General features: G+C 60.3%; 48 protein-coding genes and 3 pseudogenes (1 of these 51 cut by a window edge). 41 read left to right on the top strand and 10 right to left on the bottom strand.

The genetic code is table 11. The annotated features are described in order from the left end of the window. Window positions 1-112 precede the first annotated feature (112 nt). The 5 genes from J5289_RS19995 to J5289_RS19975 form a co-directional block, all read right to left on the bottom strand. Window positions 113-1,144: a leucyl aminopeptidase gene (locus J5289_RS19995; protein ID WP_209207465.1), complete on the bottom strand. Its 1,032-nt coding sequence runs from the start codon at window positions 1,142-1,144 to the stop codon at window positions 113-115. 43 nt (window positions 1,145-1,187) lie between these two features. Continuing rightward, complete coding sequence (locus J5289_RS19990; RefSeq protein WP_209207466.1) at window positions 1,188-1,829, bottom strand: N-carbamoylsarcosine amidohydrolase; 642 nt, start codon at window positions 1,827-1,829, stop codon at window positions 1,188-1,190. 10 nt (window positions 1,830-1,839) lie between these two features. Further along, on the bottom strand, window positions 1,840-2,592 hold the full coding sequence (locus tag J5289_RS19985) for an Asp/Glu racemase (RefSeq protein ID WP_307877432.1): 753 nt from the start codon (window positions 2,590-2,592) through the stop codon (window positions 1,840-1,842). Window positions 2,593-2,663: 71 nt separating this feature from the next. Beyond that, window positions 2,664-3,464, bottom strand: coding sequence for an alpha/beta fold hydrolase (locus J5289_RS19980; RefSeq protein ID WP_209188139.1), 801 nt, complete (start codon window positions 3,462-3,464; stop codon window positions 2,664-2,666). After that, complete coding sequence (locus J5289_RS19975; RefSeq protein WP_142831801.1) at window positions 3,461-4,597, bottom strand: FAD-dependent monooxygenase; 1,137 nt, start codon at window positions 4,595-4,597, stop codon at window positions 3,461-3,463. Before J5289_RS19975 ends, J5289_RS19980 begins: the two co-directional genes overlap by 4 nt. Before the next feature lie 357 nt (window positions 4,598-4,954). Here J5289_RS19975 and J5289_RS19970 point away from each other — a divergent pair, with 357 nt between their 5' ends. From J5289_RS19970 to J5289_RS19880, 19 genes and pseudogenes are all read left to right on the top strand, one after another. Beyond that, window positions 4,955-5,479, top strand: a complete 525-nt coding sequence (locus tag J5289_RS19970; RefSeq protein WP_209185961.1) for a (2Fe-2S)-binding protein — start codon at window positions 4,955-4,957, stop codon at window positions 5,477-5,479. After that, entirely contained in the window at window positions 5,476-9,024 is a 3,549-nt protein-coding gene (locus J5289_RS19965; protein WP_209207467.1) for a molybdopterin cofactor-binding domain-containing protein, read from the top strand. Before J5289_RS19970 ends, J5289_RS19965 begins: the two co-directional genes overlap by 4 nt. Before the next feature lie 10 nt (window positions 9,025-9,034). Then, entirely contained in the window at window positions 9,035-11,722 is a 2,688-nt protein-coding gene (locus tag J5289_RS19960; protein ID WP_209188141.1) for a carbohydrate-binding protein, read from the top strand. A gap of 4 nt (window positions 11,723-11,726) precedes the next feature. Beyond that, window positions 11,727-13,973 carry a trehalase family glycosidase gene (locus J5289_RS19955; RefSeq protein ID WP_209207468.1) on the top strand — a complete coding sequence of 749 codons (2,247 nt, stop codon included), beginning with the start codon at window positions 11,727-11,729 and terminating at the stop codon, window positions 13,971-13,973. Window positions 13,974-14,330: 357 nt separating this feature from the next. Beyond that, entirely contained in the window at window positions 14,331-15,407 is a 1,077-nt protein-coding gene (locus J5289_RS19950) for a PotD/PotF family extracellular solute-binding protein (RefSeq protein WP_209188143.1), read from the top strand. After that, complete coding sequence (locus J5289_RS19945) at window positions 15,397-16,311, top strand: ABC transporter permease (RefSeq protein ID WP_142831793.1); 915 nt, start codon at window positions 15,397-15,399, stop codon at window positions 16,309-16,311. Before J5289_RS19950 ends, J5289_RS19945 begins: the two co-directional genes overlap by 11 nt. A gap of 14 nt (window positions 16,312-16,325) precedes the next feature. Beyond that, complete coding sequence (locus J5289_RS19940) at window positions 16,326-17,105, top strand: ABC transporter permease (protein WP_142831792.1); 780 nt, start codon at window positions 16,326-16,328, stop codon at window positions 17,103-17,105. Next, window positions 17,092-18,141 (top strand): ABC transporter ATP-binding protein, encoded by a 1,050-nt coding sequence (locus tag J5289_RS19935; RefSeq protein ID WP_209188145.1) that lies wholly within the window; start codon window positions 17,092-17,094, stop codon window positions 18,139-18,141. Before J5289_RS19940 ends, J5289_RS19935 begins: the two co-directional genes overlap by 14 nt. Continuing rightward, window positions 18,141-18,740, top strand: coding sequence for a cysteine hydrolase family protein (locus J5289_RS19930; RefSeq protein ID WP_209188164.1), 600 nt, complete (start codon window positions 18,141-18,143; stop codon window positions 18,738-18,740). The genes J5289_RS19935 and J5289_RS19930 overlap by 1 nt, the downstream gene beginning before the upstream one ends. Before the next feature lie 55 nt (window positions 18,741-18,795). Next, the gene (locus J5289_RS19925; protein ID WP_142831789.1) at window positions 18,796-19,278 is read left to right on the top strand and encodes a MarR family winged helix-turn-helix transcriptional regulator; all 483 of its coding nucleotides are present in this window, start codon (window positions 18,796-18,798) and stop codon (window positions 19,276-19,278) included. A gap of 51 nt (window positions 19,279-19,329) precedes the next feature. Further along, window positions 19,330-21,699: a glycoside hydrolase family 3 C-terminal domain-containing protein gene (locus tag J5289_RS19920; RefSeq protein WP_142831788.1), complete on the top strand. Its 2,370-nt coding sequence runs from the start codon at window positions 19,330-19,332 to the stop codon at window positions 21,697-21,699. Window positions 21,700-22,095: 396 nt separating this feature from the next. Further along, window positions 22,096-22,387, top strand: a pseudogene (locus tag J5289_RS19915) (integrase core domain-containing protein); the annotation flags it as partial. A 167-nt stretch (window positions 22,388-22,554) separates the two neighbouring features. After that, window positions 22,555-22,965: a SyrB-like regulator gene (locus J5289_RS19910; protein WP_142831787.1), complete on the top strand. Its 411-nt coding sequence runs from the start codon at window positions 22,555-22,557 to the stop codon at window positions 22,963-22,965. 141 nt (window positions 22,966-23,106) lie between these two features. Beyond that, window positions 23,107-23,709: a hypothetical protein gene (locus J5289_RS19905; protein ID WP_209188146.1), complete on the top strand. Its 603-nt coding sequence runs from the start codon at window positions 23,107-23,109 to the stop codon at window positions 23,707-23,709. A gap of 27 nt (window positions 23,710-23,736) precedes the next feature. Then, complete coding sequence (locus tag J5289_RS19900) at window positions 23,737-24,324, top strand: hypothetical protein (protein WP_142831785.1); 588 nt, start codon at window positions 23,737-23,739, stop codon at window positions 24,322-24,324. A 568-nt stretch (window positions 24,325-24,892) separates the two neighbouring features. Next, window positions 24,893-25,069, top strand: coding sequence for a hypothetical protein (locus J5289_RS19895; RefSeq protein WP_209185957.1), 177 nt, complete (start codon window positions 24,893-24,895; stop codon window positions 25,067-25,069). Beyond that, the gene (locus tag J5289_RS19890; protein ID WP_219276616.1) at window positions 25,048-27,141 is read left to right on the top strand and encodes a hypothetical protein; all 2,094 of its coding nucleotides are present in this window, start codon (window positions 25,048-25,050) and stop codon (window positions 27,139-27,141) included. The genes J5289_RS19895 and J5289_RS19890 overlap by 22 nt, the downstream gene beginning before the upstream one ends. 8 nt (window positions 27,142-27,149) lie before the next feature. After that, window positions 27,150-27,893 (top strand): DUF6118 family protein, encoded by a 744-nt coding sequence (locus J5289_RS19885; protein ID WP_209207803.1) that lies wholly within the window; start codon window positions 27,150-27,152, stop codon window positions 27,891-27,893. A gap of 39 nt (window positions 27,894-27,932) precedes the next feature. Next, entirely contained in the window at window positions 27,933-28,220 is a 288-nt protein-coding gene (locus tag J5289_RS19880; RefSeq protein ID WP_219276614.1) for an integration host factor subunit beta, read from the top strand. A 100-nt stretch (window positions 28,221-28,320) separates the two neighbouring features. On the opposite strand, the gene J5289_RS29915 is transcribed toward J5289_RS19880, so the two are convergent. Continuing rightward, window positions 28,321-28,632: a hypothetical protein gene (locus J5289_RS29915; RefSeq protein ID WP_374108304.1), complete on the bottom strand. Its 312-nt coding sequence runs from the start codon at window positions 28,630-28,632 to the stop codon at window positions 28,321-28,323. 708 nt (window positions 28,633-29,340) lie between these two features. Further along, a complete protein-coding gene (locus tag J5289_RS19875) occupies window positions 29,341-30,309 on the bottom strand; it encodes a LysR family transcriptional regulator (protein ID WP_142831780.1) in 969 nt (322 codons plus the stop codon). Window positions 30,310-30,440: 131 nt separating this feature from the next. On the opposite strand from J5289_RS19875, the gene J5289_RS19870 reads away from it, so the two are divergent. The 21 genes and pseudogenes from J5289_RS19870 to J5289_RS19775 form a co-directional block, all read left to right on the top strand. Continuing rightward, on the top strand, window positions 30,441-31,055 hold the full coding sequence (locus tag J5289_RS19870) for an FMN-dependent NADH-azoreductase (protein ID WP_142831779.1): 615 nt from the start codon (window positions 30,441-30,443) through the stop codon (window positions 31,053-31,055). A 515-nt stretch (window positions 31,056-31,570) separates the two neighbouring features. Continuing rightward, window positions 31,571-32,136 (top strand): annotated as a pseudogene (locus J5289_RS19865) (nitrilotriacetate monooxygenase); the annotation flags it as partial. A gap of 316 nt (window positions 32,137-32,452) precedes the next feature. After that, window positions 32,453-33,037 carry a TetR/AcrR family transcriptional regulator gene (locus J5289_RS19860; protein WP_142831778.1) on the top strand — a complete coding sequence of 195 codons (585 nt, stop codon included), beginning with the start codon at window positions 32,453-32,455 and terminating at the stop codon, window positions 33,035-33,037. Beyond that, on the top strand, window positions 33,034-33,636 hold the full coding sequence (locus J5289_RS19855; protein ID WP_142831777.1) for a 2-hydroxychromene-2-carboxylate isomerase: 603 nt from the start codon (window positions 33,034-33,036) through the stop codon (window positions 33,634-33,636). Before J5289_RS19860 ends, J5289_RS19855 begins: the two co-directional genes overlap by 4 nt. A 59-nt stretch (window positions 33,637-33,695) precedes the next feature. Further along, the gene (locus J5289_RS19850) at window positions 33,696-34,445 is read left to right on the top strand and encodes a sulfurtransferase (protein WP_209185952.1); all 750 of its coding nucleotides are present in this window, start codon (window positions 33,696-33,698) and stop codon (window positions 34,443-34,445) included. Further along, on the top strand, window positions 34,442-35,818 hold the full coding sequence (locus J5289_RS19845) for an FAD-binding oxidoreductase (protein WP_142831775.1): 1,377 nt from the start codon (window positions 34,442-34,444) through the stop codon (window positions 35,816-35,818). The genes J5289_RS19850 and J5289_RS19845 overlap by 4 nt, the downstream gene beginning before the upstream one ends. A gap of 43 nt (window positions 35,819-35,861) precedes the next feature. Beyond that, the gene (locus J5289_RS19840; RefSeq protein WP_209208004.1) at window positions 35,862-38,180 is read left to right on the top strand and encodes a molybdopterin guanine dinucleotide-containing S/N-oxide reductase; all 2,319 of its coding nucleotides are present in this window, start codon (window positions 35,862-35,864) and stop codon (window positions 38,178-38,180) included. A 220-nt stretch (window positions 38,181-38,400) separates the two neighbouring features. Then, window positions 38,401-40,053, top strand: a complete 1,653-nt coding sequence (locus J5289_RS19835; protein WP_209208005.1) for an ABC transporter substrate-binding protein — start codon at window positions 38,401-38,403, stop codon at window positions 40,051-40,053. Between the two features lie 38 nt (window positions 40,054-40,091). Further along, window positions 40,092-41,102, top strand: a complete 1,011-nt coding sequence (locus J5289_RS19830; protein ID WP_209208006.1) for an ABC transporter permease — start codon at window positions 40,092-40,094, stop codon at window positions 41,100-41,102. Then, window positions 41,099-41,947 (top strand): ABC transporter permease, encoded by an 849-nt coding sequence (locus J5289_RS19825; protein ID WP_209185948.1) that lies wholly within the window; start codon window positions 41,099-41,101, stop codon window positions 41,945-41,947. The genes J5289_RS19830 and J5289_RS19825 overlap by 4 nt, the downstream gene beginning before the upstream one ends. Continuing rightward, window positions 41,926-43,656 carry an ABC transporter ATP-binding protein gene (locus J5289_RS19820; protein ID WP_209208007.1) on the top strand — a complete coding sequence of 577 codons (1,731 nt, stop codon included), beginning with the start codon at window positions 41,926-41,928 and terminating at the stop codon, window positions 43,654-43,656. Before J5289_RS19825 ends, J5289_RS19820 begins: the two co-directional genes overlap by 22 nt. Then, window positions 43,653-44,744, top strand: coding sequence for an LLM class flavin-dependent oxidoreductase (locus tag J5289_RS19815; RefSeq protein WP_209188151.1), 1,092 nt, complete (start codon window positions 43,653-43,655; stop codon window positions 44,742-44,744). Before J5289_RS19820 ends, J5289_RS19815 begins: the two co-directional genes overlap by 4 nt. Window positions 44,745-44,912: 168 nt before the next feature. Further along, complete coding sequence (locus J5289_RS19810; RefSeq protein WP_209185945.1) at window positions 44,913-46,016, top strand: LLM class flavin-dependent oxidoreductase; 1,104 nt, start codon at window positions 44,913-44,915, stop codon at window positions 46,014-46,016. A gap of 119 nt (window positions 46,017-46,135) precedes the next feature. Further along, window positions 46,136-47,317, top strand: coding sequence for an acyl-CoA dehydrogenase family protein (locus J5289_RS19805; protein ID WP_209185944.1), 1,182 nt, complete (start codon window positions 46,136-46,138; stop codon window positions 47,315-47,317). Window positions 47,318-47,329: 12 nt separating this feature from the next. Then, window positions 47,330-48,301 (top strand): ketopantoate reductase family protein, encoded by a 972-nt coding sequence (locus J5289_RS19800; protein ID WP_209208008.1) that lies wholly within the window; start codon window positions 47,330-47,332, stop codon window positions 48,299-48,301. 4 nt (window positions 48,302-48,305) lie between these two features. Further along, a complete protein-coding gene (locus J5289_RS19795) occupies window positions 48,306-49,310 on the top strand; it encodes a C-terminal binding protein (RefSeq protein ID WP_209185988.1) in 1,005 nt (334 codons plus the stop codon). Window positions 49,311-49,440: 130 nt separating this feature from the next. Beyond that, window positions 49,441-49,641, top strand: coding sequence for a type II toxin-antitoxin system VapB family antitoxin (locus J5289_RS19790; RefSeq protein ID WP_142831764.1), 201 nt, complete (start codon window positions 49,441-49,443; stop codon window positions 49,639-49,641). Between the two features lie 23 nt (window positions 49,642-49,664). After that, window positions 49,665-50,021, top strand: a complete 357-nt coding sequence (locus tag J5289_RS29355; protein ID WP_257625532.1) for a type II toxin-antitoxin system VapC family toxin — start codon at window positions 49,665-49,667, stop codon at window positions 50,019-50,021. Between the two features lie 269 nt (window positions 50,022-50,290). Next, complete coding sequence (locus J5289_RS19785) at window positions 50,291-51,364, top strand: ATP-dependent endonuclease (RefSeq protein ID WP_209185941.1); 1,074 nt, start codon at window positions 50,291-50,293, stop codon at window positions 51,362-51,364. Further along, window positions 51,348-52,091, top strand: a complete 744-nt coding sequence (locus J5289_RS19780) for a hypothetical protein (protein ID WP_209185940.1) — start codon at window positions 51,348-51,350, stop codon at window positions 52,089-52,091. Before J5289_RS19785 ends, J5289_RS19780 begins: the two co-directional genes overlap by 17 nt. 544 nt (window positions 52,092-52,635) lie before the next feature. Next, window positions 52,636-53,109: pseudogene (locus J5289_RS19775) on the top strand (FCD domain-containing protein); the annotation flags it as partial. Window positions 53,110-53,231: 122 nt separating this feature from the next. Here the strand turns inward: J5289_RS19775 and J5289_RS19770 are convergent. From J5289_RS19770 to J5289_RS19760, 3 genes are all read right to left on the bottom strand, one after another. Continuing rightward, window positions 53,232-55,109 (bottom strand): ABC transporter ATP-binding protein/permease, encoded by a 1,878-nt coding sequence (locus J5289_RS19770; protein WP_209185939.1) that lies wholly within the window; start codon window positions 55,107-55,109, stop codon window positions 53,232-53,234. A gap of 74 nt (window positions 55,110-55,183) precedes the next feature. After that, the gene (locus tag J5289_RS19765; protein ID WP_142832248.1) at window positions 55,184-55,690 is read right to left on the bottom strand and encodes an RES family NAD+ phosphorylase; all 507 of its coding nucleotides are present in this window, start codon (window positions 55,688-55,690) and stop codon (window positions 55,184-55,186) included. Next, on the bottom strand, window positions 55,687-56,172 hold the full coding sequence (locus J5289_RS19760) for an antitoxin Xre/MbcA/ParS toxin-binding domain-containing protein (protein WP_142832247.1): 486 nt from the start codon (window positions 56,170-56,172) through the stop codon (window positions 55,687-55,689). Before J5289_RS19760 ends, J5289_RS19765 begins: the two co-directional genes overlap by 4 nt. Before the next feature lie 359 nt (window positions 56,173-56,531). On the opposite strand from J5289_RS19760, the gene J5289_RS19755 reads away from it, so the two are divergent. Then, window positions 56,532-57,671: the 5' portion of a methyl-accepting chemotaxis protein gene (locus J5289_RS19755; RefSeq protein ID WP_209185938.1), read on the top strand. It continues 828 nt past the right edge of the window; the window shows 1,140 of its 1,968 coding nt (coding positions 1-1,140); its start codon is at window positions 56,532-56,534; the stop codon falls past the right edge of the window.

The following is a 57,671-nucleotide window of genomic DNA, read 5'->3' as shown; positions in this document are numbered from 1 at the left end:
AGGTTTACATGATCCGCCCCGAACCGAACATCCCCGAGCCGGGCCGATTGACCATACGGCCCGCTTGGCCCGCCCTTTATAAAGTGCCACAACAGAGCGGGCCATTGTTATACTATTTGCGGATATACTGCATTTCCTTCACGGCGATATCGCCATTGAGGACCATAGGCTCGTCGTCGAGAAACAACGAGCAACCGCGCATCGGGATATCCAGATGGCAGGCTGTGTCGTTTGGACCGCCGAGCTCGTTATTGGGGCCTGTGGAGAACATGACGTTGCCGTAGAACGAACGGGCTTCCATGCCCATGCCACCTGGGAATTCCCCAGGCACCATGCGATGCCACTTGGCGTTCTGGTTGAGGCCCCAGCCGACGTGGCTCATGCCCATCCCACGCGGATCGTCGAAACCTTCCATGTAGGACTTGACCAGATCGGCATCGAGGCCGCCCCTGATATCGGTAATCCAGCCATTCTCGATCGTATAGGTGATGGGGTCGCGTACGTAAATGTTCTGCGGCAGCAGGATGTCGCCCGGAGCGACGACGATGGTGCCGTCGACGCCGTCATCGTCGCCACCGGTGAAGACGAACCCGGACGGCCAGTGGTCCCAGCGGCCGGGCTCGTCGGTGCATGCATATTCGGTGATGGCGGGATAGGTGTTGAGCTTGTAAGTGACATCGGTGCCGTGCGGCGAGGTAATGCGCATGACCTTCGCCTTGGAAAGCAGCTCGCCCGCAAATTCGACGCGCTCGCGCAACTCCTTTGTCGGCAGCATGCGGGCCAGAACCTCGGGCGGTTCCACCGCTGTGAGGATGCGGGTTCCGGCCGCCTGAATTGCCATCTGCTCGGGACTGAAGAGAAGGAAGATGCAGTCGATTAGCATGTCGGCAGCCTTGAGCGCCTCCACTGCGTCCGGCATCGAAGCAAGACCTGTCTGGCCGACTGCCCATGCACCCGCTGGTGGTACCGGCGGCAAGCGCATGTGATACATCTTGGCGCCGAGGCGCATGCCAGCGCCCATGAAGGCATCGGCATAATCGAGGCGTTCGTTGCCCTGTGTCAGGACGATGAGTTTTTCGCCCTCCTTGACACCTGACATCTTCAACTGATGCAGGCAGATTTCCGTGAAGCTGAATTGATCCATACTCGTTCCCCTTGTTGGTTGAAGGCTCAGGTTATGCGGACGGTTAAGAACAGCCGGGTTTTACCTTGGCGATTTCCGCTATCGCCTCCTCCCTCGAAACGACGTCGCCATATTTGTTGTCGATGTCGAAGAGGTTGGCATTGTGCGGATCCCGATGGCGGTCGCCGACGCAATCGCGCACGACAATGGCCCGGAACCCGTGTTGCACCGCATCTACGGCGCTCGCGCGGATGCATCCGCTCGTCGAGCAGCCGGCCATGATGACGGTATCGATGCCCTGGGCGTGCAGGTGGGAGGCAAGGCTGGTACCGAAGAAGGCGCTGGCATATTGCTTGACAATGACAAGCTCACCCGCCGCCGGCTCGACGCCCTCGCAGAATTCCGCCAGCACGTTGCCTTCGACCATGGCCTTCATGACCGGCGACTTCTTGACCCACACGCCGCCATCGGCACAATTTTCGGCTAGGTAGAGAATGCGCGTGTGGATGACCGGAATGCCGGCGGCGCGGGCGGAGGCGATGAGCTCAGGCGTCTGCGCCACGGCATCGACCACGCCGGGCGCATAGAGCGGCGCTCCTTCGATCGTGTAGGCCTTCAGGAAATCGATGATGAGGAGTGCCGGTCGCTGGCCAAAGCCGATGCGGTTACCCCAGACACCCTGATAGTTGGCTTCGGCAGTTTCCATCGTCGTCCTCCTAGTAGGCGCCGGACAGTAGCGCGCCGCCACCCGGCACGACAGCTTCCAGACCCAGTGATTTCAGCATGCAATAGGTCGTGGCAACGGCGGCTGTCAGCACCGGCTTGCCGGTCATGGCTTCCACTTTGGCAATCACGGGCAGCGATGGCATCTGGACGCAGGCGGACAGAACGATGACGTCGACATCCGTGAGATCGAGCGTCTGGACGATGGCCGGAAGATTTTCCGGATCGTGGCGGGCGACATCGAGATTGTCGGCGATCTCCAGCGCACGCCAGTCCATGACTTCGAAGCCTTCGTCGCGGATGTAGTCCACCACGAGCTCGGTGAGCGGCTTCATGTAGGGCGCGACGACGGCGATCTGTTTCGCCTTCATCACCTTCAGGCCCTCGATCAGGGCGCCGGCGCTGGTAACGACGGGAATGTCGGTGCCGTTCTCCTGCGTGCGGCCGGTCAGGCGCTTTTCCGACTGCCGGTGATAGCCGAGGCCCATCGCCATGATGGCAACGAGGCAGGCATAGCCGAGCACATCGACGCGGGCATCCGAGAGTTCGACGGCGCAGCGATCGGATTCGGCATCCATGGCCGCCAGTTCTTCCTTCACGACCTTCTTCATCCGCATGCGGCTGGAATGGAACGTGAACCGCTCGGGCCGGATCGATTGGCGCGCGGTCAGCATGGCCGGAATTTCGGTTTCCATCGTGGTATTGGAACTCGGTACGATCTGGCCGATACGGTAATATTTCTGCACGGATGAAGTCCTCTGCGGCATGGAAGGCGAAAGACGGGCAAGTGGTGAAGCTGGTGGCTCCACCATCGCATTTAACGGGAGAGAAAGTCGCCAAGGGCGACGAAGAAGCCGTCGAAATCATCCCACGGGATCATGTGACCTGCATCAGGCACCCGGGTGATCTCGATGGCGCCGTTCAGGCCGGATATCTCCTGCTCGTCCACGGTTTCGATCACGCCGCCGCGTCCCGCCACCATCAGCATGGTGTGCTGCTTGAGCTTGCCGAAGTCGCCGAATATCTCGTCCTTGTGGAAGTCTTCGAATGCGGTGACGATGGCAGGCAGATAGCAGGTGTGCAGCCATTCGGCGCGCAGCTGCCGCTGCTCGAGCGTCCATGTTGGGCAGAATGCCTTCATGCCGTCTGCATCGATGCCCTTTTCGGCAAGCGTGATGGAATCGACATACCAGGCAAGCTTGCTCGGATACGGCCGGCGGCCGGGACCGGAAACCGGGGGATCGACAAGCACCAGGCGGGAGAAGGCCCCCGGCACCGACGCGGCGGCGCGCATGGCGATACGGGCGCCCATGGAGTGGCCGACAACCGACGGCCTATCGAGGCCGAGGGCTTGCGAAAGCCCGACGACGTCCTCAGCCATCGCGTCCAGGCCGTATTCCAGGTCCGGGCCGGTGGAGGAGAGACCGCGGCCGCGAACGTCGATGACATAGACATCGTTCGTTTCGGCGAGGCGCTCGGCGACGAAACCCCAGGTGATGGCCGGGCTAGTGATGCCCGGGATCAGGATGACGACGGGGCCCTTGCCGCCGTAGCGGAGATAATGCTGGCGGATGCCGTTGGCATAGACGTTCGCGCCGTAGAGTGGGCCGTTGCTCATGCTGCTTTCTCGCTTTTCAACGGTTCTGCGTAAAGATCATAGCCGTAAACCCATGACGGATCTTCCTGGTTGAGCAGGAAAGTATTGGCATTGGACACGGTCTGCACGCGCGTCGCGCGGTCGCGGCGGTTGGCTTCGTAGAGCGCGAAGGCGGTGCCGAAGTTGTTGATGCCGGTCTCCAGCAGACAGCGCGTTAGCATGGCGGCATCCTCGATCGCCATTGCCGCGCCCTGGGCCATGTGCGGCTTCATCGGATGGCAGGCATCGCCAAGAAGCACCAGGCGGCCGGTGCTCCACAACGGCAGCGGATTGCGGTTGAAGAGCGGCCACTTAGTCACCTCATCCGTGCTTTCGATCAGCGCCTGGATGATCGGGTGGTAACCCTCGAACTCGGAGAACATCTCCTCGCGGCTGCTTGGTACGAATGCGGATTCGAATTCCCAGGCGGCATGCGGCACACCGGTGACATAGTAATATTCATCGCGCCGGGCCGTCGTGTAATAGACCATCATGTGGCGATCCGGTCCCCACCACTTGACGCAGTCTTCGAAGGTGAGGTCGTATTTCTTGAGCTTGTCGGAAGAAATCAGCGCGCGGTGCCCGACCCAGCCGCTGTAGTTCGGCTTCTCCGCGCCCAGCAGCGTTTCACGAACACGAGAGTTGATGCCGTCAGCGCCGATGACGATGTCGGCCCTGACCGATGTGCCGTCTTCGAACTCGATCAGGACGTCCGTGCCGTTGTCGTCGATGTGTGTCAGCTTCTTGCCGAAATGCAGGGTTCCCGGTCGCAGCACATCGCACTGGATTGCCTGGAGATCGCCGCGGTGGACGGTGCAATAGGTCGCGCCATATCCCTCAAGCGGAATGCGGGAGCGATAATCGCCGCTGATGCCGTTGCGGCTGAACCAGTGGCTGGGCGTGCTGCTGATACTGACGACCTTTTCCGCAACGCCGAGGCGTTCGAAAATCTTGATGACATTCGGCCCCATGTGGATGCCGGCGCCGAGGCGCGAGAAGCTTGGGGCCTGCTCATAGACATTAACGTCGAAGCCCGCCTGCTGGAGCAACGCTCCCGCCACGGCGCCGCCGAGACCGGCCCCGATAATCGCGATCTTTTCCTTACCGTTGGACATGGCCGACCCTTCTAGCTGTCATGTTGACGCATAATCTTGCAATTCGAGACGTGACGAAATTTTTAGCGCATACGCTATAAATAGCAAGTCTGGCTTTTGCATTTTTGCAAAAAATCCGGCTAGCTTTTCCCAAAAATATGGCTATCGTCATGCTTGCCGGCACGTGCATAAGCACGGAGAAACGGTCATATAAAGTGCATACGCTTTATAAATGAGCAAGGAACAGCAAATGCGTGACGTGATTTTCGATCACGTCATTATGTTTTGCGGGCCTCGATGCGAGGTCTGCAGCATAATGGTGTGCATGAGTGCCGGCGGACCGGTTTCGGCCTGCGCCCGTGCTTTGGAGTCCGGCTCTTGAAGGAGGTCGGCTCATTCAGCCTGAACGTCAACGGCGCCGTCATCGCCGTCGAAGCGGGTGGCGCAACGCCACTTCTCTATATTCTCCGAAACGATCTCTGCCTCAACGGCCCCAAATATGGTTGCGGGCTCGGTGAGTGCGGCGCCTGCGCGGTGCTGGTGGATGGCAGGCCCGTTCGCTCATGCACCGTGCCGCTGAAGGCGTTGGGCAACAGGCAGGTGACGACGCTGGAGGGCCTGGCAAAGTCTGGCTGTCTGCATGTCGTACAGCGCGCCTTCATCGAGGAGGCCGCCGCACAGTGCGGATACTGCCTGAACGGCATGATCATTGCCATCGTCGGGCTGCTGGAAGCCAACCCCGAGCCTGACGAAACCGATATTCGTGAAGCTCTTCGGCATCATCTCTGCCGCTGTGGCACCCATATGGAAATACTCGCTGCGGCACGCCGCGCCGTCGCCTACGCCAAAGCTGATCGCGCAGTCGGCGCATCGGCAGAGGCACGAAACGAGGTTTCGCCATGAACACCCAACGCGAAGCGCCGAAATCCTCCTATTTCTTGAACTCCGACATTCTTCTTGTCGTTTCGGACAAACTCCAGGGCGACGAGGCCGAGCTCTACATCGCCATCGACCGGGACGGTCGCGTCAAAGCTTTCAACGGCCATGTCGATCTCGGAACGGGTATCCGCACATCGCTGGCGCAGATCGTCGCGGAGGAACTAGACGTACCCTTCGAGCATGTGGATATGGTGCTGGGAGCGACTTCTGCGGCGCCTAACCAAGGTGCCACGATTGCGAGCGAGACGATCCAGATCACGGCGGTGCCCCTGAGGCAGGCCGCCGCGACCGCGCGACACCATCTGATGGCGAAGGCTGCGGCCCTGAAGGACACGGCGGTCGAACATCTCATCCTGCATGACGGCATCATACGCGCCGACGGCGGAGAGAACTGGAGCCTCACCTTTGCAGAGCTCGTGGCCGGCGAGCATGTGCGACTGTCGATCGATGCGACAGCGGCGCTGAAGCTTGCATCGACCTACCGGATCGTCGGCGTCTCGCTGCCACGGGTGGACATACCGGCAAAAGCAACCGGTGAGTGGACCTACGTGCACGACGTGCGCGTGCCCGGCATGCTGCATGGCCGCGTCATCCGGCCGCTCTATGCCGGTTTCGATCACGGCGAGCACGTCGGCAACAGTCTGATCTCCATAGATGAAGGCTCGATCGCCCACATCGACGGAGTCGTCGGCGTCGTGGCCATCGGTGATTTCGTCGGCGTCGTCGCAACGCGCGAAGAAATCGCCATGGAGGCTGCAAAGACGCTTGTTGTTGTGTGGCGCGCTCCGCCGGAACGGCCGGATCTGAATGCGCCGGAGATGGCGCTACGCGCCAACACCTCAACCCCGCGCAAGCTGATCGATCGGGGCAACGTCGATATGGCGCTGGACGGCAGTGCCGAGCCGATGAACCGCACCTATGTCTGGCCCTACCAGCTGCACGGCTCGATCGGTCCGTCATGCGCAGTGGCGGATTATGGCGATAACGGACTGACCGTCTGGTCCGGCACGCAAAATCCCTTTCCGATGCGCCGTGATCTGGCGCTGCTCCTGGATATGCCGGAAGATCGGATACTGGTGGAACGTCTGGAGGCGGCCGGCTGCTATGGCCGCAACTGCGCCGACGATGTCACCGCCGATGCAGCACTTCTGTCCCGGGCAGTCCGGGCGCCCGTACGCGTCCAGCTGACACGCGAACAGGAGCATGCATGGGAACCGAAGGGGGCAGCGCAGGTGATGGACGTGCGCGGCGGTCTCGATCTGGAAGGCGGTCCATCCGCCTATGATTTCGAAACGCGCTATCCGTCCAATCTCGCGCCAACCCTGTCGCTGATCCTGACAGGCAAGGTGCCACCGGTATCGGATGTGGTCCAGATGGGCGACCGCACGGCGATCCCGCCCTATGCCTACGGCAATCTACGGGTCACCGTGCACGACATGCCGCCGATCGCGCGCGCCTCGTGGTTTCGCGGCGTCTCGGCCATGCCGAATACCTTCGCGCATGAATGCTATATCGACGAGCTTGCGGCCGCGGCCGGAGTCGACCCCATCGAATACCGTCTGCGCTACCTGCACGATACCCGCGCGGTCGACCTGGTTCATGCGCTTGCGGAACGGGCCAATTGGGTACCTCACACCAAATGGGGCACGCTCGGTGGCGAAGGGGACCTGCTCTACGGGCGCGGTTTTGCCTATGCCGTCTATATCCACGGTCCCTTCCCCGGCAAGGCGGCTGCCTGGGCTGCCTGGGTGGCCGACGTTGCGGTCAACACCAAGACCGGCGAGATCGCGGTGACGAAGGTAACGTGCGCGCAGGATTCCGGGATGATGATCAATCCCGACGGCGTCAAGCACCAGATCCATGGCAACGTCATCCAGTCGACCAGCCGCGTGCTGAAGGAGCGCGTCGAATTCTCCTCCACCGCCGTTACCTCGAAGGAGTGGGGTGGTTATCCGCTGATCACTTTCCCGGAATTGCCCGATATCGACGTGCTGATGGTGCCGCGTCAGGACGAGCCGCCGCTGGGTGTCGGCGAATCCGCCTCTGTCCCCAGTGCCTCGGCCATTGCCAACGCGGTCTACGATGCGACTGGCATCCGTTTCCGCGAACTGCCGCTGACACCGGAGCTGGTGCTGTCGGCACTAAGGGGCGATGCGTCCGCAGCGCCGACCACGACGTCTGCGCCCAAGAAGCGATGGTGGAACTTCGGTCTGTCTGCGGCTGGTGCCGTGGCGGCGATCGCCGGCCTGGCGACGATGGCGTCGCCCTGGCGCCCGGCCATCGCCACCATCGAGAGACCCGATACGAACGTCTACAGCGCCGCCACCATCGAGCGAGGTAGGCTGGCCGCGGCAGTCGGCGCCTGCAATGTCTGCCATGTGGGCAGTGACGGAACGCCCTTTGCCGGCGGGCGGCGGTTCGATACTGCCTTCGGGACTGTCTACGCGACCAATATCACCCCGGACGTGACCAACGGTATCGGGGGCTGGTCCTATCCGGCCTTCGAGCGTGCCATGCGCGAGGGCATCAGCCGCGATGGCCATCACCTCTACCCGGCCCATCCCTATACATCGTTTGCCGGTGCGGAAGATGCGGACCTACAGGCGCTCTATGCATACTTGATGACGCAAACAGCAGTCTCCAAAAAGGCGCCAGAGACGAGGCTCAAATTCCCTTATGGCATCCGGATGATGATGGCCGGATGGAATGCGCTCTTCCTGAAATCGTCGGCGATGACTTACGACAAGACGCGTGATGCCACCTGGAACCGGGGGGCCTATCTCGTGGAGACGCTCGGCCACTGCTCCGCCTGCCACAGTGAACGCAATGCGCTGGGTGCCGAAAAGACGGGAAGCGCCCACCTGTCCGGCGGCTTTGTCGATGGTTGGGAGGCCCCTGCCCTCAATGCGATGGCCAAGGGGCCCGTCGGCTGGACGGAAGACGCCTTCTATGACTACCTGCGCCGCGGCCATTCGCGTGACCATGGCAGTGCCGCCGGTCCGATGGCCCATGTGGTGGAGGTCATGCAGCCGCTCCCAGATTCGGATATCCGCGCGATGGCAAACTATCTTGCCAGCCTCAACGGGGACGGCGATCCCGCCAGGGCCGCGGCTCAAAGCCAGACCGCCATTGCTGCCAGCGACAGCGCTACGCGCGACGCAGCGTTGGTTTCGCCGAAGGGCGAGCGGCTCTTCAACGGCGCCTGTGCTACCTGCCATGCCGGCAACACAGTCCTGTCATCTCTGGCGCTTAACAGCAACCTGCATGCCGATACGCCCAACAATGTCATCCAAGCAATTCTCGGCGGCGTCGAAGCGCCGGCTATCCTTGCCGCGACGACAGGGCGCGAGGCACCCGAAGTCATGTCGATGCCGTCCTTCCGCAACACGCTCGACGAGACCCAGTTGAAAGATCTCACCGACTATCTGCGGGCACGTTTTGCACCGGACAAGCCGGCATGGAACGACGCTTCGGCCGCTATCCAACGCGTTCCTGCCGCCGCACACTGAGGAAGAGGTATTGCCGGAAACAGCATCCATTTCGAATATCGATAGTCGGACGATCTTCCAGAGTCCGACAAATGCGTTTCGCCCATCCGCCTACTGGTTCTGGCACAGTATTCCGGACAAGGCGACCTGCCGGACGCAACTTGTCGATTTCCAGGCAAAGGGTATCGGCACCATCCTGATCCAGGCACGGCTTGCCCTGCCGCTTGAAGCCTATCTGTCATCCGATTATCTGGTCGCCTACCGGGATGCAGCCGATGTCGCGTCTGAACTCGAGCTGAAACTCGGCATGTACGACGAGTATAACTGGATCAGCGGTCACGCCGGTGGCCGCACGGTGGAAGGACGGGACGATCTGCGGGAACGCCACCTGTTCTGGTCGTCAGCCCTGCATAGCGAAGGGGGGATCAGCGCCATCCGTCCATCCTTCACGCAGACGATGGGTGCCGATATCATTGCCTGGCAATACGAAGGTGGGCGCATCGAGTGGCGCAAATGGACGATCGAGGCGGCGCTGCTGCATCCTTCCGCTACGATCGACAGCCTGGACGAGATAGTCGATGTGACTTCGCGCGTCCGCATCACCGACTCCGATCCCATAGCCTGCCATTATGCATATGATGGCGAGATCGCATCAGGCTCCATGCTGACGGTTTTCGTCAGCGCACGCTCCGCGACCTCCAGGATCATCAACTACCTGCTGCCCGAGGCTGCCGAGCGCTTCATCGATGTCGGCCTCGAGCCCCTCGTCGCGGCACTGGGCGAACACGTGCCGCGCACGGTGCAATCCGTATTCTACGATCAGCCCGCCCCCGGTTTCTACCGCTGGGACGAGATGGTCGGCAATCTCGGCAACAGCCTGCTGTATGCGCCTGGCCTTCGGGACCATGTTGAAGCAAATGCTATGGCACCCTTCGCGCATGCCCTGCTTGCGGTCGTCCGTGACGTCGGACCCCGGACGCTGCCGCTACGTGCACGGTTTCACGCCGCCTATTCCGCCCTGATGAATGAAGCCTTCTTCGGCACGCTCCGGAAATGGGCGGAGGAAACGCGTATCGTCCTGACCGGGCATGAAGTGCTGGCCCATGTCGGTTCCTGGGCGCCCAATGGCGGCTTCACGAGCATCGATCCGCGCGTCGCGCCTGCCGTCGACTTCTTCGGCATCGATGCCTTCCGCCATCAGACGGCGGTGGATGCAAACAACCTCGAACCGCAGCTTTCCGCCAAGCTGGGCGATTCCGTCGCCCGCTCGAACGGGCGCAGCCGCTGCGTCGTCGAGACCTATTTCAGTGCCGGACGCACTGAGGTCAGAGCTGCTGGCCAGTGGGAGGTGACGCTTGAGGCTGCACGCGCTGGGGCCATCCGCCTCGCCTGCCTCGGCGCCCGGCAGTTCCTCTGGCACGGCGTCTACCTGACGGACGGTCGCGACAATGACCCGACGCCCTTCACCAATCCGCGTTTCGACTTCGCCCCCGGCATCAACTTCGAGCCGTGGTGGAGCTATCACGATCTCTTTGCACTGGAGATCGCGCGCGTCTCCGCTTTCATCGAGCCGGCCACGCCGCGGACACCGGTCGCGATCCTCTATCCCCTGTTTACATCCTTTGCCGAAGGGCCCCGGCACAGCCATGCCGCCCATATTGGAGCCTGGTGCGAGCATTTGCTGGCCCAAGGCTGCGACTTCATGTTCGTAAGCGAGCGTGATGTCGCCGATGCAACATTTGAACACGGGTGCCTGCTCGCATCCGGTCTTGCTTTCGACGCGGTTGTCTTGCCGTCCACCACCGTGGTGCAATCGGCAGCGACGATCGAGAGGCTCGATGCATTCCGGAATGCCGGCGGCCAAGTGTGGTCGTCCGGCGAAAGGCTGTCAGGGGTCTGCGCCGGGCAGCAGGCGGTGGGTCCCATCGAGGCAAGCAGGCATCTGGAGGCCATGCCGGATGCGGAGGCAATGTCCGCGCTGCTCTCGACCATCGCTTCATCAGGCCCACAGATACAGGGTGGCAAACCAAGGCACTGGGTCGGCTACGATCGGGAAGGCTGGTGGCGGATGGTTGTCTTCAACGATGGCACGCAAGAGATGCGTTTTGAGATCGCGCTTGGTGAGGGCTTCGCCTACCAAACATGGGATCCGGAACAAGGCGCTGCGGAGACGTTCGCTGGCGTCCGGCGCCTGGCTGTCCTTCTTGAGCCGCACGAGGTCCGTTGCATCCGCCTTTGCGCAGCTTCGCAGGCGGTTGCCGGATCTGGCCGGCTATCGAGCCAGCCGCCGCTTGACCGAAGCCGGACAGTCGCCTTGGCAGCCGGATGGACGTTCTCGGCCGGGCAAGGCCAGGATTTCATATCCATATCCGTCGAAAGCGGCTGGGAGGTGCAAGGCTTTGAGGCCTTCAGCGGAACCGGCATCTATCGCCTCTCCTTCAGCGTGGACGACGAAGGCGACTGGATACTGGAACTGTTGGCGGTGCATACGGTCGTAACCGCTTATCTCGACGGAGCCCAAGTGGGACGGCGCGGATGGCGGCCCTATCGCTTTTCGCTTAGTCGCCTTGCCGCCGGCAGGCATCAACTCGAGCTTCATGTCGCCAATACGGCGGCAAACCGCTACTACCACAACACACCCTATCTCGGCAGCACCCTGGACAAGAGCGGGTTAAGCGCCCCGCCTCGCCTCGTGCCGCTGCGAAACCGACTGGAATGAGATCATGCTGAAACACTCGACAGTTCCCCTGATGCGCGCCTGGAATAGCTGGTCAGACAGACCCGCAGAAATGGTGTTCCTGCCGCTCGGCGTGCGCATCACGCCCGTTCTCTATTCCACGCGCAGCCGCACAACATCCATCATCGAGCCGCGGCGTGACCCCGTGCGCCTGGGCCGCCACGCGCTCGATGGGTCGTTGATCGAGCTGGAAACCGACCACAGCGGCACGACCGTCGCGTTCAGGACCGATAAGGCCGATCCTTTCGCGGTTCGCGGCAGCTGGGAGGGCAAGGCTGCGGGTGAATGGGGCCTGCGCTTCTGGTTGACGCTGGCAGTCTCGGCCGATAGCGGCGAAATGGTCACTTACGAGGCAGTCCGCGGCATTACCCTCGTCAAGATCGGCACGCGCTTCGTGGCAGTCGCCACTGCGGAGGCGCCGGTGCATGTGACGGGCCATGACACAGTAGAGGCGCTCAGGGCCGATTTTGAGGCGAACGGTTATTTCTACACCGCGAGCCGGAAGAACGTTGCGCCTGTCATCGGCCTGCGCTTCAATCTGGAAATGATGCGCCAGGGCGCCTATGCCGCCGCAGTGGCCGACAGTGCGGAGCTTGCCATCGCAAAGGCCGAGGCTTGCCTCGCCGCCGGAAAGGCGGCCGCCGCTTCAAGCGCCCATGACGGCAACTATGAAGGATCGCTCGATGCGATCCGCGATGTGGTTGCCTGGAACACGATCTGGGACGAGACCAATGCGCGGCCCTACACGGCCGTGACACGCATCTGGAATCTCGGAAAATTTGCAGTCTGGTACAACGACCAGCTGTTTGCGGCACTGCTCGCCGGCGTCTTCGATGCCGATCTGGCGCGCGAGAACATGGCGACGGCAATGGCGAGCGCCACGCCCCAGGGCAACATCGCCTGCATCGTCACCTCGAACGATGCCTGGGTGGATCGCAGCCAGCATCCGAACGGCGCGCTCGTCGCCTGGCAGCTCTACCAGCGCACCGGCGAACGCTCGCTGCTGGCCGCAAGCTACGACGCGCTGGCCCGCAATCAACGCTGGTGGCGCGAGCATCGCGATCCCGATACGTTCGGGCTGCTGTCCTGCGGCACATCCGATGTCGGCGAAGGTCTCTATAAGGGCACGCATTTTGCCGCGCGCAACGAGACCGGCATGGACAATTCCTCCACCCATGACGAGGCCATCTACGATCCCGTCACCCGCACCCTGTCGACATTCGATCTGGGGCTGAATTGCGCCGCGGTGCTCGATGCCGAAATGCTGGCGAAAATGGCCGCGGTTCTCGGCAATGATGACGATGCCCGTGAATTCGGAGAGATTGCCGAGCGGTGCCGGAAGCTGATCTCGGAGCATCTGTGGGACGAGAGCAGAGGCATATTCGCCAACCGCCAGCGCCACGGCGGCTTCGTCCGCTCACTTTCGCCCACTAGCTTCTATCCCCTCCTGTGCGGCGCGGCCAGCCCGGAGCAGGCCGAGCGGCTGCTTGGGCACCTCAATGACGAGAGCACCTTTGGCGGCGACTACGTCCTGCCGAATGCGACGCGCGACGACCCGGCGTTTACCGACAACGTATACTGGCGCGGCCGCATCTGGCCGAACGTCAACTACATGGTCTGGCTCGGCCTGCGCCGCTACGGTTTTGCGGCCGAGGCAAGCAAGCTCGCGCGTCAGAGCTATGAACTCTTCATGAAGAACTGGAGCAAGAACCGTATCGCGTCGGAAAACTACAATGCTGTGACCGGCGAGGCGATGGACCAGGGCGATACGGATCCCTTCTATATCTGGGCAGGCTTGCTGCCACTGATGGCCGTCGGTGAGATTGTCGACTTCGATCCGTGGACCGGCTGGACACTGCACAACACGCGTGCCGATCTTTCGATCGGGCCGATGCTGTCTCCTTCCGGCATGATGTCGCTATCTGTTGCCGGCGGCCTGCTGGAGATGACGCTGGACGGACGCCTGTCGCTCACGACCGATCTCCAGACCACCCTGTCGCAGATCGCCTTCAGCAACGCACGTTTTGCCTGCACGATCGGACCGGTGGATGGCGCCGGTTTCATCAGCCTGCCGCACGTCGCTACCGGCAGCATCGTGGCGGCGCGGCTAGGTGGCGAGGAGCTCGCTTTCGAGGCGGTTGCGGACGGCGTCCGCGTCGAAATTTCGCCATGCGCCCTAGGCCGGAACTTGAATCTCTTTTTTTTTGACAGCGCGGGCGTCAATGGCAGTTGATGGAACTTGACATGTGACAAATACGCATATTACTTTGCATACAAAGTAAAAAGACTGCCGAAAGAGCAAGAGGGTTGAACGGAAGTCTGCGCATCGGGGCGCTCTGCTCGTGGTGGAGACATTCTACTGACTGTGGCTGATTGATTGCGTTATTTTGGTGCTGTTGCGAACGGCGCTGCGACGACGCTTGCCTTCAGAGACGCATGCCCAGGTTGTTCGCCTCTCCTATATTAGTTTGTATACAAATCATATGGCGCGTTTTGTGAAACGCGAATTGCCTTTGATTTTTATATCGCTTGGGTCGTCGGCTTCGGCCGTGGACACTGAAAACAGAGAATTTTCATGAGGGGTTACACAATGACTGAAATCACAAGACGCAACGCGCTGAAGCTAATGTCCGGCGCAATGATTGCCGGTGCAACATTCTCGGGCCTGCCGAGCCGTGCCTTTTCGGCCGGCAAGATCACGGTTCTAAACTGGCAGGGCTACGGCACCGACGAAGCTTGGTCGATCAAGGCCTTCGCCGAAAAGACCGGCATCGAAGTCGTCCACGACTACTACAGTTCGGAATCGGAAATGCTGACCAAGCTGCGCACCAATCCGGGCGCCTACGACATGGTCATCCTGAACGCCGCCCGCTGCGCGCAGGCAACGGCGGAAGATCTGCTGCAGCCGATCGATTTCAGCAAAGTTCCGAACGCCGCCACGATCGATCCCAACCTCCGCTCAAACGTCAACTTCCTGAAGGACGGCAAGGGATATGCGGTTCCGTGGGTCTGGGGCATGACCTCGCTGGCGATCCGTGACGGCATGCCTGTTCCGGACAGCTACAAGTTCTTGGCTGATCCGGCCTACAAGGGCCGCGTTGCCATGGACGACGACGCGATCATCTGCGTTGCCGCCGGCGCTCTGATGACCGGCCAGGACATTAACAATCCCAAGGATCTAGGCGCCGTCCGCGATGCGCTGAAGTCCATCAAGCCGAACGTAAAGCTGCTTTGGTCGACGGAAGACCAGTGGAACAAGTCGTTCGCAGCCAAGGAATTCGACCTCTCGCTGTTCTGGTCGGGTGGCTCCGTGCGCTCAAAGCGCAATTCGAAGCTGCCTGTAGATTTCGTCGTTCCCAAGGAAGGCGGCATCGGCTGGGTGGACGGTCTCGGCATTCCGGCATCCGCGCCGAATGCGGAAGGCGCATTGGCCTTCGCAAACTGGCTGATCGACCCGACCTTCTACCTTGAATGGGCGACCAAGGTCGGCGCGCCGGCATCGTCCAACTCGGCAGCACTGGCCGCTCTTCCGGCCGACGACCTGAGCCGCCAGGTTCACAAGCCGGAATACCTCAAGACCATGGGCATCATGTCGGCTCTCCCGGATGATCGCCGCGAAGCATTCAACAACCTGTGGCAGGAAGTGAAAGCCTTCTATGCGGAATGAGACCGGTACACTGACGTCGGAGCGCAGACCCTCGGGTCTGCGCTCAAGACGCGCCCTTCCATCCTGGGTTTCGACGACGGCCCTGCTGATGCCGACCTATGGCTGGCTGACCCTCGCTGTTTTCCTGCCGTTGCTGACCATGCTGGTCTTCAGCTTCATGTCGGCCACTCCGATGGGCAAGGCGCCAATCGTCTTCACCCTGAAACAGTACCGGGCCTTCATCGACCAGCCCTATCTGGTCGGCATTGCTGTCACGTCGCTGCTGATCGGCTTCTGGACGACGCTTTCCTGCGCCGTGATCGGTTTTCTGGCGGCTGTCGCGCTCACCCGCTCCACCTTCGGCAAGACGCGCGAAATGCTGCTGATCCTCATCCTCCTGCCATTCTGGACCAACGGTTTGGTTCGCGTCTTTTCCTGGACGATGGTGCTGCGCGAGAACGGCTTCCTCGACACGCTGTTCCACATCGTCTTTCCCGAAGCCGGCTCGATCGGCTTTCTCTACAGTCGTTACGCGATCGTCGTCGGCCTGGTACATGGCTACCTGCCCTACATGATCCTCACCTGCTACATCGCGCTGGTGACTATCGATGAGGCGATCATCGAGGCTGCCTCCAGTCTCGGTGCGCGCTGGTGGACCATTCTCTTCAAGATCCTCGTGCCTATGGCAGCACCCGGCCTTGTCTCGGGCGCCGTGCTGACCTTCATTCCGGTGATCGGGTCCTTCATGGAACCTCGCATTCTCGGTGGCCGCGTCGGCGTGACGATGGGCACGGTCATCGAGGACCAGTTTACGCAGGCCTTCAACTGGCCGCTTGGCGCCGCGTTGTCTTTCACGCTGCTTGCCGTCGTGCTGGCTATCTTTGCAACGTTCTCGGGCGTCCTGCGCCGCGGCACCACAGCCTAGGGAGGAGACACCGAATGAAATCGCTTGGCCGTTTCTATCTGATCGCCATCCTTGTCTTCCTCTACACTCCGATCCTCGTGATGATGGCCATGGGCTTCAACGCCTCGCCGCTCTACGAACTGCCCTTCACCTTCTCCACCCGCTGGTATGAGGCGCTCTGGAACAACAGCATCCTGCTGACCGCAGGCATGAACAGTATCATCATCGCCGTCATCACCGCTATTTTGGCGACCACGCTCGGCACGATGGCATCGGTTGCCCTATCGCGCAGCACGTTCCGCGGCAAAAGCTTCCTGCAGATCATGCTGCTGCCGCCGATCGCCATTCCGTGGCTGATCACCGGCACGGCCATGCTCATCTTCTTCTACTGGACCGGTATCGGTCGCGGCATGCATGCGATCATCATCGGCCATGTCGCCCTTGCCATCCCCTATGTGGTGCTGGTGGTCGGAACGGGCTTCCGGACGATCCGGGCCGACCTCGAGGAGGCCGCCATGAGCCTGGGCTCCACGCCCGTCCATGCCTTCTTCTCGGTGACCCTGCCGCTGCTCTATCCCAGCATCCTGGGGGCTGCCCTGTTCGCCTTCGCGGTCTCGCTCGACCAGTTCGTGATCTCTTATTTCCTCGCAACACCCGGCTTCACAACATTGCCGGTTCAGATTTACTCCTCGATCCGCAAGGGCTTCACCCCTGAAATCAATGCGATCTCGACTGTTCTTCTTCTCGGTTCGATGACCGTGATCCTGATTTTTGCGCGCTTCGCCAAGCCCGGAGACACAAGTGACAAACGTTAACGTCCATTCCGTTGCCAAGACCTACGGCACAACGCCTGTTCTCGCCGATATCACCACCGAATTCCCGGAGGGCTCGTTCACCAGCCTTCTCGGACCGTCCGGCTCCGGCAAGACGACGCTCCTGCGCATCATCGCCGGCTTCATCAAGCCCGACCAGGGGGTCGTGACCATCGGCAGCAAGGATGTCACAAACGTGCCCGTCTGGGGACGCAACATTGGCATGATGTTTCAGTCCTACGCGCTGTTTCCGCACATGACGATCGCCCAGAACGTGGCTTTCGGTCTCGAGCGCCGCGGCATCAAGGGTGCGGCGGCCCGCAAAGAAGTCGATCGCGCCCTCGACATGGTGCGCCTGCCCGGTTTTGCCAACCGCATGCCGAAGCAGCTCTCCGGCGGCCAGCAGCAGCGTGTTGCGCTGGCACGCGCCATTGTCATCAAGCCGAGCGTGCTGCTGCTCGACGAGCCGCTGTCAGCGCTCGACCGCAGGCTTCGCCAGGAGATGCAGGTCGAACTGCTGCGCATCCAGCGCGAGAGCGGGCTTACGACAATTTTCGTCACCCACGACCAAGAGGAAGCCCTGACCCTGTCCGACAAGGTCGCCATCCTCGACAAGGGCCGCATCATCCAGATCGGCGCGCCCGACGCTGTCTACGAAAAGCCGCTGACGCGCTTTGCCGCGGAGTTCCTGGGCGATTCCAACTTCCTCACCGGAACCGTCGAGGACGGCGGAGTTAAGCTCCCGGATGGCACAATTGTGCGCAGCGCCAGCCCCCTGCCGGCCAACGGCACCAAGGCGACGCTGGCAGTCCGCCCCGAGAAGATGTTCATTGCCGCCGGCAATGGCGAAGGCAACAACCTGACGGCACGCATCACGACGGTGATCTATGCCGGAGCGGTGCTTTCCTATCTGCTGGAAACAGCCGATGGCATCCCTCTCAAGCTCTTCGTGCAAAACAGGGACGGCACCTTGCTCAGCGAAGGCGATACGGTGACACTGAACTGGTCGCCGGAACACACCGTCAGCGTACTGGATTGATGATGACGGGCGCGCCGCTGTCCGGCAACGTGTCGCTTGTCGTCATCGACATGCAACGGCTCTTTGCCGAAGAGACGGCCTGGTTCACGCCTGGCCTCGCCGCCATCGTGCCGAATGTGTCGAAGCTTGCCGAAGCGCAGCCGGACAGGACGGTGTTCGCCCGGTTCGTCGTGCCCCAACAGCCGGCGGATGCGAGGGGACAATGGCAGAGCTACTACGAGCGTTGGAAGGCAGTGACGCTGGACGAACTCGATCCGGCAATGCTGGACCTCGTCGCGCCGCTGGCGTCGCTGGCACGGCCGGGTTCGATCGTCGACAAGAAGACCTATTCTGTCTTCGAGACTCCGGGCTTCGTGGAGCGCCTGGATGCACAGGGTATAGATACGATCGTCTTCACCGGTGTCGAGACGGATGTGTGCGTCTATGCCAGCGCGCTCGATGCCGTGGACCTCGGATACAAGGTGATCCTTGCCAGCGATGCCCTAGCCAGCGGCGACATGGTCGCCCATGAAATGGTGCTGACGCGGCTGGCGCCGAGGTTCTCGGAGCAGATTGAAATTTTGACGACGGACGCCATTCTGGATTGGTGGTCCGCATGACGGCTTTTCATGGGTCGCCGGCTTTCGGCAGCCATGAGCCAGGTTGAGAGAGAAGATGGACATTCCACTCAAGGGCAACGCCCGGGAATCGGACGGTACAGCAGCGCCAGCGGCGAAACGCGACCAGGCGCAGTATACGCTGGGCGAGCAGATCGGCTTCTTCCTGCGCCAGGCCAACCAGCGCCACGTGTCGATTTTCGCCAACCTGATCGCCGAGAAGCTGACGACCACCCAGTGGGCGGCGCTCGTCAAGCTCAAGGACCTGCAACCTTGCTCGCAGGGCAATCTCGGCCGCGAGACGGCGATGGACATGGCGACCATCAAGGGCGTCGTCGACCGACTCGTGAAGCGCGGCCTGGTGCATACGGCGCCTGACGCGGCGGATGCGCGGCGTCTCGTGCTGACGCTGACCGAAGAAGGCCGGGCTATGGTCGAGCGCAATCTTTCCATCGCGCTGGAGATCTCGCAGCAGACCCTTGGCCCGCTGACGGCCGCAGAACGCATGATGCTGATGGAACTGCTCCAGAAGATCTGTTGACGGGACTCGCGCGGTCCTTCCCTCCAGCATGCCGACAAAGGAAAATCCGCCATGTCTCCCGCTGACGAAAAGGAAATCCGCTCGCTGGTCGCGGCGATGACGCCGGCAGAGAAGGTCGAGCTCGTCAGCGGCTGCGGCCTCTGGAGGACAGCTGCAATCGACAGGCTGGGGATAAAATCCATCCTGATGACCGATGGAACCTATGGCGTTCGCTACTCGACGACACAGATCGATGCCGGCGACGACGCGGAGAATGGCCTTGCCGCATTTCTGGATGTGGTGAACCAGCAAGCCGACGACACAGCCGGCATGTTCGGCACGACACGCCCTGCGACCTGTTTTCCCAACGGAAACCTTGTCGGCTGCTCCTGGGACCTCGACCTGCTCTACCGGATGGGCGAGGCACTGGCGCGCGAATGCCGAAGCCTCGGCATCCATCTCCTCCTCGGCCCCGGCATCAACACGCGGCGCACGCCGCTTGCCGGACGGGCTTATGAATATTACTCGGAAGATCCGGTGATCAATGGCGAGCTTGCCGCCGCCCTGATTTCCGGCTTGCAGGACAATGGCATCGGCGCATCGCTGAAGCACTTCGCCTGCAATAATTCCGAGATCGAGCGGACGACGACCAGTTCCGACGTGGACGAGCGAGCCTTGCGGGAAATCTATCTCGCGGGTTTCGAACGGGCGATCGCAAAAAGCGCCCCGTGGACGGTCATGAGCGCCTATAACCCGGTCAATGGCGTCCAGGCCGCGGAGAACCCCTGGCTTTTGCAGCACGTGCTGCGCGACGAATGGGGCTATGATGGCCTCGTCTTGTCCGACTGGCACGCCATCAAGGACCGGCCCGCATCTCTGGTAGCCGGCAGCGACCTCGACATGCCGGAAAGCAAGCCCCGCAAGGCCCGCCTTCTCGCCGCCATCGAGGCTGGAAAAGTCGACGAATCCAGACTCGACGAGGCCTGCGCGCGGGTTATCGGCCTCGCCCATCATTGCCAAGCTGGCGCACAGCCGGCTGTGCCGGCGGACCTCGATCTCCACCATGCCCTCGCCCGCCAGATCGCCGCAGAATCCATCGTGCTGCTGCGCAACGAGCATCAGACCCTACCACTCGATGCGACCGCTTCCGGCGATATACTGGTCGTCGGGGACGGCGCCCTACTTCCGACGATCCAGGGATCGGGCTCCGCGACGACCAACCCATTTCGGGTCGACAGCCCGTTCACGCAAATCGCCGCGCGTGCTTCCCCTGATCTGACGGTGCGTCACGTTGCCTTTCCGGGGGCGGAGGACGCGACGCTGGGGTTTGCAACGCAGGCCGTCCTCGCGGCCGCCTCTTCGGCCCAGGTGGTCATCGTCTTTGCCGAGAACGAGAAGGCCCGCAATGGAGAGGGCAACGATCGCGACAGCCTCAGACTGGCCGCCGGCCATGACCAACTCATCCGCGCCCTCGCCGATGCCCGACGGAAGGTCATCGTCGTTCTCACCATGCCGGATGCGGTCGAGATGCCGTGGCTCGATCGCGTCGATGCCATTCTTGCCTGCTTCTACCCCGGACAGGGCGGCGGCGAGGCCGTTTCGCGGGTGCTGTTCGGCGAACAAAATCCGTGCGGGAAACTGACGACGACAATGCCTGCGCGCCTGGAGGATATCCCCGGCTGGCACACCTACCCCGGCGAAAATAGTCGGCATCTCTACAGCGAAGGAACATTCGTCGGCTACCGCTTCTATGACCTCAAGGCCATGCCGCCGCTTTTCCCGTTCGGCCATGGCATGAGCTACACCCAATTTTCCTACGAGGAGATGGTGCTGGACAGACAGGACATCGGTCCCTCGATGACTTGTACGGCCAGCATCACCATCCGCAATTCGGGATCAGTTGTCGGCAAGGAGATCGTCCAGCTATACGTCCGCCCCGTAAAGCCGGGCCTCAGGCGGCCCATCCGGGAACTCAAGGCATTTGCAAAGATCGCGCTCCACCCCGGCGAGGTCACCGTTGTGGCCCTGCCGCTCGCCCCGCGCGATTTCCAGTATTTCGATGTTTCCCGCGGCACTTGGGTGCTCGAAGCGGAGGCCTTTGTGATCGAAGCAGCCGCGTCCTCCCGCGACATCCGCCTGGAATGCCGCCTTGGCTGCGTCTCCGAGACCTTTCCCCCGGTGCCGCTATCGACGCTATCGCCACCGTCGCTTGTCTTTGCAAACGCAAAAGCCTCCCCGGCGCTGACGGCACTGCTGATGGCAAAACTCGATATGTCCGAGCCAAATGCCACTGCGCTCCTGAACAAGCTCGACGGATCGTTCCTCGGCTTTTATGACACGTTGAGTTGGTACATCGGCGACGAAATCGCCGAAGCAGATATCGAGGCACTCTTCACGGCGTTGAATGAGGGCGAACTGGAGGTGCCCAAAACCGGCGTTTAATGAGGCGGCTATGCGAGCAGGCATGTTGTCCCAACAGCGGCCCTTCTCGAGGTGGTCAGCGGAAGTACTCTGACATGGCCATTACGATGTGCCTAATCGTCAACCCGCGATCTTATGGCAACACGCTTTGGCGAGACTGTGGAGGTCATTATTCCGCCGCCCAAGACGGCAGTTCAAAGCTCCTAATCAGCGTTAGAACCATTGATACGCGATCGCCACATCACCGAAATCGAGACCGGAGGCCGGATGGCCTGGCAGTAATCCACTGGCTATAGAGCCTTAATCAGACGGGCACGTCTAGACCCAACCGATGATGGCTGGACGCCTGAAGATATCAACGCCATGCGCCGGGACAATCTGCCATTTCGCTGCCATCCGTTCGAGTTGGCCTGTGCTGATCTCGAAATAGAACATCGGCTGACCAAACCTCGACATCCATGGACCAACGGCCAAGTCGAGCGGATGAACCGTACCATCAAGGATGAAACGCTTCCACTACGACAACCACGATCAGCTACGTCATCATCTCATGGACTTCATCGATGCCTACAACTTTGGCCGACGACTAAAGGCCCTTCGAGGCCTTACGCCATACGAATTCATCTGCAAAATCTGGACAACCGAGCCGCGGAGGTTCACGATTAATCCAATCCATCAAACCTACCTAAAGAAGCAAGATGTCCCTTAAGCCAGGATGCAATCGCGGCCTACCACCCCTTGTGAAGCAATTCTGCAGATGCGAAATTTCGCTAGATTTCTGCCTCATTGATTGAAACAGACGGTAATGAAGTGCAGTTCTGTTGACACCAGCCGTTCTGAAGTCGAAAAGAATCTCACCCGCTCATGGAGATAGCAATGACTGACGAAACCGAAACAGGCGCGCAGATTGATGTTGTAGCACCGGATGCTCCGCCAGAAGCGCCTAAATCTAAAAAACAGCGCGCGCCTCGTCGTTCTAAGGCCGAAATTGAAGCCGCTACAGCTGCAAAGACACCGAAGGTCCGCCAGATGCGGATTGGCAAGGCTGAAGGCGGACCAGTGCGCGGGACAACTACCGTATCCGCTGCGACGACGAAGACAGAGGCCAAGGGTCCAGCAAATCCCAAGCCTGTCAGGCAGCCGGCAACACCGCCAGCACCTCTCACCGCTAGTGATGACATGGCTGATCTTCTTCAGCTTGAGGAAGACAACAAGAAACTTCGTCACGCCTTGGCCGAAAAGTTGCGCGCTGAAAATGCTGATCTGCGCAAGCGCCTCGGCGTTTGATCTCGCTTCAACTTTGCTCGCTGTTCGCGCAATCTATCTCCGTAACCATCAAATATCTTAGCTTTTAAAATATCTTGGCTCGATCCCGAGCCGGGACGGAGCTGTCAGAATTGTCACATCTGCGGCTCAGAAAGAAGTCCTATGAAACCACCTTGGAAATATCTAGCGCAGCTGCTGTCTCGGCAAAAATCCTCCGAGACAGCAAACGAAGCAGGCGCGCCTGACAGCGCTCAAAAGCTTGTCGAAATAGAACTGCGGCCAACTGCGACTATCCTGCTCTCGTCCCAGGAGGCAATCTCTGGAACCGTGCAAGTGAACGAGGGCAAGCATGAAGACCTAGCACCGGCGCTGGCGGCGATTGAGAACGAAATCGTTCCTGAGACGCCCGATCTGAAATTGGACTACCCCGAAACAGCTAAGGCCGAGGTGACTAAGGAGAAAGCGCAGTCCAACTCCGATCTGTTAGAAGAGCGGCTAGAGGTAGAGGCTGCTGCACAGTCGCCGAAGCTTCGGCAGGCGAGGTTGAAGTCCGCAACGAAAGTCCGCGTCGGCTCGCCAGATAAAATTCCTGGTGCCATCGCGGACTTGCCCATTAATGCCGCATCTTCGACCGCGGACCCTTTTTTTGAGACCCCGACAAGCCTGGATGAAGACATCAAACACCTCAAGGATCTGCTGGCGCAAAAGCTACGTATTCAAAATGCCCAGCTCAGAGAAATGCTCAAGCGCTTCGAACGCTCCTGAGTACGTAGACCACAGTCAGAGAAAAATATGAGAACACAGCAGCGCAGTTTCGTCGTCGAAATCAAATCGGCACGCCGGCGACTAAAAACACAGCCGAAATCCATCTGGGGCAACACCGATTTCGCGGCTCTGGTGAGAGATACCGAGGCAACCCTGCCGTTTCTGCACAACGCCAACTCGGAAACCCCGATCAGTTGTGAGAACCTGCCAACCGACCTGGAAAAGCAGATCGAAGTCGCCGATGTCAGCAAGGTCGGTGGAGAAACGCACAGTCTGTTGCCGGCAATCGATTCCGACCAGATTGAGCGAAATCATCAAGATGCGGTTCCAAATAATAGTCAGGTCGTGAAGGTGCCGGCCAGTGAGCCGACACGCCAGACAGTAAAGGCGCTTAAGCGTCGTTACACACGTCGCAGGTCTGTTGCCAAGGATGCAATCGCAGCGCCTTCTGTCGCGATGGCGGTCGACGTAGTCGAGACCCACTCCGATGACTTGGCATTGCTTTCTGCCGAAAACCTCCGCCTGAAGCGGCTCCTCGCGGAACAACTGAGGCACCAGAATGCACAGCTTAGGCAGATGTTGGAACGTTTTGGGATCGCCTCACGGGCAAATTGAGACCGTGTCGCAGTGCAGTCTTGTTTGGCGCATTAGGGAAATGGTCTTCAAGCACCCGCCGCTGTGACAGCGATCGAGCCATTGCTCTCGCCGGCTCGGGAGGTAGTAGATACAGACGGTAGCGACCCACGATTCTGCCTACGCTTATCCATCAAAGCAGGTTTCAAGGATGATGAATGCCGTATTTCCTGGTCTCCTACACCGCGCTAGTCGAGGCGGATGATGAAGCAACCGCTGCCCAAAAAGTTTATGGAGAAATTTGCGATAACGAAAACATAACCTTCACTGTTACGGCCGATGAGAGCGTCAGGACGAAAATCACGATCCCCACGCGCACGAGTCTAACTCGATGCCTAGCCGCCTTCTAAGAAGCCGCTAAAGGCCGGTAAGCCGGGGCTGGCCAAGGCAGTAGTCGCGTGGGATCCTGATTAACTATCAACAAGGATCCGGTAGCATTTCAAAACGCGTTTGCGTCCTTGATGGACCCGCCTGTTCTCATCGAGTTGCAAGCGACGCGGACTGACTTGGCGACGGGGAGATCGCCCTTCCGCGGTTTTCGACGCGCGAAATGGTCGATGTCGAGCACGCCATGGCCTGCCGGGCGGAGGTCTTGAAACATGCACGGAGCCATGGCGTCGACCGACATCATGTCGATCGTGCAATAGACAAGCAGGATATGGCGATCCGCACAAGTCTCATCGGCAACACGGCCGGCAAGATCGAGTGGGCCAAGATGGATCGGTAGATCGCGACCGGCGCCTGGAGACGGCGCATCTTTCCGATGAGCAGCGCGAGGCCTCGGTTGCCTTTGCCACTCATCGCACAGTGGACGGTCTGGCTACCTATCGGGACAACGGCAAGGTTTCGTTCAGCGAGACGCGCGAGGCGGCACGCGCCGAGATCGTTCGCGACTATCTTGCCGATCGGGAGCAGCGGCCGGACGGCAGCCGTGTGGCGATGGCGCATCGGCGTGCCGATGTTCGCGCCATCAACGAGGCAATCCGAAGCGAGCTGCAGGCGCGCGGCGCGCTTGCCAAGGTTCGCGACGGTGGCGATCTTCTGGAGAGAGGGGGTTCCGCCCCGGAGCAGCAGCGGCCGCAAGCCTTCACCTATCAGACCAATGATGGCCGCCGCGATTTTGCCGAGGGAGACCGGCTGGTCTTCCTGGAGAACGATCGCGATCTCGGTGTGAAGAATGGCATGCTGGGGACAGTCAAGGCCGTCGAGTCCGACGCACTACATGTGGAGCTCGACGGCAGTGTACTGTCGCCAGGGGATGGAGTTGGCCTGGTAAGGATAGACACAAATTCCTACCAAAGTTTTGATCATGGCTATGCGACGACGATCCACAAGAACCAGGGTGCGACAGTGGACAGGGCGTTCGTCATGGCGTCCGCGACAATGGACCGGCATCTGACCTATGTCGCCATGACCCGCCATCGCGACGGGGTGCAGCTCTATGGGAGCCAGGACGAGTTCAATCGCAATTGTGGTCGTCTGGTCGAGCATGGCGTTGCGCCCTTCGAACACAAGGCCGGTAACCGCGACAGCTATTTCGTAACGCTGGAAAACGATCGAGGCGAGAAGCACACGACCTGGGGCGTCGATCTCGGTCGGGCAATGGCTGAGGCGAAGCCGGAGATCGGAGACAGGATCGGGCTTGAGCATCGCGGATCCGAGACGGTTCATCTTCCAAACGGCACGACGGCCGAGCGCAATTCCTGGAAAGTCGCTGGCGCCGGCGAACTTGCCTATCGACAGATGGAAAGCCGGCTCAGCCGATCCGGCGTCAAGGAAACCACGCTCGACTATACCAGGGACTTTGCCGAGCGCCGTGGCGTCGCGCAGCATTTTGGCATCAGAAGCGAGATTGATCTTGCTCCTACCCCAAAGCTTGTCCAAGAATTGGTCTCCCGTGCGGACCATCCGGCACGGGAGGTTCAGGACCGGTCGGCACTGCGTGCCTCTGATGAGGTGCGACCCCCAATGCAGGCCGGTCCTGAACGCGATCCCGCTCGGGCTTTTTCCGACCACCAGCGGGCTCCGCGTCGTAGCGCATTTGCTGGCTTGAAGCTCGGGCACAGTGGAGCGTCGCAACCCCAGCCATCGCAAGATCGTCCCAAAACGGCGGAGGAGCGCCCTCCGCAGGCGGCAACCCCGAAGCGCAGCATCTTTGCCGGTTTGAAGCTGAATGCTGCCGCCAGGGAGCGTGAGCCGCCGGACAGGCCAGATATTCCACGATCGCCTGAGGCATGGCGGCGGCCGTCGCAGTTCGAGCAGGCGGTCGACCGGTATGCCCGCGCCTTCACCGCTGCAGCGAGGATGCAGGATCAGGGATTGCCCATTCTTGCGAGCCAGAAATTGGAACTGCAGGGAGCCGGCCGACAGATGGAGCAGGCGCAGCCTGGATCACCGGCACTCATGGCCTCAGCCGCCCGATATGATCCGGATATCTTGAAAGCTATGCGAGCCTATACCGGCCGCGAGCGCGTCAGTCATTTGATTGCCGGTATGGAGAAGGAAAGGGCTTTGCAGGCCGATCCGAACGTTCGGGCCGACCGGCTGATCAATCGCTGGCAGGAACTTCAGACGGAGCGCCAAGGCCTTCGCAGCTGGACCCATGACAAGGCCCGCGGCAAGGTCGAGGGTCAGATGCGCCAGGTATCTGCTCAGATCGAAAAGGATCCACAGGTGGAGGCTATCGTGCGCAGCCGCGCCCAGGAGCTCGGCATCGGCAATATCCGCCAGGAACAGACTATCGGCCGCGAGATGGACCGACAGATTTCTCGAGGGCGTGGCCAAGGGCTTGAACGATAGGAGTGCGTATGATTGACAGTACCGACGATCAGGAGCGGGGGATGACCTCCGAAATCGATGAGGCGACCGAAGCCTTCGAGGCCTTGCGCCGGACCGTGGAGAAGCTCGCCCGCGATCTCGGTGGCGAAATGGTGGTCATCCGCAAGGGCGTGGAGGCCGCCTTCGAACGGTTCGAGACGTTCCAGCAGCCGACCGACCACAGCGTGGATATCGGCCAGATCGCCGAGAGCCTGGTCCTGATCGGCAAGCATCTGACAGCGATCCAGAAATCCCCGGCCCTGAAGAACGGTCCCGAGCATTATGCCCGGGTGATCGAGATCGCCGCTGATCGCATTTCGGCAAACGCCGTTAGGACACTTGAGAACCGGGAGCGCGGTCTGCAGCGGGTAGAGGCCGACATCAGAGACGTCGTCAGCGGTGTTCGCGACCGGCGGCAGCAAGATCGGTGGCTGCTCGGCGCCGTGGCCGTCGGCATCGTCATGGGTGGCGTATTCCTGACCCTTGGGCCGCGCCTGCTACCGGGATCGATCGACAAGGCGATTGCCGCCACGGTCATGAATGCCGATCGCTGGGATGCGGGGATCGCCCTGATGCAGTCGGCAAGCCCCGAGGGATGGCGTGGTATTGCCGATGCCAATGCTCTCGTGCGTGCCAATCAGCAGGCGCTCACGACCTGTGCTGAAGCGGCCGCAAAGGCCAAAAGCGAGCAGCGTTGCGTAATCACAGTTGCCGTGCCAGCTTCCGACAAGTAACCAACATTCGTTCAGCCACCAGATTTTACAGGCCAAACAATGACAAGATCGGAACTCGTCCAAATCGTCGCGGCGCGCAATCCCCACCTCTACCACAGAGACGTCGAGCGGATCGTCGACATCATTCTCGAGGGAATTACCGAGGCCCTGGAAAAGGGCAACCGGGTCGAGCTTCGTGGGTTCGGGAGCTTCTCCGTGCGACACCGCCCGCCGAGATCCGGGCACAACCCGAGAAACGGGGAAACCGTCTTTGTCGATGACAAATGGGTGCCATTTTTTAAGGCCGGAAAGGAAATACAAGAGCACTTGAATTCCGGGAATTCGTAAGCCGGGAACGTATCGCGAAGCGAACCGAAGGTCTTATTGCAAGCTATGTGGCGTGCCCAAAAGATCGGCATTAGGCTCCCCTAGGCAGCCGAGCGGTACGTTAAATCGCGTCAAGCGCCCAGGTTTTATCGGCTTGGTAGGCGATGCACCGTTCAGATCCATTCGAGGGTCTCGGCACCAGACCGGGGGATGAAGGCCTGAACTGGATGACAGCCCAAACGATGCCAGCTTCATCGACAATCTCAAACTGCTGACCGCCAACAGGTTTTCCAGACGCGCTACAATCCGCAACGATCTCCTTTACGGATCGTTGCGCGTCGTCGATAGCCGCTTCAAGATCCTTAACTATACTTCCTTCCAAATCCTGGAAGAAGATTAGCCCGTTCCGAACGTGGAAGAAATATCGTTTCATCTTGAGTATGTACCGCCGGGGGATCATAAATCAATAGTTGCATGTTGCGATGATGCAATCAACCTAGATAGCAAGGTTGGATAAGCCCCTCAATTCGCTGGGGACTGAAGGTCTGGGTGGTTGCGCCATTAACAAGAGTTGGACACGATCAAGGCTCGTTAATTGAGAGATACATAATGCGTTTCCATGCGCCCGCCATTTCACGAGCCCGCCTTGAGCAGTTGCTTTCTCTCAACGCTCATTCCAAGCCGATTTCGCCTGGAGTCGACCTGAGAAGCCCCGAGCCAGAACAAACAAGCCTAAACGTTTCCCATCCAACGGAAAAAACCTCGCGCTAAGAGTGAGACGTTTTCCAAGCAATATCATGGAGTTGGCGCGTAAGGGTGATTTATGGAACTTTTGGATTGGTAATGTTGATCGGGCCGCAAAAGTTTACTCATCAGTTGGCGAACCTCGGTTGCGCTGTGTAGATCCTCTGACCCTACTGCACTCATCGCAGAAGGCTAAGTAGGTGGCCGAGATTTACTCCGCCGAAGTGGGACTATCCCGCCACCACCGTGGCCGACTTTTGCACCGCCGTTCTCATCGCTGACCTGAAAAGCGCCAAGATCGAAGATGTCAGCGTCATCGCCATCGGTTTTCACACCTTCAGGCTGGTGCTGTAGAAGCCAAGCGTCGAATCATCCGATGGGCGCCTATGGCGTCCATTCATTCCGCGGCGATGGCGTCTTCCGGCTTGTCAAAGGGCATCCGGCCTTCCATGAAATCGATGCGGCTCGGGCAGGTGGTCAGCCGCGAGCGAAACGCATCGACCATCCAGACGGTCGCCGGACCCGGCGGATGGGCAAGCTTGTGGATCGCATAGATCGGGTATTCGCCCTGCTCGTAGGCTTCAAGGTCGAGATGAACCAGGCGGCCGCTCAAAAGGTCCTCGCGGATCAGCGACGCCGGCAACCCGCCCCAGCCCAGGCCGCCCCGCACCAGATGATGCTTGGTGGCGACGTCGCTGACGCGCCAGGTCCGGTAGGACAAAACGTTGAAATCACGACCCTTGGTCATCGCCGTGGAATCGGTGACAACAAGCTGCACCTCTTCGCGGACATCGGCGATCGTCAACGGCCGGTCGATTGCGGCGAGCGGATGATTGGCAGCGGCGACCGGCATCATGAAGGAATGGCCGATGCGCTCGACTACCAACGAATCGTCCTGCTTGAAGATCGCACCGCCGATGCCAATCGTCGATTGACCGCTGGAGACTAGTTCCATGACGGCTCCGAGTTCGCCGACATTGAGACGCATAGAGACGGACGGATAACGGTCGCGGAACTCCCGCAGCACTTCGACCATCAGGCCGGTCGGCACCATGACGCTGATGGCCGCGGCGACCTCGGCCTCGATCCCTTCCTTGAGACTGCCGACGCGGGCGCGCATGACCTCCAAATCGGAGAGGATGCGGCGGGCATCCCCGAGCATGGCCGCACCGGCATCGGTCAACTTCGCCTGGCGGGCGCCGGAGCGTTCGAACAGCCCGACTTGAAGCTGTGCCTCCAGATTGGCGATCGTATAGGAAATCACCGACTGGGCGCGGTTTAGGGAGCGTGAGGCGGCTGAGAAGCTACCAGCCTCGGCGACAGCCAGAAATACCTGCAATTGGTCCAATGTCGGGTTAGGCAGCACGATCCATCCACTTCATCGATAACTGCGATCCATATTATCACAGTTTTTTCGATAGTCATGCTGGCCTATCTGTTCGGGGAACGGCATCGATTGCTGACTGAACCGCCGCCTATCGAAAAAGGAAATGCCTCATGTCCTCCATCCTTCTCCTTACATCCAGCCCACGCTCCGATTCTCTCTCGACCCAGATCGCCACTGAACTTGCCGAAAAGCTCAAGGCACAGACGCCCGGCGCAACGCTTGTGCACCGCGACTTGACCGCGACGGCGCTGCCGCACATCGACGAAGTGTTCACAACCGCCATTCGCACGCCAGCCGACGGCCGCACAGCCGAGCAGAATGAAGTGACGAAGACGTCAGACATGCTGACCCAAGAGCTTCTTGCCGCCGACACGCTGATCATCGGTACCGGTATGATCAATTTTTCCATCTACTCGTCACTGAAGAGCTGGATCGACAATATCGCCCGTGCCGGCCTGACCTTCAAATATGGCGAGACCGGCCCGATTGGCCTGACCAGCGGCAAAAAGGCTTATATCGTGCTTGCCTCCGGCGGGATCTATTCGACCGGCCCGGCCGAGGCGCTGAACCACGCCACGCCGTACCTGAAGTCGATTCTCGCCTTCATCGGCGTCACCGACGTCGAGACGGTGGTGGTCGAAGGCCTCGCCTATGGTCCTGAAGCGGCTGAGAAAGCCATTGCAGCTGCCCGCACCCGTTCTGACGAACTGGCGGCTGCTGCCTGATCCATAGCATTGTTGTGACGAGGGAGCGGCCGGAAACGAATCGGCCGTTTTCTATTGGGCCGCGTCTGACTTGGACCAGTTATTTTTAGCAACTTGCCTTTAATCGTATCCAAAATTTCTTCCGGCAACGCGGGGGGCATCAAGCGGCCTTCTTCGCCGGCCCAAAAGGATGCATCCAATCGCAGCGACCTGTATTGCCGCTGCGCAGAGGAACAGCAAGGTTGATCCGGCGGCATAGACACCGTCAGCCCCGCAGCAGACCAAAAGCTGCCGGCGCAAAGGCATGACCAGCCTAACCGATGGCGACCATCAGCGGCACCACGCGCGCGGTCTCTGCTGGGGGAACTCCTGCTGTGCGATGAGTAGCGGTAGCGATGTGGCGTTTCCAACTCCCAACCCAAACAGCGCGATGCCGAGAAAAAGCCACGGCCCACTGTTACCTACAGCAATAATGACCAGTACCGAACCGATTACCTGCACGCCGTAGCTGGCACAGGCGACAAGCCGGCGGCCGACTGAAGGCACGCGTTGTTGCCTTCGGACGCCGGCCGGAAGACGTGGCCGTGATGCCAGATTTCCTGGCGGTGATCGGCCGCACCTCGACCGAGGCAGCCGAAAAGCGGGCTGGGCTCGATCAATGGACGGACATCAAGAGCGCGATGCCGCGTCTCGAGGAACGGCTGGGCCATAGTCTGGCAGGCCGCGATCTCGATGCTCCCCTGCCCGATCTGCCGATCTCGGATCAGCCGCGCAGCCGCGACGAATTGCTGACCGAACTGGCGAAGCGGGAAAAGCTGACCATCCGTCAGTTGGCGCTGCGGGTTGCTGCAGGACGCGGCCATAACATGCTGGTCGGAACGCCGGTCGAGATTGCCGACCGGATGCAGCAGTGGTTCGAAGCTGGCGCCGCCGAAGGGTTCAATGTCATGCCGCCCTTCTTTCTGCAGGGACTGGAAGATTTCACCCAGTTGGTCGTGCCCATCTGCAGGAGCGCGGCCTGTTCCGATTGGACTACAGCGGTTCGACGCTGCGAGACCATCTCGGCCTCGATCAGCCCGCACTCCTTGCTGCTGCAGGGTGATAAACCGGAAACGTAGCGCGCCGCAGGTGGCCAAGGCGTTTTCGACTGACGCCGGCAATAGCGCCCCGACGCCGCAGCTTCGACCGAGCAAAACCATTTCCTTAAGGCAGGAAGAAAAAGAACAACCTGTCTTTCTCTGTTGCCGTTTCACGCTTAGATGCATTGCTCTATCCGCGGCGGGGTCATTCGTGAAGCGCGCACCATGCAAATCGATTTGCCCGGCGGCTGGACACGACAAACTCGTATCTACAGGCACGGCAGGCGGATCGACCGGTCTGCCAGACACTATCAACCCCCTCCAGCCCGAAGTCGTTTCATGAAAGAGCCAATATCCGACCAGATTCTCACCGCGGTGGGAGCGCTATTTTATCGCGAGGGCATACGTGCCGTTGGCATTGACCGAATCATCGAGGAGGCCAAGGTTGCCAAGGCCACACTGTATCGGCATTTCCCTTCAAAGGACCATCTTGTCGCCGCCTATCTCGAAGATCGCCACCACCGCGTCATCCGATCGCTTCGAGAGGTTCTTGACGAGGCGAAGACGCCACGGGATCAGATCCGAATGATTTTCGAGCAGCTGCACCAGAAAGCCGACAGTCCGGAATTCCGCGGCTGTGCATTCGCGCTCGCCGTTGCCGAACATGGCGATTCGGTGCGCGTCACGACGGTCGCGCGTATGCACAAAAAGACGGTGAAGGATATCTTCCGCGCCGTCATGGCAAATTCCGATCTGGGCTCCGAACCGGCGGCAGCACATCTTTCCCTTCTCTACGAAGGCGCGCTGGCAACGGTCGCCGTCGAACGCGATCCCGGTGTGGTTCTCATCGCGCGCGATTGCGCCATCGCCGTCTTCGACACGGCCCTTCATTCGAACAGAAAAGCTGCAAAGAGCATTCCATGACCAAGAACATCGACTATTTTTTCGGCATTGGTTCGCCCTGGGCTTTCATCGGCCTTGAGGCCTTTACGGCGCTTGCCGCCAAACACGGCGCCTCGATCCGCCCCTTCGTGATTCCGCTCGTTGAGGACAACGGCGCCATCTATTCGCGCAACCGACCGGAAGCCCGCCGCGCCTACTGGATTAAAGACCTGAAGCGCTGGGCAGCCGTCCGCGGCAAGACCCTAGATTTCGACAACCGCTCCACTCTCTCCGATCCCACGCCGGCCGGTTTGATGGTCATTGCCGCAATCGAGCGTAGCGACAACTGGTTGAAGCTGACGGCCGCGCTACAGGCGGCGTTCTGGGAACGAGGAGAGGATATCGGTCAATCAACTGTCCGCGTTGCCATTGCCGATGCTGCCGGGCTCGATGGCACTGCATTGGAGCAACGGGCCCAGGCCGAAGACGTCAAGGCCACCTGGGAATCAAACCTCGAGACGGCAAGAGCGGGCGGCGTCTTTGGCTTTCCGACCTTCCGCTACGATGGTGAGCTCTACTGGGGGCAGGACAGCCTGCCATTCCTCGACCGGCATCTGAACGGCGACAAGATCGTCGCCTGACGGGTGATGCGGCATGGCTGCCGCCACCCCCTCACCAACAGCACTGCTGGGAGCAATCCATGTCCGCTACATTGCCAGGTTCGCTCGTGTCCACCGAATGGCTGTCGGCCCATCTCTACCATGGGACGCTTCCCCACATGCTACCGTCCAGTGCGGCGTTCGAGCGCCATGCCTCGGATCTCGGCATCGCCAACGACGGCGTTGTCGTGATCTACGACACGCCCGGCCTGATGTCGGCGGGACGGGTCTGGTGGACGCTGCGGACCTTCGGCCACGACAGGGTCGCCATCCTCGACGGCGGACTGAAGAAATGGCTGAGCGAGGCAAGGCCGGTGACCGACGAAGTTACCCGTCCGGCCAGCACCTCGTTCCGTGCCAAATTCGCGCCGGCTGCCGCCCGCTCAAAGGCGCAGCTTCTCGACAATCTGACGAGCCATGCGGAGCAAGTCATCGATGCCCGATCGGTCGGCCGTTTCACCGCAGAGGAAAAGGAGGCGCGGCTCGGTCTGCGATCAGGACATATTCCCGGAAGCCTCAATCTGCCCTTCAACGCGCTGACCGATCCGCAATCCGGCGAAGTCCGCCCGTTGGCTGAGATCCGCGCGGCCTTCGAGGATGCCGGTCTCGATTTCGCCGAACCCGTCATCGCAAGCTGCGGCTCCGGCGTTACCGCGGCGGCACTCGCCTTTGCGCTGTATCTCGTCGGCAAGCAGGACGTCGCGATCTACGACGGCGCCGCGACCGAGTGGGGACAGCACGGCGACACACCGGCCGCCACCGGCGCGGCAAAAACCGGAGGCGGCGAATGACGCACCTCTCGACAGAACTTTCCGACAAACTCCGCGCCATTTTCGGCGATCGCTTCTCGACTTCGCCTGCCCTGCGCGAGCAGCATGGCCGCGGCGAATCCTACCATACGGCAGCGATGCCGGACGGCGTCGTATTTGCGGAACACACTGACGAGGTGGCGCAGACCGTCCGGCTATGTGCGGCCGAAGGCGTGCCGGTAATCGCGTTTGGGGCGGGCACCTCGCTGGAGGGGCATCTGACGGCGATATGCGGCGGCATCTCCATCGATCTTTCGCGCATGTCGCTGATCGTCCGGGTCGGCGCTGAAGATCTCGATTGCACAGTCGAAGCCGGCGTCACCCGCGAGCAGCTCAACACCCATCTGCGCGACAAGGGACTTTTCTTCCCGATTGATCCCGGCGCCAACGCCTCGATCGGCGGCATGGCGGCGACACGCGCCTCGGGCACCAACGCCGTCCGTTATGGCACGATGCGCGAAAACGTCCTGTCGCTGACCGTCGTCCTGCCGAGCGGACAGGTCGTGCGCACCGGCGGACGGGCCCGCAAATCCTCGGCCGGCTACGATCTTACTCGGCTGTTCATCGGCTCGGAAGGGACGCTCGGTATCATCACTGAGGTGACACTTCGACTCTACGGCATTCCCGAGACAATTACGGCGGCGCTGTGCTCGTTTGCGAGCGTCGAGCAGGCGGTCGACACAGCGATCGCTGTCGTCCAGCTGGGCATCCCCGTCGCCCGCATGGAACTGATGGACCGTGGGCTCATCGCTGCGGTCAACGCCTATTCCAACCTGACGCTGAAGATCGAGGACACACTTGCCTTTGAATTCCACGGCTCTCCCGCTGCCGTACAGGAGCAGGTCGACATGGTGGCGGCGATCGTCGACGAGCATGGCGGCCGGGATTTCGAATGGGCCAACGCAGCGGAAGATCGAAACCGGCTGTGGAAGGCGCGTCACAACGCATTCTATGCAGTGGTTTCACAGCGTCAGAATGCCAAAGGCTGGTCGTCAGACGTCTGCGTTCCCGTCTCGGAACTGAGCGACTGCATTCTGAAGACGCGCGCACTGCTGCAGGGCTGCAGCGTCCCGGCCGCCATTCTCGGCCATGTCGGCGACGGCAACTATCACGTCGTCTTCGCCGTCGATCCGGACAACAGGGCAGAGCTCGACGAGGTCGCGGCGATTAACAAGGCGATGGTTCTGCACGCACTCTCGGTCGGCGGCACGTCGACCGGTGAACACGGCATAGGAACGGGCAAGATCGACTACCTGCGCCGCGAACACGGCGATGCCGTCGATCTGATGGCCGTGATCAAGGCCGCGATCGATCCCATGAACATCATGAACCCGGGCAAGATTCTGCCGGAATGAGTTTCTTGGCCTCCGCTGCGTGAAGAATGAAGAGGTATTCCCGATGAACGACTTCCAAACCCACAGCTCTCATTGGGGCGCTTTTTCGGGGCGCTATCGCGACGGCACGCTTGAAATCCGACCTCATCCGGCCGACCCGCATCCCTCGCCTCTGCTTGGCAATCTGCCGGCTGTCGCCGACAGCCCGATGCGCATAAAACGTCCGGCCGTGCGGCGCGGTTGGCTGGAGGGCAAGAAGGGCAATGCGCAGGACCGTGGCGCCGACGACTATGTCGAGGTGAGCTGGGCGAGGGCAATCGAGCTCGTCGCGGCTGAGCTCGAGCGGGTCTATGGCGACTTCGGCCCGACGGCCGTGTTCGGCGGTTCCTACGGCTGGTCGAGTGCCGGCCGCTTCCATCATGCCCAGAGCCAGGTCCATCGCTTCTTGAATGTGCTCGGCGGCTATGTCCGGTCCGTCAACACCTATAGCTCCGGCGCCGCAATGGTGATCATCCCCCATGTGCTCGGACCCTACGATCACTTCGACCGCAAGAGCGTCACCTGGGACGCGATCGAGCGGAGCAGCGAACTGATCGTCGCCTTCGGCGGCATGGCCATTAAGAATTCGGACGTCCATGGCGGCGGTAACAGTCAGCACATCGTGCGTGACAAGCTGATGGGCGCCAGCACGCGCGGCGCGCGTTTCGTCCTCGTCAGTCCGTTGCGAGACGACTTTCCCTTAGAAGCCAATGCGGAATGGCTGTCCATCACGCCGGGCACCGATGTCGCGCTAATGCTCGCCCTTGCCTATGTGCTTGCCACGGAAGGGCTGCACGACCGCGACTTCCTTGATCGCTATGCCGTCGGTTACGAGTGCTTCGAGGACTATTTGTTTGGCCGCAGCGATGGCCAACGGAAAAGCCCTGGATGGGCGTCTGCCATTTGCGGCATCGATGCAGGCGTCATTGAAGAGCTGGCACGGGCAATGGCGGGGGCAAGAACACTGATTACGATTGCCCACGCCCTCCAAAGAGCCGATTATGGCGAGCAGCCGGTTTGGATGGGCATTGTGCTGGCCGCGATGCTCGGCCAGATGGGCCTCGACGGGGGCGGCTTCTCCTATTCGCTGGGCGCCCTGGGCAACAACGGCAAGCAGCAACTGGCCGTGCCGCTGCCGACCTTCAACCAGTTCCGCAATCCTGTGGCGGATTTCATTCCCGTCGCCCGAATTGCCGACATGCTCCTCAATCCGGGCGAGGCATTTCAGTACAACGGCATTGATGCGCACTATCCCGATACCAAACTGGTCTACTGGGCAGGCGGAAATCCGTTCCACCATCACCAGGATCTCAACAGGCTGCGCGAGGCCTTTCGCCGGCCGGAAACCATCATCGTGCACGAGACGGCGTGGACCGCCTCGGCCCGCCACGCGGACATTGTCCTGCCGGCGACGACGACACTCGAGCGCGAGGATATCGGCGCTTCAGCCGGTGATCCGCTGATGGTGGCGATGAAGCGCCTGATCGAACCGGTGGGCAAGTCGCGCGATGACTACGAGATCTTCGCCGCGATAGCGGCACATCTCGGCAAGGCGGAGGCCTTCACGGAAAACCGATCGTCGCGGCAATGGCTCGCCTTCCTGTATGAGACGACCCGCACGGCGCTGACGTCCGGCGGCCACGAGGCTCCGGACTTCGAGGAATTCTGGCATCGCGGAGAAATCCGCCTGCCGCTGGAAGCCGATGTGGGCGGTCCGGCGCGGGCCTTCCGCGACGATCCGCTCGCATCGGCCCTGCCGACGCCTTCGGGTAGAATCGAGATCTTCTCTGAAACTGTCGAAGGCTTTGGCTACGACGATTGCCGCGGCCATCCGCGATGGTACCCGGCCCGGCACGCAGGCGACGACCGCTATCCGCTGCACCTCGTTTGCAACCAGCCGCATCATCGCCTGCACAGCCAGCTCGACTACGGCGATTTCAGCCGTTCGACGAAGATCAAGAGCCGTGAACCGGTCCGCATTCACCCGGCCGACGCTGCCGAGCGCAGCATCGTCGATGGGGACATCGTGAGGCTGTTCAATGACCGTGGCAGCTGCCTTGCCGCCGCGATCCTCAGCCAGGACCTGCGGAAAGGCGTTATGCAGCTTGCGACCGGCGCGTGGTTCGAGCCGGACGACCGGAGCGCCGACAAAGCCATGTGCGTGCACGGCAATCCCAACATTCTAACACATGATGTCGGCACCTCAAGATTGGCGCAGGGCTCGACCGGGCAAATAACCCGCGTGCAAGTCGAACGATTTCACGGCGACCCGCCCCCAGTTCGAATATTCGAAGAAATGAAGTTTACCGATGGCGCTCATGGCCCCGAGATGAAGAGGGATTGACAGCAATCACCCACGCTTCCTTGCCATCGATTGAAGCTGCCGTCCCGTGGGTCTGATCGCCGCCAATATCGGCGCCCGAAAAAAGCTGACCCCTGCGCACCTCGAAACCGAACAAAATAATCCATTAAATTGATAGAAAAAGAACAACTGGTCTTTCTCCGGTCAGCTGCCCTGCATACTCTAAACGTATTGATCCGCTTGGAAAAATACAGGACACGATATGACCGAACGTTCCGCATTCTTTTCCCTTTCCCGACGTCGTCTGCTTGTCGGCACGTCCGCGCTGGTAGCAACTGCGTTTGTGGCGACGGTAGGCTTGACCCCGACTCTGGGCGCCGAAAGCCCGCGTGAAGGCGGCGACATCACCTTCCTCATAGATTCGCTGGGTGACACCTGGATTCCCAATAATAGCGCGATTTCCAGCTTCCAGGGCCATATCTGGGGTCATGTGACGGACAAGCTCATCTACGTCGATGCTGAAGGCAAGGTGAGCCCATGGCTGGCCGAAAAATGGGAGCAGAACGATAAGGCCACCGAATTCACACTTCACCTGAAGAGCGGCGTGACCTTCTCCGACGGCACCCCGCTCGACGCAGCGGCTGTCGTCGCCAACCTTGACATCTGGTACGCCGGCCGGAAGAAGGAAGGCATAAACCCGATCGGTCTCTTCCCCAAGACCTACGATCATTCCGAGGTCGTTGACGCCGCCACGGTGAAGGTCGTTTTCAAGAAGCCAACGCTCGGCTTCATCCCGACTCTTGGCTACCACGGCTCGATCCTGATCTCTCCGAAGACGATCGCGCAGCCGGCAACCGACCAGGCTGACCTGAGCAAGACGTCAGGCAGCGGTCCCTATGTGGTCGACTCCTGGAAGGAAGGTGACTTCGTCAAGCTGGTGAAACGCAAGGATTATAACTGGGGACCTGCCGCCGTCGGTCACAGCGGCCCGGCCTATATCGACTCAATTACCTACAAGCTGGTATCCGAGCAATCGCTGCGGATTTCCGCCGTCCAGTCCGATCAGGCCGAAATTGCCTATAACGCTTCGCCGCAGGAGCTTCAGTCTCTCAAGGCGGATGGCTTCACCGTTTCGACGCCGCGCTATCTCGGCTTCGTCAACGGCTGGGCCGTCAACACCAAGCTTGCACCCTATGATGACGTCAAGGTACGCCAGGCTCTTCAGGCTGGCATCAATCGCCAGGAAATCATCGACACCGTCTATACGCCGGACTGGAAGCTCGCGACGTCCTTCATCCAAAGCAACGTGCCCGGCGCGACCGACCAGAGCCCGCTGCTGGCCTATAATCCGGACAAGGCCGGAAAGCTCCTCGACGAAGCAGGCTGGGTCAAGGGCGCCGACGGCATCCGCGCCAAGGACGGCAAGCGGCTGGTGCTGACACTCTATTCAAACCCCTATCTCGCAACATCGAAGTCGATCGACGAACTGATCGCCCAGCAGCTCGGCAAGATCGGCTGGAAGGTCGATATCCGCGCCTACGACGTGGTCACGTTCGGCCAGAAGGTCGCATTCGGCGGTCCGGCCGTGCCGGCTTACGAGGTGACGCGCAGCTTCATCGATGCGGGAACAGTCGCCAGCATCCTCACCAACGCCAACAACGGCGAGAACTGGTTTGCGCTCGACGAGCGCGACACGAAGCTTAACGATCTGCGTGACAAGATCGCGGGTGCCGCCACCGTCGAAATTCGAAAGCCGCTCCTCGACGAACTGCAGAAATACGTTCTGGAGCAGGGCTATTTCATCCCTCGCACCCAGATGGTCCAGCGCATCTACGTGCAGTCTCCGAAGCTGAAGGGCGAGACCTACAACGGCGTCGCCTATGCCAGTTACTACACGGCTTCGCTGAGCGAATAGCGGTTAACGCAAGTCATGAACGTGAGGATATCAGGAGCATGAGCAACCCCTACCTGAATTACGCTTCAAAGCGCCTGATCCAGGCCGTCGTCGTCGTCCTGCTGGCCTATGTCTTCACGTTCATCGTCGTCAGCATCCTGCCGGGCGACCCGATCACCAACGTTCTGCGCAACCCGCAGAACGGCTTCACCGAGGGCGAGATCCAGGAGATCATCGCAGCCCAGGGTCTGGACAAACCAGTGCTGGTGCAATTGTCCAACTCCTTCTCGCATTTCATCATTGGCGACCTCGGTATCTCGATGAGAACCAACCGGTCCGTATCGATCCTGATCGCCGATGTGCTGCCTTCGACGCTGATCCTTGCGTTCACCGGTCTCGTCGTGGCGCTATTACTGGCGATAACCATTGCCTATGGAACACGGTTTCTTCGAAAGGAATTTGGCCAGGGGCTGCTTCGCGGCTTTCCATCCCTATTCCTGTCAGTGCCCAATTTCGTGATCGGCCTGGTGCTGATTCACATCTTCGGCTTCCAGCTGGGTCTTTTCCGGGTGATCAAGCCGGACAGCTTCTGGGCGACCTTCTTCGCAGCCCTTGCGCTCGGCATTCCCATCTCGGCACAGATCGCGGAAGTGCTCATCGCCAACCTCGATCACGAGGCCGGGCAAGAATATGCCGCGGTCGCCCGCAGCCGTGGTCTGAGCCAGATGCAGCTCTTTGCCAAGCACCTGCTCAAGCCCTCCTCTCTGCCGGTCGTGACCGTCATCGCGCTGACCATCGGCGAACTGCTCGGCGGCTCGCTGATCACCGAAGCGGTGTTTGGCCGCAACGGCGTCGGCAGCCTTGTGCAGCGCTCTGTCAGCACGCAGGACCTGCCGGTGCTGCAGGCAATCGTCTCGCTGGCGGCAGTGGTCTTCGTGGTCGTCAATCTGCTGGCCGACCTTGCCTACCCTCTGCTCGATCCCCGCGTGAAACTGCTCGGCCCTGCCGAACGGCGGCCGGTCACCGCCGACGACAATTCGGCTGTTCTTTCTCAAGCGGTGAAATCATGACCTTTGTTTCCGGCTATTCCAGTCCACGTTTCACCATGGCTGCTTGGCTGACATCCATCCGGGTGCCGGCGACCGTGGTGTTATCCTTCGCAATCGTCGCGCTGGTGCTCGCGTGGTCACTCGCCCCCGGCCTGTTCACAAGCGAGAACCCGGCCATCGGAACGCCTGCCCACAAGCTACTTGGCCCCAGCGCCGCGCACTTGTTTGGAACCGACCAGCTGGGTCGCGACCTCTATACGCGTGTTGTCTACGGCGCAGCCTCTTCCGTCAGGAGCGCGCTTATCGCTGTCGTCATCGGCGTTTTCGCCGGTGGTTTCATCGGGCTCCTCGGCGGCTTCTTCGGCGGCCGGCTGGACACCCTGCTCGCCCGCATGGTCGACGTGCTGTTGGCGATACCGAAATTCCTGCTCGCCGTCATCGTGGTCACCGCAATCGGCTTCGACACCACCAACGCTGCGATCGCCACCGGCGTCTCGGCCGTGGCGATGTTCGCCCGTGTCACGCGGTCGGAAGTCATCAAGACCCGCCAGGCGACCTTCGTCGAGGCATCTTTTCTGCTCGGCGGCTCGCGCTGGCACATCCTCTGGCGCCATGTGCTGCCAAATGCCTCGCGTTCGGTTTTCCCGCTGGCAGTGCTGCAATTCGGCGATTCCATCATGCTGATCGCCGGTCTTGCCTTTCTAGGATATGGCGACCCGCCACCTGCCTCGGACTGGGGCCTGCTGGTGTCGATCGGCAAGGATTACCTGAAATGGCCGTGGCTGGTGTACGCGCCCGCCTTCGTCACGATCGCGACCGTCCTCTCTATGAACAGGATTAGCCGATGGCTCCGCAAGACAGACTAGCTGCGGCACTCAGCCGTGCCGATACCTCTCCACTGACGTTGAAGCGTCCAACTCCGCTGCTGCAGGCCGACGGGCTTTCGGTTTCCTACGGGCAGAAGGAAGTCGTCTCGAGCGTCGGTTTCGAACTTGGTCGCGGACAGAGCCTTGCGCTCATCGGTGAATCCGGTTCGGGCAAATCAACCATCGCGCGCGCTGTGCTTCGGCTGCTGCCTAATGGCGGGCGAGCCAGCGGTCGCATCGCGTTCGACGGCCAGGAAGTTCTCGGTCTGCCCGAACGTCGCTTCCGGCCATTGCGCGGGCGGGCCATCGGCTTCGTTCCCCAGGATCCGGGCAATTCGCTGAACCCGGTGCGACCGATTGGTGTCCAGGCAATGGAAGCGGCCGCTCTCCTCGATGAGCCCGACAAGGCCATCCGCAAGGCTCTGGTCCTCGATACCTTCGCGCAGGTCGGGCTTGACAATCCACAGCGTGTCTTTGACTCCTACCCGCATCAGCTGTCCGGCGGCATGCTGCAGCGCGTGCTGATCGGCCTAGCCGTCCTGCCTCGCCCGGCATTGCTGATCGCCGACGAGCCGACGTCCGCGCTTGATGTCACCATCCAGAAAAAGATCCTCGATCTTCTCTCACGGCTGCAGCGCGAGCTGGACATGAGCCTGCTGCTGATCACCCATGACCTGGCGATTGCAGCCGAGCGAACCGATGCTCTGGTGGTGCTGAAGGACGGCGTCGTGCAGGAGGCCGGCAGCACCACCGCCGTCTTCTCTTCACCGACATCGGCCTACACGAAGAAACTGCACGCGGATGTGCCTGTTCTTAATCCAAACCGGTATGCCGCACTGCGCGACCCCGGTTTCCGGATGCTCAAGGCTGTTGGCGGCAAGTCCCCCAAGATCGAGGTCAGCGCCGTCACGAAGAACTTCACCGTCGGTAACAAGGTGGTGACGGCTGTCGACAAGGTTTCCTTCAGCGTTCCGGCCGGCACCACGCATGCGCTGGTCGGCGAGTCCGGCTCGGGCAAGACAACGACGATCCGGCTGCTGCTTGGGCTGGAGCAGCCCGATATCGGCCAGATTTGGGTGTCCGGCGAGGAACTCACGGGGCGTTCTCAGGCTTCGCTGCGCTCAGTTTGGCGCCACCTGCAGATCGTCTACCAGAACCCTTTCACGTCGCTCGACCCGTCCTGGAAAGTCGAGGAGCTGGTTCGTGAGCCGCTCGACCGGTTCAAGATTGGAACACGCAAAGAGCAGGTCGACAGGGTTCACGAAGCGCTGAAAGATGTCGGGCTGGCGGAAGACTTTCTTTCCCGCAAGCCAGGTGCGCTCTCAGGTGGCCAACGCCAACGTGTGGCGATTGCCCGCGCGCTCGTTCTGAAGCCGGACGTCATCGTGCTCGACGAGCCCACCTCCGCACTCGACGTCAGCGTCCAGGCCGGTATCGTCGAGGTGCTGCTCTCGCTGCAGGCCAAGCTGGGCCTGACCTATGTCTTCGTGTCGCATGACCTGGCCCTCGTGCGCCAACTCGCGCACACCGTCTCGGTCATGCAGCGCGGGCGGATCGTCGAACACGGGACTGTCGCCGACATCTTCGACAATCCCCAACAGCCTTACACTGTGTCTCTGCTGGAAGCGATCCCGTCCGGCGCTGCAAATATCGCGCCGGTTCCGCATGTGGAACCGCGACGGGCCTTCCAAAAGGAAAATATCGCATGAACATCACCGTGCCCTCCAGCACTCTGCCAGCATCATTCCGGGCGAAGAAGCGGCTTGGCTTCAACACCAGGGTGTCTTTCAACGACAACGCCGGCCCGGCACAGGGGCTGCGCGACGGGATCGAGCTGTTTAAGGCAGCCGAGCGACTAGGCCTGCAGTCCGGCTGGGCCTACCAGCGGCACTTCGACCACTATCTCTCCTCGCCGCTGCCATTTTTTGCCGCAACCGGCCAGCACACCTCCCATATCACGCTTGGCTCGGCCGTCATCCCCATGCGCTACCAGGATCCGATCCTGCTTGCAGAGGCCGCGGCCACGACCGATCTCCTGATCGATGGCCGTCTGGAGCTTGCCATCTCGACGGGTGCGAACGCCGCGTTCGACGCCGTATTCGGCACAGTCGATACCGACGCCCGCACCGAGGCAAAGCGCCGCCAGTCCCGTTTTCTCGCCGCACTTTCGGGCGAGATCCTGCACACCGTTACCGAGCCGGGCCTTGGTGCGCCGGAAGGCGCCGAACTGCGCGTCACGCCCCACAGCCCGACGCTGCGTTCGCGCATCAGGCAGGGCTCGGGCAGTTTTTCATCCGCAGTGCAAGCTGCGGAAATCGGTATCGGGCTGATCTCAGGCACCGTCCTCCACGACCACGAGGAGGGCGAAACCTTCAGCGAATATCAGGCGCGCAGCATCACGGCTTACCGCACCCACTGGCGCAAGACATGGGGAACGGAGCCGCCACCGGTGATCGTGGCCGCATCCATCCTCGTCGGCAATACCGCGGACTTACGGGAGAAATATGCCGCCTACGACCTGGAGCGGCGCACGCTTGGCATTGCCGCCTCCCGTCCCAAGGGTGCACTTCAGCCCACCGAGCGCGTCAACCAGCAGCCTGGAACACAGATTTCCCCCGTATTCCACGGCGGCCCCAACCAGGTTCTCGAAGAGATCTACAACGATCCCGGCCTCAGCGCCGCCGATGAAGTCATTCTTTTTCTGCCGCCGGCATTTGGCCTGCAAGAGAATATCCGGTTGCTCGCCGACTTCACGGACACTGTGGCTCCAAGCCTCGGCTGGTCTCCCAGCTTCTGATCCCAAAGCCTGACCCGACGCAGCGTCGGAATGCCGATCAACTCCATACCGGTGTCCTAGCGCGAATATTTTCTACAGTTTCTATGGAATAAGAATGACCTGTCTTCCTCCCCAGCTTGGCAGGTTCTACTTTCCACCTACCGATAACCCTCAGGGAGACAGGCTCACATGGCCGCAGAATTCATCAGCGTCACGTTTCCAAACGAATCCAACGATCTCAATCCCATTCCCGATGCACCGGTGGATCCGCTCTTCCTCGAGCGCTATGCCCGCTCCCTCGACGATTATGGCTTCAACTATACCCTGATCCCCTACTCATCGTCATCTTTCGATCCCTTCACCATTGGCGCGACCATCCTCGCCCATACGAAGAATATCAAGATCATCGTCGCCCTGCGGCCCAACACCGTCTATCCGACAGTTGCGGCGAAATCGCTCGCGACGCTCGATCAGCTGAGCGGCGGGCGCGTGGTCGTCCACTTCATTGCCGGCGGTAATGATGACGAGCAGGCGCGCGAAGGCGATTTTCTCAACAAGGAAGAGCGTTACGAGCGGCAGGAAGAATATATCCGCATCCTGCGACTGGTCTGGACATCGACCGAGCCTTTCGACTTCGATGGCAAATATTACCAGTTTAAACAGTTCCGCAGTGCCGTGCGCCCGACGAAGGGCCTCATTCCCATATCGCTCGGCGGTTCCTCCGATGCCGCCTACCGGATCGGTGGTTCGCTGGCCGATATCTTTGGCCTCTGGGGCGAGCCGCTGGCCGAAACCAAGCAGCAGATCGATCGGATCTATGCCGAAGCCGCAAAAGCGGGCCGGGTCGATCGTCCGCGCATCTGGGTCACCTTCCGACCGATCGTGGCCGAGACCGATGAACTCGCCTGGGTGAAAGCACACAAGGTCCTTGATCGGCTTAACGAGAACCGCGAGAAGGGTCTCAGCCGCTCTCCACTTTCGGCTCCGCGCCCCGCCAATGTCGGCTCGCAGCGGCTGTTGGACATTGCATCCCGTGGCAATGTCCAAGATCGCGCCCTTTGGTATCCGACGGTGACCGCCACCAATGCAAGCGGGGCCACCACCGCGCTCGTCGGATCGCCGCAGACCATCGCCGATTCCATTCTCGATTACATCGATCTTGGCGCCGACCTGATCTCGATCCGCGGCTATGACAACTACAACGATGCCGTCGATTATGGCCGCTACATCCTGCCACTGGTGCGCGAAGGCATTCGTGATCGGGAAGACTCGAAGAAGAAGGCGGCCGCCTGAATTCTTCGTCAGGCGCGCACAGACGTTTCGCATACCAAGCTTTTGCGCCGAGCGATCGGCGCAATCTGTCTCGCGGCAGAGAAGGCCGCGCTTATCCCATAGTCAGAAGGCCCCAGCCCATGCCCCATGATACAAGCAGTCTCGACGCAACGGTTCGGATTGTTGCAGAAGCCGCTCCCGATGCTGATCGCAGCGGCTCGTTTCCTTGGGCAGGCATTCGCGCCGTTCATGAAAGCGGCCTTCTGGAAACCACCGTCGGCACCCGCTTTGGCGGCAGGGGCGGCAGCCTTTACGATGCTGCCCAGATTCTGGCAGCGCTCGGGCGCGGCGATCCGTCCGTGGCGCTGATCACCGCCATGACCATCTTCAACCATCTTGGCCAGGCCACCAGAAACAATTGGCCGGAAGATCTCTACAAGCGCCTGCTGGAAGAGGCAAAGGACCGCCCGCTGCTGCTGAACGCCGCCCGCGTCGAGCCGGAACTGGGCTCGCCAGCGCGCGGCGGCCTGCCGGCGACCCTCGCCCGCCGAACCCGGAATGGCTGGGCGATCAACGGCCACAAGCGTTTCGTTACCGGTGCCCATGGGCTTACACACTTCCTGGTTTGGGCGCGCACCGACGAAACGACGACACGCGTTGGAACCTTCATCGTGCCAAACGGACTGCCCGGCATCGAGGTGATCGAGAACTGGAACAGCCTGGGCATGCGCGCCTCAGGCTCTCACGACGTCAAATACCATGACGTGGAAATCCCGGCGGAAAACGTGCTGGACCTCGTCGATCCTTCCGTGGCCCAGCAGGACAATCGGGCCCACGCGGCCATGACGCTGGCACTGACCGCGATCTATCTGGGCGTTGCCGAAGCGGCCCAGGCCGAGTTCATCCGCTATGCCCACGAGCGCGTACCGACCAATCTCGGCCATCCCATTGCTCGCACGGAGCGGTTCGTCAACCTCTCAGGAGAAATCGACCTGCTCGTTTCCGGTGCCCGCCATATCATCTTCGACTCGCTCGAAAGCGGCCAGGGCGACCCGGAACGGCTGATCCGCGCCCGGATCATAGCCGGTCGGCAGCTGCGCGATGCGGTCCAGATCGCTGTGCGAAGCCTTGGTAATCCGGGTCTCGGTGGCGATCTGGGGCTTGAGAGGCATTTTCGCGACATCCAGGCCGTTCTCGTCCACGCTCCGCAGGAAGATACATGCATGTCCATCCTCGGGCGCTCAGCTTTTGATCGATGGAGACAGGGCCAGGCCGCCGTATCGCAATATTCCACGGACATCCCCGTCCTCAAGACAGCCTGAAGCAGACGCACAATGAAACGCTACATCATCGTCGGCGCTGGCGCGGTTGGCGCAAGTCTCGCCGCCCAGTTCGAGATCAACGACATTCCTTATGTCCTGGTGGGACGCGGGGCGCAGATATCGCATATCGCGCTTCATGGCCTGTCCTATCGCAGGCCCAGGGAAACGGGAATTGTCCGGCTTAACGCGGTCGATACCACAACGCCGCCCGACCTCTCACCGGACGATATCCTTCTCCTGACGATGAAGGCGCAGGATGTCGAGGCTGCAACCAATTTCTGGGCGTGGCGCGATGTAGAGGGAGGCGGGCTTGCATCGGAACTGCCCCTGGTAACATTCCAGAATGGATTGGCCGCCGAGGACATCGCGCTTCGACGCTTCAGCCATGTCTATGCGGCGAGCATTCTCATTCCCGCACGCTATACCGTTACCGGCGAGGTTGTCGTTGGCGGTGAGCCTAATATCGGCGTGGTGACCCTTGGACGCTATCCGCATGGCCTCGACAACACAGCATCGGCCATCACCTCTGATCTGACGAAGGCGGGATATCCGGCAGAGGCCCGGGCCGACATCCGGCGCTGGAAGGCCGCGAAGCTGGAACACAATGTCACCAACGCCGTCGAGCTTTTTGCTGGAGCACCGGAGGCCCGCGCCAGAGCCGCTACCGATCTCGCAAGTGAAGCACGCACCGTGTTGGAGGCCGCGGGATATGACCCCGCTGCATCTTCGGAACGCGTTGTCGATATATCCGGCTGGCGGGTCGCGCAAGGCAGCGGCATCGAGCGCGGCCAGCAATCGACGTGGCAAAGCTTCGTGCGCGGCACATCGAGCGAAGTCGATTATCTGAACGGTGAGATCGTGCGCCTCGGGCGCCTTCACGGCGTAGCCGCACCGATCAACGCCGCCTTTCAGCAGGCGGTGGCGAAGCTTGCTCGCGATCGAGCACTGCCGGGTTCGGTGGACGTCGCCACCGTATTCGGTTGAAACAATGGGACAGCTGAAGAAATATGTAGTTGGAATTACCGACCACATGATCGGCGCGCCCGATCTTGAGGCGGAGGTCCTGGGAAGCGATGTCGAAATCGATTTCTTCGGCACCACCGACGAGATGCTTTTCGATCCGAACCGTCTGGCCAGGCTGGACGCTCTGATGGTCTGGGGCGCGCGATTGGGTACCCGAAGTATTGCCCATCTGGCGCGCTGCCGAGGCGTCGTGCGCTACGGCGTCGGCTATGAAAAGATCGATCTTTCGGCTTTGGACAGTGCCGGCATCCCCTTCGCGAACAATCCCGACTATGGCACCGAGGAAGTCGCTGACCATGCGATCGCCATGATCATGTCCCTGCACAGGCGGCTATGGGAGCATGATGCCCGCGCTCGCGGCTATACGTCCGGATGGCAAATCCACAGCCTGACACCTCTTTCGCGCTCGAATGAGGCCACCGTGGGTGTCGTAGGGGTAGGGCGAATAGGCACCGCGGTCGTCAATCGACTGAAGCCATTTGGCTTTCGGGTCCTTGGCTACGATCCCGGCCAGGCGCCCGGTCATGAGAAGGCGGTCGGGTACCAGCGCGCCCAAAGACTGGATGATCTGCTGGCGCAATCCGATATCGTTACGCTCCATTGTCCCACGACAACAGAGACGCGCGGCATGCTAGATGCCGACGGGCTTGCCCGGCTCAAGCCGGGGGCAATTCTGGTCAATACGGCCCGGGGCGAACTGCTTGATGACTTCGACGCGCTTGAAGCGTCGCTCAAAAGCGGCCGCCTAAGAGCGGCAGCGATCGACACGCTGGTGCAGGAACCGCCTCGCGACCATCCGCTGCTGTCGGCGTGGCGCAACCGTGAAGACTGGCTCGCGGGACGCTTGGTGATAACGCCGCACAAGGCTTTCTATTCAGACCATGCCGCCATCGAGATGCGACACAACGCAGCGCAAACTGTCAAATTGTTGCTTGAAAATGGGAAACTTCGAAATCAAGTAACGGACTAATGCGGCTCGCATCCAGATGGCTCGCGCTTGAAGGGATCCGGATTTAAGGCCCTGGATTATCGCGCTAGTGAGGCATGGATTTTAGCACCAAATGGTGCTAATTATCCGGTTCGAAGATAGGAGTCAGAGCATGCGATCCACTATCAATCTCGATGATAACCTCATGGAACAGGCGAGGTCCCTGACTGGAACAAAGGAAACAGCCGCACTTGTCCGCCAGGCCTTGGAGACACTTGTGCGGGTCGAATCCGGAAAGCGTCTCGCTGCTCTCGGGGGTACCATGCCAGATGCAGAGGCAGCCCCTCGCCGCCGGAGCGAAGCGGCGAAGTGATATTGGTAGACACCTCGATCTGAATTGATCATTTCCGCCATGGTGACGTGGAGTTGCGCAAAGTTATCGCGGACGACCGGCTACTCTGTCACCCCGTCGTTGTCGGAGAATTGGCGCTCGGCAGTCTTCGCGACCGTGGGGCCGTCATGGCGTTTTTTTCGGCGCAGAGAGAGGCACTAGTCGCTAGCCATTACGAAGTAATAACGATGATCGGTCGGCACTCGATTTTCAGCATGGGGATCGGGTACACGGATGCACATTTGCTGGCTTCGATACTGCTCGATAGGCGATCGTTGCTATGGACCAGAGACAAGCGTTTAGCTGCCGCGGCACGAAAAGCGGGTGCCTCACTGTATGCACCCACGAGCGCGCCAAACTAAAATTCGGAAGGATGGCATCCGAATACGTACGCCTTGAAGGGATCTGAACCAACGACCCTGTTATTTGAATAGAGCTAACGCGCTGAGATGCCACAGCGGGGAAAGTCGTTTGACTTAAGGGAGAAAGGCTGATTTTGGGGCCGAGAGTTGACTGTCCGGTTTTAAGCGACTGGACTGCGAAATCTGCCGTTCTACTATTGATACTATTGCGATCGTAAATCATCTCTGCGACGAGCGCTAAAGGCAGACTTCGATCCCGAGAGGTTCCCGTGTCCGACGAACCCGTAGTACGTACCCATTCGACCGCCCCTGCCGCTCCGACCACGGACGTCGCGATCCCGCTCGACGTCATAACGGGAAAGTCCGGCGGCACGGTCACGATCCGCTCCGGCATCACCACCCTTGTCGGGCCCAACGGCAGCGGCAAGACGCGGGCGTTACGGTCCATCCAAAAGGCGCTTCGAAGTCGCGGCGCGGAGGCCGCCCATGTCCGTTTTCTACCCACAGGTCGCACCGGACCGGTCGAGCGGTACCGAGCGGCCACCGATTCACCTGGGGTGGGATCAAGTGCAGGCGAGGCGTTTTACGGACACGTAAGCTATCGTCCCAATTGGCACCAAATCGAGAGCGTTGTTGGCGACGTGATGAACCTCGAGCAGCGCGCGGATTTGCGGATCAAGGTCGAAATGCGGCTGCAACAGCTCTTCGAACGGGGAATCGACTTCCAGTGGAATCAGAATGGGCTCGCGATGTCCTTCACCGCCATGTCCGACAGCGCTCGCTATCAGTCCGGGCTCGAGGCAAGCGGGATCACCCAGCTCGTTTCGCTGCTTGCCGCGATCTACGATGACACGATCGGAACTCTCATCATCGACGAGCCCGAAATCTCGCTTCATCCCCAGCTCCAGGCGTTCATTCTCGAGGAGATGGAAACGATCGCCGGCGACTGGGTCGATTCTGGCAAAAAGCGGATCGTCATCTCGACCCACTCCCCGTCGTTCCTGCTCCTTAGTTCGCTCGCCGACCTTTCCGGCATCGTCTTTTTCGGCGGCAATGCCGATTGCCGCCAGATTCATCCCGCCGACGGCCTGCTTCAATCGTCGAAGCTTAAGGAATTCGTCGCGCGGATCAGCCTGTCTCATCGGCAGGCGCTTTTCGCCGAGCGCATCCTGCTCGTCGAAGGGCCAAGCGACGAGATCGTCGCGGCACGCACCGCCCGGCGTCTCGGCCTTAAAATCGAGGCGCGCAACACCCAGATTCTCCCCGCACTCGGCAAGGGCGAGTTTCGCGAGGCAAGGAAGCTCTTTACGGCAATTTGGTATGCGAGTGACTGTACTTGCTGATCTCGATGCACTCGCCGACGACAACCGCATTGTGAACGACTTCAGCGCAGCGGACGGCGCGAATGCGATCGCAAACGCTATGGGCCATCCCTCGCTTATCGACCTCGACGGCAAACTGCGGTACGAACTCGCCGGGCTGATCGCCGAGAACACCGCGACGATTGACGCGGCGGTCGGGGTGTATCCCTACTGGTCGGACAAGCAGGACCCAGATGTAAAGCGTCGGCGCTGTACGCTCGCCTTGCTCCTGACTGACCCCTCCACATTTACTGGTGAGCTTGGGGTCAAGTTGACGGCGCTGGCCACTCGCTACCGCGTGCTGCTCGACGGGCTCGAACGGCTCGGCTGCTTCTTTCTCCGCCGTGGCGCGATCGAGAACTACTACGCCGACACCTCTACCGGAACACGCAAGCCCGCACGCGCGAGCGCCGAGGCCGATCGCCTAGGCACGATGACGCCCGCGCAGTTGACGGACGAGTATCCCGAACTCGTCCGCGCGCTGCACCCGGATGCGACATTGATGAGAGCGTACTCCTACGCGGCAAGCTGGTGGCGGCGCTGGGCGCCATTTTCCAGTCTATGGAACCTGGCTCGAGCGATGCTCAGATCGAAACCATGGCGATCTCAGTCCCACCGGCAATCGAAGGACTTTTCACCTTTCACAACGCTTCGAGTGTCAACCAGCCTGCGGTGCGCGTCGAACTCCGTTCGAAGATTTTCAACCTGACCGGATTTCCCCTGACGGTTGCGAGGAAGGACAACCTCAACGAAGCGGTCGGACAGATCCAACCCGGCTGATCGTCCGCTCAGTGGCGCTCCTTCTTCATCTCGTGGCCATAGATCGCTCCCAAGCCAAGTTGTTCAAGGTGACGTAGTTGCCGGTTACTGGCGGAGGACAGATGAAACGGGAATAGAAAACCTTATTGCGGTCCACGCTCGGCCAAGTGAACGGCAGCCCTTGGGAAGAGGTAGCACCCACCCGAACGACGGAGATGAAGGCGCAAAGCTGCCATCGGCAACAGCCCTTGTTGAGCAAAAGGTGGAACCAAGATTTCAGGTCTTGAACCAGTTCGAACCACCGACCCGTCAATTCTGAGCACCGAGAACAAGGCCAGCGAGTTGGTAGTTGCATACGCAGCTCAGCGGGGCGTGGCATTAATTACCGGTTCGCGGGTGTCGGAAGTTCTGCCAACACAACTGCTTGCAGTAAAATCTATAAAGCGGCGGACCGCAGCAACGACCCGCTCGTCGAACAGAATGGCAGCTGACCAGAGCCGAGTATCGAGCAGGCAAAAAGCCTGTTCGAGGCACGCCGCAAGATCGAGGGGATGCTGCTTGATTTCGTGGTGGAGCGGACGACGGACGAGCAGCTCGATGCACTGCAGAGGCTGACGGATGAGGAAGAGCACATCCATCATCATGGCGATGAGAAATCCAAGACCGTGCTGTCCGGCAAGTTCCACATCGCCTTGGCGGAAATCGCCGGCAATGCAGTCCTGACCGAGATGCTGGCAAAGATTGTCGCGCGTCTCTCGCTGGTCATGGCCCTTTACGAGGAAGACCGGAAGGACGATTGCGGCGCGGACCATCACCGCATAATCGTGGCGGCGGTCAAGGCCAAGGACGCCGCAAAAGCGAAGCAACTGATGGACTGCCATCTCGCCGACATCGAGGGACGCGTTAAACTGACAGAGGGACAGGGCGACCGGCATACGTTTCTGGCGGTGCTTGAACACTTCTCCTGAGCTATGTCTTTAGCGTTGGTTCTGATGACCTGCTGCAAATTGCTGAAGTCGACGACCTGCCAAAAATGCAAGTGCCCCAAAATATCAACATAGAATGCTTATGGTGATGCCGTGTGAACTCGTCAAATTTTCCGCCTCCTCCCCTGTCGCGCGAGAAGGTTTGATATTACGTACCTTTTGCGGGCAAACGGAGCCAGATCAACATCGCTAACAAGCCGAGCCCCCCCTTCCCGTTTTTCCAGAGTGATTTTACGGCTGTGGAACGCCTCTAGTTCCACCCTGTGGGCCACGCTTAGCACAGTAGCATTCGGCAGTTCATCGATCATCATCTGCATCATCTTGTCCTGCGTTTTCTCATCCAACGCCGACGTTGCCTCATCAAGGACGATGATATCAGGTTTATTCAGGAGAAGACGGGCGAACGCCAGCCTCTGTTTTTCACCGCCTGAAAGGGTGTGATCCCACGGTGCTTCTTCCTCAATCTTCTCACTCAGGTGACCAAGGCCAACCTTCTCCAAGGCAGAATTAATGTCATCAGCCGTCCAGTTGTCTGCAGCTTTGGGATAGGCAACAGCCCTACGAAGGGTTCCCGATGGGATATAGGGCTTCTGCGGGAGCATGAAAAATTCCCTATTGTCGCGGAATCTGACGCTCCCCCCGCCCCAAGGCCACAGACCAGCGATGGCCCGAACAAGGGTACTCTTGCCGGAGCCGGACTCTCCAGACACGAGAACGCGTTCACCTGGCTCTATCTCGACCTGGGTTTCCTTCACCACAGCGGTACCGTCCCCGAGGGATACCGAAAGATCATTCAGGCTAAGCATCGTGTCGCCTTGCGTCTGTCCGCGCTTGATCCGTCCAACATCTTCACTCTGCTCAGCCTGCTCAAGTCCGTCCAGGGAGACCATTAATGAGGCCACTCGACGGGCGCAGGCATTCCAATCGGCAAGCCGTGGGTAGTTATCGACCAACCAGCCGAAAGCACCTTGGACGATGGTAAATGCTGACGCCGCCTGCATGACCTGCCCGAGAGACATGCTGCCGTCCAGAAACTTCGGCGCGCATAGCAAAACGGGCACGACTGGCGCAATCAACATCGACCCTTGCGAGACAAGGGTTGTGCGCATGTGTTGGCGCGCAAGCTGTCGCCATTGCTCTCGAACATTTTTGAAAGTGCGGTCCAGATCGTTGCGCTCTTCCTCCTCGCCACCGAGAAGGGCAATGCTCTCGCCATTTTCCCGAACGCGGGTCAGAGTGTAGCGAAACTCCGCTTCGATCTGGTTTTTTGCCTCTGAGACTTTTACGAAATTTCGACCGATAAACGCGATCGAACTGGATGTAATTGTCGCGTAAACGACTGCGGCAATGACCAGGAACCCCGGGATAGTGACGTAGGCGCCGAACAGCGGGAGCGTCAACGCCCCGCCGATCGACCAAAGAACGACGATGAAGGTCGATGCTGAGACAAAGGCCGAAATCACACCGGCTGTAAAATCCACCGGCGCTTCGGTTGCAATACGCAAATCTTCCGAAATGCGGGCTTCAGGGTTCTGATGATCCCCGCCAATAAGGTTGAGCTGGTAGTATCGTCCATTGGTGAGCCACCGTGCAACGAGCGATTTTGTCAGCCAGGAACGCCAGCGGCGCTGCATCAGCATACGCCCATAGACTTGGACGGTAACTAGAAAGACACTTCCAATCACAAGTGGAGGGAACAAGGCGCCCAAGGAATAGACCTGGCCGGCATTGCGCTGCTCGATCGCATCAAAAAGTTTCCGGTTCCAAACGTTAATCCCGTATTGAAATGCGACATTGAAGCCAATGAGAGAAAGAAGTGCAATCGAGCAAAACCATGCGAGCCTGTCGCCATCACGGCCCCAATAGCCGCGCGCACTGCGCCAAAAACGCTTGAGGAGATAAGCGCGACGCGCCTGTTCGGCTTGTTCAGGCGTCAGTTCCACCGACGGTTTCGGCTCGTCGGGCAATGCGGCTTCTATCATAGATACTCCAAGTGAATTTGCGTGCTGTATAGCGCAAATGATGCCAGGGCGAGAGTGTTTCAGGCCAAAAATGATTATGCTGAGGGTGGGTGTAGCCTCGTGTCGAGCGCGAACGCCTCTTGAAATTTCGGCTCATAATAGCCCGTGGCAAAGGTTGCCACGAAAATAAAGTTCCAACTATGAGAGGAGACTGCGCTTGGGATGGCGACAAATCGGTGCCGTTGCAAAAGATCGTCGCCAAATGCTTGTTGACCGGCGCTTGGAATACCCGGCCGGAGCCAATTTGGATTCGGAATGTCAGCGGGCTCAACAACGTGAACCGCGGAGACGTCTGTGACAACGGCACCCGTAAGGACATGTGGGACGGTATCGAGCGCTCGAAATCCCTTATGAACTGCAACCTCGAGGATTGCGGTAGCTGGGTCGATGGAACAGTATACCGCACGAATGCCCCTACTATTCCACCGGCCACCAACCCGGTATGCGCCTTCGCCGCTGTCCCACGTCGATGCGAACGCCGCCTGATCGAGCCGCCATGCGATTAGCTCGGAGCCTCCAAGCGAGATGGGCAAAAACGTCATGCATAGACGCCGTATTCTAACCGCTGGAGATAGTCCTCGACAAGCTCAACACCGGCGGGCGTCCCCAAAAGGTCGATCGGGCAACGCTGGTCCAGCCCGATTGCCGGACGCTCAAGCCATTGCTCGGCCTCTCCCTGGGTTCCCAGGAGATCAGTCGCCTTTGCCAGTATTTCAGCAAACTTCCATGCCCGTCCGCTTTGTTCCTGGCTGAGCGGCTTTGAAGGCGCATCCTTGCGCCGTTGCCAAGTCCGCAAACTCATGCCGACGGCCTTCTCAAGGGATTGGCTTTTGCCGATAAAGACCAAGTTCCCTACTAGGTGATCGACCGCCGATGCGGGCAAACCGTGGAGCAACAGCTCATGGGCATCCAGCGCGCTGGTTAGGCGTCGCGATAAAACACGCGTTCCGCCGAGTAGGGCCGACACCTTTTGCAGTGCTCCACTTGCTCCATCTTGAATACCCCCTTGGGCCACAATAACCATAGTGCGTCTCCTGCGTCAGATGTCGCGCACAATGTGACAGTTGTCGCATTGCTTTTCAATAGGTTTGAATCGGCGGGGCAATTGCAAATGCGCTTGATCAGATCTGGCCTCTGTCTGCGCGTCCACTTCTGCAGCTACACTCGGGGCGCATGTTTCGCTTTCCTCTGCCATTGCTCTTTCCATATCGGTATAGATTTTGTCGAGGGCGAGACAGCGGACGTCAATTTCACACACGCGCATTTTGCAGCTTTGTATCGTCTCCGTACATTCGCTGTTAAGCACCGGTACAAGGCATCGGGAACCAGATCCACACTCGAGACTTTTGGGTCCGAAAATTAAACCCCCGCTGGATCACGTCTATGAAAAACATACCAATCGTTGGAAAATTCTTAACTATCATGGCGCTGTTCGGCGTCTTTGCGCTTGGAGTTGCAGGCTACGCCGGAACGCGTATTCTAAGCATCGATACGTCCTACAGCAATCTTCTCTCCAACGACGCAGCCGCAGCAATCGCGCTCGCCAGGGCGAACCGTACTCTTCAAGGCGCGCGCACTGCCATTGCCGAACTGACCATCGCGCGCACCGACGCGGATACCGCGAGTTCTGCCAAGGAACTTGAGGCTTCGCGCGCCGTCTTCGCAAAGTTCATGGATGCCGCAATCGCCGGGGCTCCACAGCGCTCCGATCTTGGCGCCATAAAAGCGGAAGGCCTGCGCATTCTCGACACGACTTGCGCGAACACCATCGCGCTTGGCAACGCCAGCCGCTCGGACGAAAGTGCTGCGCGCGCGCAGAAGACTTTCATCGATGAATGCCAGTCGTCGTTCCGCGCCATCACCCCGAAATTCTCGCAGATCGTAGAGGAGGTCAACAAGGGCGCCAACGACAAGAGCGATGAGTTGACTATTGACTCCTACCACACGGCAACGGTGACCGTCGGCGGCATTATCGCCGGTCTTTTGATCGTGCTCGCAATCGGCTTTGTTGCAATCCGTTCTTGGCTGGTCAAGCCTATCCGCGGCATTGCAGACACGATGCAGCGTCTCGCCGATGGCGATCTTAGCGTCGATGTGGCTGGAACGGACCGCAAGGATGAAGTCGGCAGCATGGCTAAGGCCGTCCAGGTCTTCAAGGAAAATGGCCTGCGCTCCCGCGAGCTTGAGCAGGAGGCAGTCAGCATTCGCAACGCCAGCGAGGCGGAACGGGCCCGTGTCGCTGATCTCGACCGCAAGCGGGCAGAAGAGATGGCCGAAGCCACATCCGGCCTGGCAGACGGCTTGAAGCACCTGTCGAACGGAGATCTCAACTTTCGCCTCGGCACGCCCTTCGCCTCTGACTTTGAAAGCCTGCGCGGAGATTTTAACGCAGCCGTCGTACAACTCTCGGAAACCTTAGGCGCCGTTGCCGAAGCCACAGGCGCGATCGATAGCGGATCGCGTGAAATCAGCCAGGCCGCCGAGGATCTCTCCAAGCGGACCGAGCAGCAGGCAGCTTCCCTG

Origin of the sequence: Rhizobium sp. B230/85, from assembly GCF_019355735.1 — a bacterium.
Classification (GTDB): domain Bacteria; phylum Pseudomonadota; class Alphaproteobacteria; order Rhizobiales; family Rhizobiaceae; genus Rhizobium; species Rhizobium rhododendri.
Note: the sequence above shows the minus strand (reverse complement) of the source record. Positions and strands in the feature narration are given on the sequence as shown.

What these genes read in the sequence shown, in the direction of transcription:
- J5289_RS19995 (WP_209207465.1), bottom strand. Translation starts at nt 1,144, where the DNA reads ATGGATCAATTCAGCTTCACGGAAATCTGCCTGCATCAGTTGAAGATG.
- J5289_RS19990 (WP_209207466.1), bottom strand. Translation starts at nt 1,829, where the DNA reads ATGGAAACTGCCGAAGCCAACTATCAGGGTGTCTGGGGTAACCGCATC.
- J5289_RS19980 (WP_209188139.1), bottom strand. Translation starts at nt 3,464, where the DNA reads ATGAGCAACGGCCCACTCTACGGCGCGAACGTCTATGCCAACGGCATC.
- J5289_RS19975 (WP_142831801.1), bottom strand. Translation starts at nt 4,597, where the DNA reads ATGTCCAACGGTAAGGAAAAGATCGCGATTATCGGGGCCGGTCTCGGC.
- J5289_RS19965 (WP_209207467.1), top strand. Translation starts at nt 5,476, where the DNA reads ATGAACACCCAACGCGAAGCGCCGAAATCCTCCTATTTCTTGAACTCC.
- J5289_RS19955 (WP_209207468.1), top strand. Translation starts at nt 11,727, where the DNA reads ATGCTGAAACACTCGACAGTTCCCCTGATGCGCGCCTGGAATAGCTGG.
- J5289_RS19950 (WP_209188143.1), top strand. Translation starts at nt 14,331, where the DNA reads ATGACTGAAATCACAAGACGCAACGCGCTGAAGCTAATGTCCGGCGCA.
- J5289_RS19945 (WP_142831793.1), top strand. Translation starts at nt 15,397, where the DNA reads ATGCGGAATGAGACCGGTACACTGACGTCGGAGCGCAGACCCTCGGGT.
- J5289_RS19940 (WP_142831792.1), top strand. Translation starts at nt 16,326, where the DNA reads ATGAAATCGCTTGGCCGTTTCTATCTGATCGCCATCCTTGTCTTCCTC.
- J5289_RS19930 (WP_209188164.1), top strand. Translation starts at nt 18,141, where the DNA reads ATGATGACGGGCGCGCCGCTGTCCGGCAACGTGTCGCTTGTCGTCATC.
- J5289_RS19925 (WP_142831789.1), top strand. Translation starts at nt 18,796, where the DNA reads ATGGACATTCCACTCAAGGGCAACGCCCGGGAATCGGACGGTACAGCA.
- J5289_RS19920 (WP_142831788.1), top strand. Translation starts at nt 19,330, where the DNA reads ATGTCTCCCGCTGACGAAAAGGAAATCCGCTCGCTGGTCGCGGCGATG.
- J5289_RS19910 (WP_142831787.1), top strand. Translation starts at nt 22,555, where the DNA reads ATGACTGACGAAACCGAAACAGGCGCGCAGATTGATGTTGTAGCACCG.
- J5289_RS19905 (WP_209188146.1), top strand. Translation starts at nt 23,107, where the DNA reads ATGAAACCACCTTGGAAATATCTAGCGCAGCTGCTGTCTCGGCAAAAA.
- J5289_RS19900 (WP_142831785.1), top strand. Translation starts at nt 23,737, where the DNA reads ATGAGAACACAGCAGCGCAGTTTCGTCGTCGAAATCAAATCGGCACGC.
- J5289_RS19895 (WP_209185957.1), top strand. Translation starts at nt 24,893, where the DNA reads ATGGTCGATGTCGAGCACGCCATGGCCTGCCGGGCGGAGGTCTTGAAA.
- J5289_RS19885 (WP_209207803.1), top strand. Translation starts at nt 27,150, where the DNA reads ATGATTGACAGTACCGACGATCAGGAGCGGGGGATGACCTCCGAAATC.
- J5289_RS19880 (WP_219276614.1), top strand. Translation starts at nt 27,933, where the DNA reads ATGACAAGATCGGAACTCGTCCAAATCGTCGCGGCGCGCAATCCCCAC.
- J5289_RS29915 (WP_374108304.1), bottom strand. Translation starts at nt 28,632, where the DNA reads ATGAAACGATATTTCTTCCACGTTCGGAACGGGCTAATCTTCTTCCAG.
- J5289_RS19870 (WP_142831779.1), top strand. Translation starts at nt 30,441, where the DNA reads ATGTCCTCCATCCTTCTCCTTACATCCAGCCCACGCTCCGATTCTCTC.
- J5289_RS19860 (WP_142831778.1), top strand. Translation starts at nt 32,453, where the DNA reads ATGAAAGAGCCAATATCCGACCAGATTCTCACCGCGGTGGGAGCGCTA.
- J5289_RS19855 (WP_142831777.1), top strand. Translation starts at nt 33,034, where the DNA reads ATGACCAAGAACATCGACTATTTTTTCGGCATTGGTTCGCCCTGGGCT.
- J5289_RS19850 (WP_209185952.1), top strand. Translation starts at nt 33,696, where the DNA reads ATGTCCGCTACATTGCCAGGTTCGCTCGTGTCCACCGAATGGCTGTCG.
- J5289_RS19845 (WP_142831775.1), top strand. Translation starts at nt 34,442, where the DNA reads ATGACGCACCTCTCGACAGAACTTTCCGACAAACTCCGCGCCATTTTC.
- J5289_RS19840 (WP_209208004.1), top strand. Translation starts at nt 35,862, where the DNA reads ATGAACGACTTCCAAACCCACAGCTCTCATTGGGGCGCTTTTTCGGGG.
- J5289_RS19835 (WP_209208005.1), top strand. Translation starts at nt 38,401, where the DNA reads ATGACCGAACGTTCCGCATTCTTTTCCCTTTCCCGACGTCGTCTGCTT.
- J5289_RS19830 (WP_209208006.1), top strand. Translation starts at nt 40,092, where the DNA reads ATGAGCAACCCCTACCTGAATTACGCTTCAAAGCGCCTGATCCAGGCC.
- J5289_RS19825 (WP_209185948.1), top strand. Translation starts at nt 41,099, where the DNA reads ATGACCTTTGTTTCCGGCTATTCCAGTCCACGTTTCACCATGGCTGCT.
- J5289_RS19820 (WP_209208007.1), top strand. Translation starts at nt 41,926, where the DNA reads ATGGCTCCGCAAGACAGACTAGCTGCGGCACTCAGCCGTGCCGATACC.
- J5289_RS19815 (WP_209188151.1), top strand. Translation starts at nt 43,653, where the DNA reads ATGAACATCACCGTGCCCTCCAGCACTCTGCCAGCATCATTCCGGGCG.
- J5289_RS19810 (WP_209185945.1), top strand. Translation starts at nt 44,913, where the DNA reads ATGGCCGCAGAATTCATCAGCGTCACGTTTCCAAACGAATCCAACGAT.
- J5289_RS19805 (WP_209185944.1), top strand. Translation starts at nt 46,136, where the DNA reads ATGCCCCATGATACAAGCAGTCTCGACGCAACGGTTCGGATTGTTGCA.
- J5289_RS19800 (WP_209208008.1), top strand. Translation starts at nt 47,330, where the DNA reads ATGAAACGCTACATCATCGTCGGCGCTGGCGCGGTTGGCGCAAGTCTC.
- J5289_RS19795 (WP_209185988.1), top strand. Translation starts at nt 48,306, where the DNA reads ATGGGACAGCTGAAGAAATATGTAGTTGGAATTACCGACCACATGATC.
- J5289_RS19790 (WP_142831764.1), top strand. Translation starts at nt 49,441, where the DNA reads ATGCGATCCACTATCAATCTCGATGATAACCTCATGGAACAGGCGAGG.
- J5289_RS19770 (WP_209185939.1), bottom strand. Translation starts at nt 55,109, where the DNA reads ATGATAGAAGCCGCATTGCCCGACGAGCCGAAACCGTCGGTGGAACTG.
- J5289_RS19765 (WP_142832248.1), bottom strand. Translation starts at nt 55,690, where the DNA reads ATGACGTTTTTGCCCATCTCGCTTGGAGGCTCCGAGCTAATCGCATGG.
- J5289_RS19760 (WP_142832247.1), bottom strand. Translation starts at nt 56,172, where the DNA reads ATGGTTATTGTGGCCCAAGGGGGTATTCAAGATGGAGCAAGTGGAGCA.